The sequence below is a fragment of the Streptococcus macedonicus ACA-DC 198 genome (assembly GCA_000283635.1).
Lineage (GTDB): Bacteria > Bacillota > Bacilli > Lactobacillales > Streptococcaceae > Streptococcus > Streptococcus macedonicus.
Genome location: HE613569.1, coordinates 606544 through 664214 on the forward strand (window position 1 = coordinate 606544; position 57671 = coordinate 664214).

Genomic DNA, 57671 nt, shown 5'->3' on the forward strand with positions numbered 1-57671 from the left:
GGTTAAAACCCTTGATATAAAGGCATTCTAGGCTATCCCCTAGAGTGCTTTTTATATTATTTATAGTGAAACTAAAAAGATTGATATGCAATATTAGCAAAGTAATTTTCTGTAGAGATAGTGGGATGGTTATAGTTTTCCTTTTATCTTTCCAAACTAATCAATAGCTAAATTTTCTTGTGTGAGTATCTGGTGGACGTTTTTTTAAAAATTTATGGTATGATTAATAGTAAGGATTATATTTGGAGGGGCTTTTATGAAAGCAGCAGAACGTCGTCAAAAAATTATCGATATTTTGAGCCAGACGCAAGTTCCCATTTCAGCCAGTTCTTTAGCTAGCAGACTCGATGTTAGTCGCCAAATTATTGTTGGTGATGTTGCTCTGTTAAGAGCAGCTAATCATGACGTGATTTCGACACCTAAAGGTTATGTGATGTCACAAGCGCTTTATTCGCACCAATTTATCGGGAAAATTGCTTGTCAACATGGTCCTGAAAGAACCAAAGAAGAATTGGACAACATCGTTGCTAAGGGTGGAATTGTGGTTGATGTTGAAGTTGAACATCCTGTTTATGGTATGTTAACAGCGCCGCTCAATATAAGAAGTAACGAAGATATTACCAACTTTATGGATAAGGTTGAACATTCTAATGCGACACTTTTATCTTCGCTAACACATGGGATTCACACACATACGCTTTCTTGTCATTCAAAAGATGATTTTGAAGATATCAAGGAAATGTTATTAGATAAAGGATTACTTTTGAAGTCTAACTAAATAGTTACAGGTGTCTTGACACCTGTGCTTTTTTTATTTATAATAGGCAAGACTAATTAGTGGCTCTGGGACGGTTGTTTTTGGGGAAGTTAGTCTAAATAATGTCAATAGGCTTTTTTATCGATAACATTTAAGAAGCTGATAGTGCCTTGATTGGTAAATAAAGGTTTTGATAGATATCAAAAAGGAGACATTCTATATAAAAAGTCTAAAAAATAATGAAAGAAAGGGTTTATACTAGCGGGAGCTATCCACTAATATAAATATAAGTTATTATGAGACGAAATCAGACAAAATCTCTTGCTTTTACAGCAATTTTGCTTGCATTTGGGATTCTGATTCCAATGGTTATGCCAGTTAAAGTGGTTATTGGACCTGCTTCGTTTACACTAGCAAGTCACGTACCCGTTTTTATGGCAATGTTTATTTCACCGCAAGTTGCGGTTTTAGTTGCTTTAGGAACAAGCTTAGGGTTCTTATTTGCAGGTTTTCCGATTGTCATCGTTTTGCGTGCTGTTTCCCACTTGTTATTTGCTATTGTGGGAGCTGTTTTGGTTCAAAAACGTCCAAGTTTGCTTGAGAAACCTTTATCAACATTTTTTTTGGCTTTGTTCTTGAATTTCTTACATGGCTTGGCAGAATTCATCGTTGTTTTAGTTTTGACTGCAGGGGCACACACTGGTGCAGCTTATGTTTGGTCATTAGTTGGGCTGATTGGCTTTGGTTCTCTTGTCCATGGTTGTATTGACTTTTACATTGCTTACTACCTTTGGAAATTCCTACGAGACAAAGTCGGTGTTAATTTTTCAGTCGCTTCAAAAGAAGATTGAGATGAACCAAGGTTCATCTTTTTCTTTATTTTCAAGGGCTTTGTGGTGGGAGAAGTTTTCAAAATAAAAAAGGTCAAAATTTTACAAGTTGTGTCACTATCTTTTAAGCAAATTGTGATAAAATATAATTCAGAGCTTTTAATTGTGAGGAAAGAATGTCATTTAAGAAGAGACTGAGCAAATTAAAATTTGCCAAAAAAATAACTAAGACAAGCAAAACAACCGAAACAACTGAAAAAAAAGTACGTAAGTTCAAAATTGTTAAAAAGCCGACTAGTATGACGAAACGTATTTATTTGATTTTTTCAATTATCGTTGTCCTTTTTTTAATTATCATTTTGAGATTGGCTCAGATGCAAATTTTGAATAAATCGTTTTATGATGAGAAATTAAATTCGTCAACAACTTATACGGTAACGACGTCAAACCCTCGTGGGGAAATTTACGATGCTGCGGGTAATTTATTAGTTTCTAATACTGTCAAGAAAGTAGTTGCTTTTACTCGTAGCAATACGATTACAGCTGAAGAGATGAAAGAATTGGCAGCGAAATTGTCAACTCTAGTGACTCTTACAAAGACAGATGTTACGACACGTCAGAAAAAAGATTATTATTTGGCGGATTCAGATACTTATGCAGCGGTAGTCAAGAGTTTGCCTGATGATGAAAAATATGATAGTTACGGTAACAATTTGACCGAATCAGAAATTTACGCAAATGCGATTAATGCGGTAACCGATGATGAAATCAATTACTCTGAAGATGAACTAAAATTGGTTTATATTTTTAGTCAAATGAATGCTGCTTCAACATTTAATACAGTTAATTTGACGACTGGCGACTTAACGGAAGAACAAATTGCTTATATCACGGCTAATCAGTCTAAATTGTCAGGAATTTCAATTGCAACTGACTGGGATCGTGAAACGCCAACAAGTTCCCTTGCTTCAATTATTGGTACGGTTTCATCGAAAGATTCTGGTCTGCCAGCAGAAGAGGCAGATGATTACTTGGCAAAAGGTTATTCTTTGAACGACCGTGTCGGAACGTCTTATCTTGAAAAAGAATATGAAGAATACCTTCAAGGAACACACACCGTTCGTAAAATCACAACTGATAAAAATGGCAATGTGGTTTCAGATGAAGTGACAAGCGAAGGAAAAGCAGGGCAAAATCTGAAATTAACGGTCAATTCAGATTTCCAAGCAGGAGTTGAAAGTATTTTAAATCAGTATTACAGTGCTGATATTGCTGACGGTTATGCAACCTATTCAGAAGGAGCTTATGCAGTTGCCTTGAATCCGCAGACAGGTGCCATTTTAGCAATGGCTGGACTCTCTCATGAAACAGGTTCGTCAACAACTACTCTTGATGCCCTTGGTACTATTAATGATATTTTTGTTCCAGGGTCAGTCGTGAAAGCAGCAACATTGACAGCTGGTTGGGAATCAGGTGCCATTTCAGGAAACCAAGTTATCGCTGACCAATCCATTAATATTGCTGGTTCTTCAGCGATTACATCATGGTTTACAGGTAGGGGATCAACAAACATCACAGCTGTTCAAGCGCTTGAATACTCATCAAATACCTACATGGTACAAGTTGCTCTTAAAATGATGGGACAAGAATACTACTCAGGCATGTCTCTAGCAACCACAGGTATGAAAGAAGCCATGAAAGAATTGCGTGCTGCCTATGCCGAATACGGAATGGGAACAAACACAGGAATTGATCTTCCAGAAAATACTACTGGTTACATTTCAGATGACTATTCTGCTGGCAATGTCCTAACCGAAGCATTTGGTCAGTATGACTCATACACACCAATGCAGTTGGCACAATATGCGGCGACAGTTGCTAATGGTGGTAAACGTATTGCACCACATTTGGTTGATAGTATCTATGACAATGATGGCACAGATGACATTGGAACTTTAGCTAAAACGATTGAAACAAATGTGCTTAATGAAATCAACATTTCAGACGATGATATGGATCTTTTGCAACAAGGGTTCTATCAAGTGGTAAATAGTAGTAGTGGTTATGCAACAGGTACTTACATGAAGAGTTCAACAGTCACTGTCGCTGGTAAAACAGGTACAGCCGAAACTTATGCTGTTGACGCTAACGGTAATGCTGTAACAACAGTTAACTTGAGTGTCCTTGCCTATGACTATTCAACAAGTGATGATTCAAATATTGCTGTTGCAGTTATCATTCCGCATTTGACAAGTTCAGAAAATCATACCAACCAATACATTGCACGTGATATTATTAATTTGTACATGTCAACTTATGTTAATCAATAATTGATAATGAAAGCGAGTCGGCCGAGAAAGTAGTCGGCTCGTCACTTTGTTAAAGGAGAATGACAATGCTTTATCCAACACCTATCGCAAAGCTGATTGATAGTTTTACAAAATTACCAGGAATTGGTATAAAAACAGCAACACGTTTGGCTTTCTACACGATTGGAATGTCAGATGAAGATGTGAATGAATTCGCCAAAAATTTATTGGCAGCTAAGCGTGAATTGACTTATTGTTCTGTTTGTGGGAATTTAACAGATGAAGACCCTTGTAATATCTGTACAGATGAAACTCGTGATCATTCCGTTATTTTAGTGGTTGAAGATTCAAAAGACGTATCTGCCATGGAAAAAATTCAAGAGTATCATGGCTTGTACCATGTCTTGCATGGCTTGATTTCACCAATGAATGGTGTCGGACCAGATGATATTAATTTGAAATCATTAATTACACGTTTAATGGATAGTGAGGTTAACGAAGTGATTATTGCAACCAATGCAACCGCAGACGGTGAAGCAACATCTATGTATATCTCACGTGTCCTAAAACCAGCAGGAATCAAGGTAACACGTTTAGCACGTGGACTGGCTGTTGGCTCAGACATCGAATACGCCGACGAAGTCACCCTACTTCGTGCCATAGAAAACCGAACAGAATTGTAGGATGTAAGAAAAGCAGCGTGAAGCTGCTTTTTTGCTTGTCACTTTTTCTATCATCTGATGTTTAAACTTGTTTGAAAGGAAGCTTCTTTTGTGGTATGATAGGTAGGAAATTGTAATAGAAAAGGAATTGAACTTGAGTTGGGTTTGGAGCTGTTTTCGGTTCATGCTCGACTTGTTGAAAAAAGTATTAAGTGACCTTAACTTGGTATCTTTTTTTGTTCAGGTAATTAAAGTTTATGGCAAAAGAAACGCTTGTTTTACTTTATGGTGGACGTTCTGCGGAGCGTGAAGTATCTGTTTTATCAGCTGAGAGTGTCATGCGTGCGATTAATTATGACAAATTCTTTGTGAAAACTTACTTCATCACACAATCTGGGGATTTTATTAAGACACAAGAATTTTCAAGCAAACCAGTCGATGATGAAAAATTAATGACTAACGATACTGTTGTTGAAAGTCAAAAAATTAAACCAAGTGATATTTATGAAGAAGGAGCAATTGTTTTCCCTGTTCTTCATGGACCAATGGGAGAAGACGGTTCAATCCAAGGCTTCCTTGAAATTCTTAAAATGCCTTACGTTGGAACTAACATCTTGTCATCGAGTGTTGCCATGGATAAAATTTCAACAAAACACGTTCTTGAGTCTGCAGGTGTACCACTTGTTGCTTACGTGACTTATGTTGAAGGGGCTGACCTTGAAAAAGCGGTTGCTGAAGTAAATGAAAAATTGACTTACCCAGTCTTTGTTAAACCAGCCAACATGGGGTCTTCAGTAGGAATTTCAAAAGCTGATGATGAAGAGGAGCTACGCTCAGCTATTGACCTCGCCCTTAAATACGATAGCCGTATTCTTATCGAAACTGGTGTCAATGCGCGTGAAATCGAAGTTGGGATTTTGGGAAATGCTGACGTGCAAACAACATTACCTGGTGAAGTTGTTAAAGACGTTGCTTTCTATGATTACGATGCTAAATATATCGACAATAAAATTACTATGGATATTCCAGCGCATATCGATAGCAGTATTATGGAAGAAATGCGTGGCTATGCAACAACAGCTTTCCGTGCTATCGGTGGATGTGGTTTGTCACGTTGTGATTTCTTCTTGACAGAAGATGGTCATGTTTACCTTAACGAATTGAATACAATGCCAGGTTTCACACAATGGTCAATGTATCCACTTCTTTGGGAAAACATGGGACTTGCTTATTCTGATTTGATTGAAAAATTGGTTGAATTAGCTAAAGAAATGTTTGAAAAACGCGAAAGCCATTTGATTTAAAAAAGAAGTTGTACTCCAAAAGTTAGACAACAAATCTAACAATTGGGGTGCTTTTTAGATATGAATAACCTCAGAGATGGGATAACTCTCTGAGGCTTTTTTAGTTATAGATTTGCAAGCTTGCGTAATTCGGGTATCTTTTGTAACCTCGGAATGACAAGCATGGTAATAATGATTCGTAGTGGAATTTCAAAGATTTTTAACCAACGTCCTGCCAGATATTGTGCCCAGAATGGCACACCAAAGTATATCTGAATCAGAAGTGGTGTGAGGATAAAGGTACCAATTAGCATAATAACCACAGTTGCCATGGTTACGTGTAGCCAGTCTTTTTTGCTTGACCAGCTTAGTGGCTTACCATAAAAGAAAAGACCATAGAAAAAGCCCTGAATTGCTTCCATAAGTGTCCACCAAATGATGAAATTACCAGCGCTACTTGATGATAAGGTATCAACCACATCAAGAATACCTAGGCTGATAAAGCCCCAAATAGGACCGCCAATCATTCCGATAATCGTGTTGACAATGAACGTCAAACTGATAACTAATTGTTGTGGAATGACGGGAATTGAAAATTTTCCAACGATGAAAGCGAGCGCGATTAGCATAGCTAGGCTAACCAAACGCTTAAGGGTGAGTTTGGGTGTTTTGAAAAATAAATTCATTTTCTGCTCCTTTTAAAACATAAAACTGGAGCTGTTAAAAAAATTTAACAGCGGATGCAATGATTCACCGCGCAAATTGCTTCGTTGTGTGACAACATCCCATTCACACACACTTAACGCGAATCATCTACTCTGAGCAAAACAAGCTTTGCAATTACATTGTACCATAAAAATTCCTACATGATTGCTAAAATGTGGTATAATAAAAAGCATTAACACTAGATTTTTAATGAAGGATTCAATATGAAATTAACATTGCATGAAGTCGCCAAGGTTGTTGGCGCTAAAAATACTATTTCGGAGTTTGATGACGTTCCCCTGCGACAAATTGAATTTGACAGTCGTAAGATTGAAAAAGGGGATTTATTTTTACCATTAAAAGGTGCGCGTGATGGGCATGATTTTATTGAAACTGCCTTTGAAAATGGTGCTGTTGCAACTTTTTCAGAGCGTGAAGTAGCTGGTCATCCATACATTTGGGTTGATGATTGTCTAGAGGCTTTTCAAGCGCTAGCTAGCTATTATCTTGAGAAACAGCGTGTTGATGTTATTGCTGTGACAGGGTCAAATGGTAAAACGACAACCAAAGATATGATTGCTGCGGTTTTATCAACAGAATACAAGACTTATAAAACACAAGGCAACTACAATAACGAAATTGGTTTGCCATATACAGCACTTCATATGCCAGATGATACGGAGAAAATTGTCCTTGAAATGGGGCAAGATCATATGGGTGACATTCATCTGTTGTCAGAACTTGCAAAACCACATATCGGTGTGGTGACTTTGATTGGTGAAGCTCATTTGGAATTTTTCGGTAGTCGTGAGAAAATCGCAGAAGGTAAAATGCAAATTGTTGATGGCATGGATTCAGATGGCATTTTGATTGCGCCAGCTGACACAATTGTTGATCCTTATTTACCTGAAAGCCAAATGGTTATTCGTTTTGGTGACGGCGCAGAAATTTTTGTGAAAGATTTGCAAGAAAATAAGGAATCGTTGACCTTTACGACAAATGTGATTGACAGTCCAATTACCCTACCTGTGCCTGGAAAATACAATGCGACTAATGCCATGGTGGCAGCTTATGTTGGTAAATTATTAGCCATTTCTGATGACGATATTGTCGAGGCTCTTGAGACAATCGAATTAACGCGCAATCGTACGGAATGGAAAAAAGCAGCCAATGGTGCTGATATTTTGTCAGATGTTTACAATGCTAATCCAACGGCAATGCGCTTGATTTTAGAGACATTTTCAAAAATTCCTGCTAATGAGGGCGGTAAAAAAATCGCTGTACTTGCTGACATGAAAGAATTGGGTGAGCAATCTGTTGAGCTTCATAAACGCATGATTATGAGCTTGTCACCCGAAACATTAGATACACTCATTTTCTATGGGGAAGACATTGCCGAGTTGGCACAACTTGCTAGTCAAATGTTCCCAATTGGAAAAGTTTATTATTTCAAGAAAACAGCTGACGAGGATCAATTTGATGCCATGCTTGAAACTGTCCAAAAAGTATTGCAACCAGCTGACCAAATCTTGTTGAAAGGTAGCAACTCAATGCAGTTAGCTAAAGTTGTTGAAGTATTGGAGAAATAGATTACTGTGGAGATGTTAAGGTTAAAGGAAGTATTTAGGACTGAAGAGTCATTTGCAAGGTTTCTTTATCGAGTCTTGTATTTTCTTGAGTTTTGTTTGCTATTTCTAGCTTGGTTCTTAAAACGTTATCCGTTTCCTCTACCGTTTTTCTTATTGATGTCAAGTCTTGCCATTATTGGCGGATTTGCCATGTATTTGTGGAGTTTTTGGCGTTCAGGTTGATCAATAGAGAAGATTTTAGCAGGGATTTTTGCACTAGCTTTCTTGATTTTATTGCCAATGTCTAATTATCTGGAAACAAACGTTGATGATTTGTCCATGGTTACATTGTTTTTATTATCAGCGAGTGTTGATAAAGACGATGAGCGGTTGATGACAGCAATTTTCTACTTTAAGCTGATTGTAGCAATCTTAGTGCTCTTTGCTTACAATAGTCATATTATTTCTGATATGACCATGTATCGAGCTGACAAAGATTTGATTAGGCATTCTTATGGTTTTATGCACCCAAATTCTTTGGGAATGTATCTGGTTGGTTTGTTGTTTGACTTTTCTTTGGTTAGAAAGAGCCATAAAGCTAGAGCAGGACTGGTCATGTTGCTTGTTTCCTTGTTGATTTTTGCGATTACCGACTCAAGGACAACATTTTTAATTGCTGGGGTCATCATTCTTTGCTATTTTTTGAAACCATTATTACTAAAGTATCAGGTTTCTGGTTCTGTGATTATTCCACTGGTGATTGTGATGTTTGGTTTGGGGCTAGGGCTTCCATACTTCTACAATGGTGATAGTACCATCTATGCAACATTGAATCATTGGTTTTCAGGAAGATTGAATATTGGACATATGTATTTGCAGCATTTTGGTGTTGATTGGTTGCCACGAAATATTCCAACTTTTACCGAAATAAATGGGCATTCGATGTACGATGATAGTTTTTATATTGATTCATTGTTACGTCAGGGAATTTTTCTATTTCTACTGTATCCAATTTTTCTCATTGTACAGTTGAGAGGGAAAAAACTGACATTATTCCATACGATGCTCTTTTTGATAACTTTCTTTATCAATATCATGGAGCACTATGGTGGCAGTCTTTGTATGTGTAATATTCTCTTAATCAATTATTTTGCAGTTTCTGAGGAGAACACCGTGGGGAAATATTGAAATAGAGCCCACTTTTCGTTATAATAATAGAGTTATGAGTCCCATGACTCTATTTTTTGTATGGCAGAAAAGGAGTGGACCAATGTAGTCACTAAAGATTAGGTGATACATTTATATAAAGAAGATAATTAAGATTAATAAGGAAATAAAATGACAATTCAAGATGACATTAAAAAACGTCGTACGTTTGCCATCATCAGTCACCCAGATGCTGGTAAAACGACAATTACAGAACAATTACTTTATTTTGGTGGAGAAATCCGTGAAGCTGGTACCGTAAAAGGGAAAAAGACAGGGAACTTTGCTAAATCTGACTGGATGGATATTGAAAAGCAACGTGGTATCTCCGTTACTTCATCAGTGATGCAATTTGATTATGCTGGAAAACGTGTCAATATCCTTGATACACCAGGGCACGAGGACTTCTCTGAAGATACTTACCGTACTCTTATGGCGGTGGATGCTGCGGTTATGGTTGTCGATTCTGCCAAAGGTATCGAAGCACAAACGAAAAAACTGTTTGAAGTTGTTAAACACCGTAATATTCCAGTATTTACTTTTATCAACAAGCTTGACCGTGATGGTCGTGAACCACTTGACCTTTTGGAAGAATTGGAAGAAGTGCTTGGTATTGCAAGTTATCCAATGAATTGGCCAATTGGGATGGGAAAATCATTTGAAGGGCTTTACGATTTGTACAACAAACGTTTGGAACTTTACAAGGGTGATGAACGTTTTGCAGCGCTTGAAGATGGTGACAAATTATTTGCTAACAACCCATTCTACCAACAAGTTTTGGAAGATGTTGAGTTGTTAGAAGAAGCAGGAAATGAATTTTCGAAAGAAGCTGTCTTGTCTGGTGATTTAACACCAGTATTCTTCGGTTCTGCCCTTACAAACTTTGGGGTGCAAACTTTCCTAGATACTTTCTTACAATTTGCACCAGAACCTCATGGACACAAAACAACAGAAGGTAATGAAATCGACCCTTACGATAAAGATTTTTCAGGATTTGTTTTCAAAATTCAAGCTAACATGGACCCTCGTCACCGTGACCGCATTGCCTTTGTGCGTATCGTTTCAGGTGAATTTGAACGTGGCATGAGCGTGAATTTAGCACGTACGAAAAAATCAGTGAAATTGTCAAACGTGACACAATTCATGGCAGAATCACGTGAGAATGTTGAAAATGCCGTTGCAGGTGATATTATAGGGGTTTACGATACAGGAACATACCAAGTTGGGGATACGTTGACAGTCGGTAAAAATAAATTTGAATTTGAACCGCTACCAACCTTCACGCCAGAGTTGTTCATGAAAGTAGCTGCTAAAAACGTTATGAAACAAAAATCATTCCACAAAGGGATTGAACAATTGGTGCAAGAAGGGGCTATCCAACTTTATAAAAATTATCAAACTGGCGAATATATGCTTGGTGCTGTTGGTCAATTGCAGTTTGAAGTGTTCAAACACCGTATGGAAAATGAATACAATGCCGAAGTTGTGATGACACCAATGGGTAAAAAGACTGTTCGTTGGATTAAACCAGAAGACCTTGATGAACGCATGTCATCAAGTCGAAATATCTTGGCTAAAGACCGCTTTGACCAACCTGTTTTCCTTTTTGAAAATGACTTTGCGCTTCGCTGGTTTGCGGATAAATACCCAGATGTTGAACTAGAAGAAAAAATGTAATAAAAACAAAAGAAGTTGAGCATTTTCTCAACTTCTTTTGTTGCTCTTCATGCCAAGATAAAAATAACTAAAGGTCTGAACTTGCGCGCTCAAACCTTTTTAGGAGTTAAAACAAAAACAGCCCTGACGAAACAGGGCTATCTTTTTGAGATTATGAAAAAGAAAAGTTTTAGGATATCTACATTTTACCGGAGAAACCTTAAAAAAAACTTAAATGACTAATAAAAATAGTCTTTTACAGAAAATTCTAACAATAAGAGTTATGAAAACGTGTTATTTTGATAAATGAACCTGTTTCCTATCTTTTTAACTTGGAATGTGTTAAAATAGATAAGTTGTTAAACAACGAAATTAAAGTTTAATAAGGCAGCTTCGCACTGCCTTTTAGAAAAGAGAAAAATTTGAAATTTACAGAACTTAACTTATCGGAAAATATCCTTGCTGCTGTAGAAAAAGCAGGCTTTGTTGAGCCATCTCCAATCCAAGAATTAACGATTCCTTTGGCTTTGGAAGGTAAGGATGTTATCGGACAAGCGCAAACCGGAACAGGGAAAACAGCAGCCTTTGGCTTGCCAACTTTGGACAAAATTGATACAAATCGTAATCTTGTTCAAGCCTTGGTTATCGCACCAACACGTGAATTAGCTGTTCAAGGACAAGAAGAATTGTTCCGCTTTGGTCGTGAAAAAGGTGTGAAAGTCCGTTCCGTTTACGGTGGGTCAAGCATTGAGAAACAAATTAAGGCACTTCGTTCAGGAGCTCACATTGTAGTGGGAACACCAGGGCGTTTGCTTGATTTGATTAAACGTAAAGCTTTGAAACTTGACCATGTTGAAACATTAATCCTTGATGAAGCAGATGAAATGCTTAACATGGGATTCTTAGAAGATATTGAAGCGATTATCAGCCGTGTTCCTGAAACACGTCAAACCCTTCTTTTCTCAGCAACTATGCCAGAAGCTATTAAACGTATTGGGGTGAAATTTATGAAAAACCCTGAACATGTTAAAGTTGCTGCTAAAGAATTGACTACTGATCTTATTGACCAATACTATATTCGCGTTAAAGAACAAGATAAATTTGATACAATGACACGTCTTATGGACGTTGACCCACCTGAATTGTCAATTGTCTTTGGGCGTACAAAACGTCGTGTGGATGAATTGACACGTGGATTGAAATTACGTGGCTATCGTGCCGAAGGTATTCACGGTGACCTTGACCAAGGTAAACGTCTCCGTGTTCTTCGTGATTTCAAGAATGACAATATTGATATCTTGGTTGCGACTGACGTTGCAGCGCGTGGTCTTGATATTTCAGGGGTCACACACGTTTATAATTACGATATTCCACAAGACCCAGAAAGCTATGTTCACCGTATTGGACGTACTGGACGTGCTGGGAAACATGGTCAATCAATCACTTTCGTAACACCAAACGAAATGGGATATTTGTCAATTATTGAAAATTTGACGAAAAAACGCATGAAAGGGTTGAAACCAGCGACTGCTGATGAAGCCTTTAAAGCGAAGAAAAAAGTTGCGCTTAAGAAAATTGAACGTGATTTTGCAGATGAAGCGATTCGTGCAAACTTTGACAAATTTAAAGGTGATGCTGTTAAATTGGCAGCAGAATTTACGCCAGAAGAATTGGCATTGTACATCTTGAACTTGACCGTAAAAGACCCAGATACACTTCCAAAAGTGGAAATTGCGCGTGAAAAACCATTACCATTTAAACCATCAGGTGGTGGCTTTAATAATCGCAAAGCTGGTCGTGGTAATGGTCGTGGTCGTGATAATCGCCGTGGTGGGCGTTCAGACAGAAAACGTGATGACCGAGACAATAACGGCTATCGTGATTTCAAACGCACGTCATCTAAGAACAAACGTGATTTCCAAAACAAAGATAACAAAGACCCATATCGCACATCAAGTGAAAAGAAAACAGGATTTGTTATCCGTAACAAAGGTGAAAGATAAACATAAAACGCACTCTGTGATGATAGGGTGCGTTTTGGGTTTCTATTGGTGTTCCTCTATATATTCCAGTTTTTGTTGTCGTGTTTTTTGTTTGAAGTAGGTTTCGGCGGACATGGCGGCTTCTTTGCTGTCAAAGCTTTCTTGGTAGATGAGTTTGACTGGTAGGCGGCTTCTAGTGTACTTTGCACCTTTGCCGCTATTATGCGTTTTGATACGCTTTTCGACATTGGTTGTGTAGCCTGTGTAGAGTGTGCCGTCAGCACATTCTACAACATACATATAAGCTTTTTTAGTTTTTTCTTCTGTTTTTTCCATAATAAATTTCAAAAATATCGTCCGTATAGTCACCGTTTTCTTTGTGAACAAAGAGTGGTGGGAGAATTTTTAGCCCGTCAGTAGAGCCGTCTTTAATCGCTTCAATCAAAAGCATATTAGCATCTTTGCCCATTTTAGGATAAACAAATTGGATACGTTTTGGCGCTAGATTGTATTGTCTCATGGTGTCAATGATGTCTAAGAAACGGTCTGGTCGATGTACCATAGCTAGTCGTCCGTTTGATTTGAGCGCGTGTCTGGCTACCTCACAAATTTCTTCTAAATTGGTAGCAATTTCATGTCTAGCAAGAAGGTAGTGTTCAGAAAGATTTTTCTTTGACGTTTCTGAAACCTTGAAATAAGGTGGGTTACACAGAATCAAATCAACACCAGAACGTGGCACGTGATTGAGCAGATTTTTCAAATCGTCATTAATCATCTGAACTTGGTTTTCTAATTGATTGAGCTGGATTGAACGCTCTGCCATATTTGCCAAACGTTCTTGCAATTCTACCTCTATAATCGGTGCTTTGGTGCGAGTGCTGGCAAAAAGTCCTACGGCACCATTTCCAGAACAAAGGTCAACAATCAAGCCACGTGAAGGGATTTTTGGAAAACGTGACAACAAGACACTATCGATAGAATAGCTGAACACATCTTTATTTTGAATAATTTTGACATCTGTCGAAAAGAGCTGGTCAATACGTTCGCCAGCTTTTAAAATTGATTTAACCATGACATTTATTATAGCAAATTTTAGCTTTTCTCACTAGTTAGGTAATGATTTTTCGGATCAAGCATGGTACAATGTTAAAGAATGATTGAAGAAAAAGGAGTAAACCTGTGTTTTATACTTATTTACGAGGATTAGTGGTTTTCCTACTTTGGATTATCAATGGAAATGCTCACTATCATAATGAGGACAAAATTTTAAGTAAGGATGAGAACTATATCTTGGTTGCTCCGCACCGTACTTGGTGGGATCCAGTTTATATGGCATTTGCTGCTCGTCCGAAAGAATTTATTTTCATGGCGAAGAAAGAATTGTTTAAGAATCGTATCTTTGGTTGGTGGATTCGTATGTGTGGTGCCTTTCCGATTGACCGTGAAAATCCAGGGCAAAAAGCCCTCAAATACCCTATTAACATGTTGAAGAAAAGCAATCGTTCACTTGTGATGTTCCCAAGTGGTAGCCGTCATTCAACCGATGTCAAAGGTGGGATTGCTGTTATTGCTAAAATGGCGAAGGTTAAGATTATGCCAGTCGTTTATGCAGGACCAATGGAATTAAAAGGACTTTTGACTGGAGAACGTGTGGATATGAACTTTGGTAACCCAATTGACATTTCTGACATCAAACGCATGAATGACGAGGGGATTGAAGAAGTAGCAAATCGTATTCAAACAGAATTTGACCGTTTGGATGCTGAAAATGCGACTTATCATACTAACAAGAAACCAAATCCATTAACTTACATTTACCGTATTCCTCTTGGAATTGTGGCGATTATCGTTGTTCTGTTGACATTGCTCTTTAGCTACATTGCAAGCTTTGTTTGGGATCCAGATAAGCATCGTAAAATGAAATAAAAACTAAAAGCTCAGCGATTTTGCTGGGCTTTTTCGAATAAATAATTAAAGGCTCGTATGAGTCTATTTTTTATGTAAAAAGTGAGGTAGTGAGATGATTGAAAAAATAAAAGAAAAACTTTTAGAGAACAAAACGTTGGTAGCGATGTTGGGAACAATACTTGTCATGTTAATCGGATTTTTTGCTTGGTCAAACGTGACAAAAACAACAGTGGATGCACAAAATGACTTACCTGCCCTAAGCACGACTTTTTCGGCAAGTAGCAGCGCAAGTGATTTAAAAACAGAACGTTCAAGTTCGCAAACTGAAACTCAAAAAGTGTTTGTAGATATCAAAGGTGCTGTGAAAAATGAGGGTGTTTATGAGCTTTCAAACGGTAGGCGTGTGACAGATGTGGTTAAATTAGCAGGTGGTTTTACAGAAGATGCTGATAAGAAGTCGGTGAATTTGGCTGAAAAAGTAACCGATGAATCAATGATTTATGTGGCAAGAGTTGGTGAAAATGTTGCTCCTGCAACGACTAATTCACAAGTAAACGGTAGCGCTCAGCAGGAAGAAAGTTCAGATAAAATCAATCTTAATACCGCAACTTTGGCAGAACTCCAGACGATTTCTGGCATTGGCGCCAAACGTGCCCAAGACATTATTGACTATCGTGATGCCAATGGTGGTTTTTCATCAGTTGATGACTTGGCGAATGTGTCTGGCATCGGAGAAAAAACACTAGAAAAGCTAAAATCTGAGGTGACCGTTGATTAAGTATTTTCCTATTAAGCCAATTCAATTGGCTTTTTTGCTCATTTTGCTCTATTATTTTTGCTTTTCAAAAGTGATTGGGTGTTTGATGTTTCTCTTGCTAGTCTTGGTGTTTTTATGGCAACAGTATGGTTGGAAGGCTTGGTGTCAAGTTTGTTTGTGTTTAAGCTGTTTTGCGGTATTTTTTCTGACTAAGTCTAATCAGACAGAGCAGGCTTATCAAGTAGTGCCAGCTCATTTAACAAAAATCCAGATGATTCCTGACACGATTTCGGTCAATGGAGATTTGCTGTCCTTTCGAGGTAAGGAAGCTGGGCGGACTTATCAGATTTTTTATACCTTGAAATCGGAGAAAGAACAGCATTTTTTTAAGACATTAAATCAAACGATTGTTTTATCTGGTGATATGGACTTGGAAGAAGCAACGCCCCAGCGGAATTTTGGTGGTTTTGATTATCGTACTTACCTTAAACATGAAGGCATTTATCGTGTGGTAAATTTGTCGGCGATTAACAATGTTGAACTTGTTTATAAGATGACTTTGTGGGATAAGCTACATGATGTTCGACGAAAGGCTATTGTTAGTATTCAGCGGCATTTTCCTGCTCCTATGCAACATTATATGACTGGGCTTTTGTTTGGCTATCTGGATAAATCGTTTGATGAGATGAGTGATGTTTACACGAGTTTAGGAATTATTCACCTCTTTGCTCTTTCAGGTATGCAGGTCGGATTTTTTGTGGGGACATTCCGATTTTTCTTTCTACGTCTTGGGTTACGCCGAGATTATGTGGATATACTACAAATCCCATTTTCACTCGTCTATGCGGGGCTGACTGGCTATTCTGTTTCGGTGATTCGGAGTTTAATTCAATCTGCTTTTGCAAATCTTGGTATTAAAAAATTAGATAACTTGGCTTTAACTTTGTTTGTTCTTTTCATGGTTATGCCAAATTTTTTACTGACGACGGGAGGCATTCTTTCGTTTACTTACGCTTTTATTCTCAGTTTTATTGACTTTAATGACATTAGTCGCTATCAGAAAATCATTGCGGAAAGTTTGACGATTTCATTAGCCAGTTTGCCCTTGTTAATTCATTTTTTTGCTGTGTTTCAACCGTTATCTGTCTTATTGACAGCAATTTTTTCTGTGGCATTTGACACTATTATGTTGCCAATGTTATCAATCATTTTTATTTTATCGCCCTTGGTTAAACTGACTTGTTTTAATGGTTGTTTTGTTTTTTTGGAAACTGTTATCAAGAACACTAAGGTAATTTTGGGCGGTCCGATTGTTTTTGGGAAACCAAGTCTTGGTATCTTGGTGCTACTATTTTTAACATTAGGCGTGCTTTATGATTGCTGGCGACGAAAGAAAATGGCAATTTTTCTTGTCAGCTTAGTAGTTCTGCTATTTTTTCAAATCAAGCATCCGCTAGAAAACGAGGTGACAGTGGTTGATATTGGGCAGGGAGATAGTATTTTTGTGCGTGATGTTAAGGGGCATACGCTGCTAATTGATGTGGGTGGAAAGGTGAGTTTTAGTGAGAAGAACGCGTGGCAGGAGCGGCTGACGGATAGTAATGCGGAGCGAACGTTGATTCCTTATCTCAACAGTCGCGGCGTTGGAAAAATTGACCAGTTAGTTCTGACGCACACGGATACTGACCACATGGGAGATATGCTGGAGGTGGCGAAACACGTAAAAATTGGTAAAGTGCTGGTGAGTCAGGGAAGTTTGACAAAGCCAGATTTTGTGGCGAAATTACAAGCCATGAAAACCAAGGTGCGCGTGGTAACAGCTAGTGATGTTTTGCCGATTATGGGAAGTTACCTGCAAGTGCTTTATCCGAGCCAGACTGGTGATGGTGGTAACAATGACTCGGTGGTGCTTTATGGGAATCTTTTGGGTAAGAATTTCTTATTTACAGGAGATTTGGAAGAAGAAGGCGAGCAAGAGTTGGTTGCAACTTATCCCAATCTGCCGGTTGATGTCTTAAAAGCAGGGCATCATGGCTCAAAAGGGTCATCAAGCTCAGAATTTCTCGCTCACATTTCACCGCAAATTGCTTTAATTTCCGCAGGGCAAAATAACCGCTACAAACATCCTCATCAAGAGACACTTGAACGCTTCCGAGCACAAAACATGACCATTTACCGCACAGACGAACAAGGCGCTATCCGCTTTAGAGGATTAAACCACTGGAAAATCGAAACAGTGAGGTAGGGGATATAAAAGACTTTTTCTTCAGTTTAAAACCATGAGTTTTTCTCATGGTTTTTTGTTATAATATTTCTATGATTGCAATTGAAGAAATCGATAAATTACGAAAAGAACATCTTAGTTTGATTACGGTGGTGACAGGTGAGGATTTGGGACAATTTTCTCAGCTGAAAGAGCGTATGATGGCACGTGTTGGTTATGATAAGGATGACTTGACTTATTCTTATTTTGATATGGCTGAGGTTGATTATCAAGATGCGGAAATGGACCTTGAAAGTCTGCCATTTTTTGCTGACCAAAAGGTGGTTATTTTTGATAATTTGCTTGACATCACGACAGCTAAGAAGTCTTATTTGGATGATAAGGCACTCAAACGTTTTGAGTCCTATTTGGAAAATCCCTTGGATACGACGCGCTTGATTATTTTTGCGCCAGGGAAATTAGACGGCAAACGTCGCTTGGTGAAGATTCTTAAACGTGATGCACAGATTTTTGAAGCAAGTGAATTAAAAGAAGCAGAGCTAAAAACGTATTTCCAAAAATTGGCTCACAAAGAAAATCTGACCTTTGATTCAGGTGTTTTTGAGGCTTTACTTTTGAAATCCAATTATGATTTCAGTGAGATTTTGAAAAACATTGCTTTTTTGAAATCTTATAAAAAAGATGGTCATATCACGGCAGATGATATTAATCAAGCCATTCCCAAAACGCTTCAGGATAATATTTTCGACTTGACGCAGTTTGTTTTGAATGGCAAAATCGATGAGGCACGCGAGCTGATTCGTGATTTGCGTTTGCAAGGTGAGGATGAAATCAAATTAATTGCGGTTATGTTAGGCCAGTTTCGCATGTTATTGCAAGTCAGCATTTTAGCCAGTCAAGGTAAGAATGAGCATCAAACTGTAACGGCTCTGTCAGATTATCTTGGACGTCGTGTCAATCCTTATCAAGTTAAGTTTGCTTTGCGTGACTCTCGTACGCTTTCAATGCTGTTCTTGAAAAAAGCTCTGGCGGTATTGATTGAAACGGATTATGCCATTAAAACTGGGACATATGATAAGGCTTATTTATTTGATATTGCTATCTTAAAAATCGCTCATGAACATCACTGATCATGCCTTGAAAAAATCGGTCAAATAATTTGCTAGCTCTGCTATTTTCCTATAAAATAAAGGTACAAAAATGAAAGAGGTAATTAGCATGACTATTATTTTACCAAAACTACCATATGCATATGATGCTCTTGAACCTTATATTGATGCAGAAACAATGACAATTCATCATGATAAACATCACGCTACTTATGTGGCAAATGTAAATGCAGCGCTTGAAAAACATCCAGAAATTGGAGAGGATTTGGAAACTTTGTTGGCAGATGTTGACAGTATTCCAGCAGATATCCGTCAAGCGGTGATTAATAACGGTGGTGGGCATTTGAATCACGCCCTTTTCTGGGAATTGTTATCGCCTGAAAAACAAGAACCAACAGCGCAAGTGCTGGCTGCGATTGAGGAAGCTTTTGGCTCATTTGACGAATTCAAAGCTACTTTCACGCAAGCTGCGACAACTCGTTTTGGGTCAGGTTGGGCTTGGCTTGTGGTGAATGAAAATGGCAAACTTGAAGTGCTCTCAACAGCTAATCAAGATACACCAATTTCACAAGGAAAAGCACCAATTTTGGCACTTGACGTTTGGGAACACGCTTACTATCTCAAGTATCGCAACGTTCGCCCAGATTACATCAAAGCTTTCTTTGATGTTATTAATTGGGAAAAAGTTGCTGAGCTTTACTCAAAAGCAACAAAGTGATTTCAACGTATCAAAAATCCTTTAATTAATATGGCTCTTTAATTTATAGAATATTTATCAAGCAGGACGTTAATCCGAGAAAACTCGATGATGTTCTGCTTTTTTGTGGTGGAATGAGATATAATAGCAAGGAATAGGGAGGAATTTTGCATGTCAGGACATAATAAATGGAGCAAAATTAAAAATAAAAAAGGTGAAGCAGACGCTAAACGTGGCGCGATTTTCAATAAATTGTCACGTGAGATTTTTGTAGCTGCTAAAGCAGGTGGCGGAGACCCGTCAATGAATGCCAGCCTTCGTATGGTTTTGGATAAAGCGCGTGCGGCTAATATGCCAAAAGATAATATCAATCGTGCGATTAAAAAAGCGACAGATGTTGGCGATACGACAAACTATGATGAAATCACTTATGAAGGATATGGACCTGGTGGCGTCGCTATCCTTGTTCATACTCTTACTGACAATAAAAAACGTACAGATGCGAATATGCATACCATTTTCACGCGTAACGGTGGTAACATGGGCTCAACAGGTTCTGTTGCTTATATGTTTGACCACAAAGGTTACATTGTTATTGACCGCGATAATTTGGACTTGGACGAAGATGCCATGCTTGAAGTGCTTTTGGATGCTGGTGCGGAAGATTTGAAAACATCAGATGATGCCTTTGAAATTTTTACAGAACCAAAAGAATTTCCAGCTGTCAAAGAAGCTTTGAAAGCACAAAATTTGGAATTCGCCCAAGCACAACTTAGCATGATTCCGCAAAATTACGTTAGCCTTGATGACGAACAAGTAGACATTTTGGAAACACTCGTTGATAAACTCGAAGACGACGATGACGTCCAAGACGTTTATACCAATATGGCAGAATAAAAAGAACGGAAAATTTCCGTTCTTTTTTAGATTATTTCACAAACATGGCGTCGCCGAAGCTAAAGAAGCGGTAGCGTTCGTCAATGGCGTGTTGGTAAGCATCAAGGATAAATTCACGTCCTGCAAAGGCAGACACTAGCATAACAAGTGTTGATTTTGGCAAGTGGAAGTTTGTTGAAAAAGCATCAACCACTTTAAATTCATAGCCAGGTTTGATGAAGATATTCGTCCAGCCGCTGTCAGCTTTGATGTCACCGTTGAATTTTGAACCAATAGTTTCAAGTGTGCGGATAGATGTTGTTCCGACAGCAACGATACGTCCGCCAGCAGCTTTCACGTCACGAAGCGTTTGGGCAGCTTCTTCAGACAGCGTGTAAAATTCAGAGTGCATTTCGTGTTCTTCGATATTATCGACAGACACTGGGCGGAAAGTTCCTAGTCCAACATGAAGGGTCAAATAGACAAGTTTAACACCTTTTGCCTCGATTTGGGCAAGCAAATCTTGAGTGAAGTGAAGCCCAGCAGTGGGAGCGGCAGCAGAACCATTTTCTTTAGCATAAACGGTTTGGTAACGGTCTGGGTCATCTAATTTTTCATGAATGTATGGTGGCAATGGCATTTCGCCAAGGCTTTCCAAAACTTCAAGAAAGATACCGTCATAAGTAAATTCAACGATACGCCCGCCGTGGTCCAATTCTTCAACCACAGTAGCGGTTAAACGTCCGTCACCAAATGACACCTTAGCTCCGACACGCAAGCGTTTTGCAGGTTTGGCAAGAACTTCCCATTGGTCACCTTGTGTATTTTTCAAAAGAAGCAATTCCACATGACCATGTGTGTCTGTTTTTTCACCGTAAAGACGGGCAGGAAGCACACGCGTATTGTTCATAACAAGCGCATCCCCAGGGTTTAATTCATCTAAAATATGGTCAAAGTAAGCATCAACCATTTCATGTGTCTTGTGGTCAATGACCAAAAGTTTTGAACTATCTCGTTTTTCAAGAGGAGTTTGGGCAATCAATTCCTCTGGTAAATTAAAATCAAAATCGTTGATATTCATAGTAAATCCTTAATATTTATATTCTCAACTTTATATTATAACACGAGAACTATTTCTCGTCATCTGTCAAGGGTAATTATAATCGCTTTAAAGAGATGATATAATAAAGATGAAGTTATTTATAATTATTCTAATTAAAATTAACTCATTACTCACTAATGGAAGGTTGCAAATATGACAATTAGGGATTATGCAAAGTCAATCGTTTAGGGTGGCATGGATGGCATTGTCACAACGTTTGCCGTGGTAGCAGGAGCTGTCGGTGGTAATTTGGGGATTAAACCGATTCTTATTTTAGGATTTTCAAATCTTTTAGCAGACGGTTTTTCGATGGCAGTTGGTGATTATTTAAGCTCTACGACAGAAGAATCTGCGGTCAAAGCAAAAGCTGTAAAAAATGCAGGAGCAACCTTTATGTCATTTATCACTTTCGGTTTAATTCCTTTACTGTCATATCTTTTGATTAATGTTTTTAGTCTCTTTAAAATACACACATTTCTGATTGCTTGTGTCTTGGTATCACTTGCCTTAGCCTTACTTGGTTTGGTGAAAGCAATCATTACAGGTAGCAGTAAGAAAAAAGAAATTTTTAGAACCTTACTTATTGGCTTAATCGCTGCGCTTTTTGCCTATTATGTCGGCGAAGGTCTCGGAAAATTAGCAGGAACACGCTAGCAAAATTCACTCATTAATAATGAGTGAATTTTTTCAAACAATTTCCTTGACAAAGATTGGTATATACCATATAATAAGAATAGATAAGAGGTCTATACCAAAACAGAAGATGTTGGAGAATTTAAAAATGAAAGTAATTCGTGTTAATAATCAAGTTGAAGGTGGTCAAGTGGCATTTTCTCTTTTGAAAGATGAAATGGCTAAGGGAGCTAAAACATTGGGACTTGCGACAGGTAGCACACCGCTTAGTTTCTATGAAGAAATTAGAAAGAGCAATCTTGATTTCTCAGATATGACTAGCATTAATCTGGATGAATACGTTGGTTTGGCAGCTGACAACGAGCAAAGTTATCGTCATTTTATGCAAGAAAATCTTTTCCAATTCAAACCATTTAAAGAAAGTTTTCTTCCTAACGGCTTGGCAGAAGATTTGCAAGCAGAAACACATCGTTATGACCAAGTGATTGCTGAACACGGTATTGATTTTCAAATTTTGGGAATTGGGCGCAATGGTCATATTGGTTTTAATGAACCTGGGACACCATTTGACGTGACAACACACATTGTTGATTTGGCAAAAGACACCATTGAAGCAAATAGCCGTTTCTTTGCCAGCATGGATGATGTGCCAAAACAAGCCATTTCAATGGGGATCAAATCAATCATGGCTTCTAAAATGGTTGTTTTAATGGCTTATGGCGAAGATAAAGCTGACGCTATCAATCAAATGATTAATGGACCCGTCACTGAAGAATTGCCAGCGAGTGTCCTTCAAAATCACCCTAATGTTGTCGTGATTGTAGATGAAGCCGCAGCAAGTAAATTAAACTAATAAACGTAAAGTCTGGGTTTTGACACTCGGACTTTTACTGTCTAAAAATCACTGATAACATGGTAAAATAGAACCATGCGTTTAGACAAATTATTAGGTCAGGCTGGTTTTGGGTCGCGAAATCAGGTTAAAAAATTAATTCGCAGTCACCAAGTGTATGTGGACGGTCGTTTGGCTGAAGCGGATAATCTCAACGTTGAGCCCAGTCTGCAAAAAATCACAGTATCAGGAAAACAAGTCAAACAGTCATCAGAGAAATATTTTCTTCTCAATAAGCCTGCTGGCGTTGTTTCAGCAGTGTCTGATAAAGAACATCAGACAGTGATTGATTTAATCAAAGAAGCAGACCGTGTTCCACAGCTTTATCCAGTCGGACGACTTGACCGCAGTACCGAAGGCTTGCTTCTCATTACCAATAACGGTCCGCTAGGTTACCGAATGTTACATCCCAAATATCACGTTGCCAAGACTTATTATGTCGAGGTTAATGCGTTTTTAGCTGATGATGCGCCAGCATTTTTTGAATTTGGAGTGTCCTTTGATGATGGAACGATTTGTAAGCCTGCTAAGCTTGAGATTATCACGGCAAGTACAGAAACAAGCTCTGCTTATGTCACGATTTCTGAAGGAAAATTTCACCAGATTAAAAAAATGTTTTTAGCCTACGGTGTAAAAGTGACCTATTTGAAACGACTAACGTTTGGAGAATTTCAACTGGGCGATTTACCAAGCGGACAATATCGTGAATTGACCTTTACCGAAAAAGAAATCTTGAAAAATTATCTGGATTAGGTGCTAGATGTTTTTCAGGATTTTTTCGAATAAAATAGGTAGGAGGTGTGATGTGTTATCAGCGCTTGATGAAAACGGAAAATTAGTATCCTTGTTAGATGGTATACCAGCTAACCAAAACTTTGTTTGCCCAGCTTGCCGCTCTGCTGTCCGTTTAAAAAATGGCAAAGTTATGCGTCCGCACTTTGCTCATGTTTCTTTGAATAAGTGTGATTTTTATAGTGAAAATGAAAGCAGTGAGCACCTTCAGTTAAAAGCGGCGCTTTATCATGCCGTGTCGCAGACTGAACAAGTCGTGGTTGAAAAAGTTTTACCAGACTTACATCAGGTGGCTGATTTATTTGTCAATGATAATTTGGCTTTAGAAGTGCAATGTTCGCGCTTATCAGAACAGCGATTATTTCAACGCACAAAAGCCTATCAAAGTCATGGTATTCAAGTGCTTTGGTTGTTGGGGGAAAAGTTGTGGCTCGGCAATAGTTTATCACCTTTGCAACGTCATTTTCTTTATTTTTCGCAGAATATGGGCTTTCATTTGTGGGAGTTGGATGTCACAAATCGGCTCATTCGTTTACATTATTTAATCTATGAAGATTTGCATGGAAAGGTTCACTATCTAACCAAGACTAGTTCATTTTCAGATGATATTATGGCATTTTTTCGACTTCCTTATCGGCAGCAGAAGCTTTCAACTTACGAGGTAAACCAAGACCAAACCTTATTAACCTATATTCAAAAACAGTTATCTTCTCGCCATTCAATTTGGTTAAAAAGGCAAGAAGAAGCTTATTTGCAAGAAAAAAATTTGCTAAGTTTGCCTTTAGCGGCTTATTTTCCACAAGTTCGTCCTTTTGATTTTGCTGAGGGGTTCTGTCAGATTTCCCAAGATTTATCACCGTTTTACGAAAATTTTCATCGCTTTTATCAAAATCAAACAGAAAAAGAACGTCAATGGCTTTATCCGCCAGCTTATTATGATAAAATGGTAAATAAACCTCAAAAAGGAGAATGTGATGTCAGATAATCGTAGTCATATTGATGAAAAATACCAATGGGATTTAAGCACAGTTTTTGCCACAGATGATGCTTGGGAAGCGGAGCTGGCTAGCCTTGATGGTGATTTAGAAAATGCTAAAGCTTACAAAGGGCGTTTGACAGCGTCAAGTAATGATTTGCTTGCTATTACGGAAAGTTACCTTGCCTTGTCGCGTCGTTTGGAGAAGCTTTATGTTTATGCTTCAATGAAAAACGACCAAGATACAACAGTAGCCAAATACCAAGAATACCAAGCTAAAGCAACAGCAATCTATGCCAAATTTAGTGAAATTTTTGCTTTTTACGAACCTGAATTGATGCAATTGTCTAAAGAAGCTTTTGAGGATTTCGTGGCAGAAACACCAGCTTTATCTGCTTATGCACATTTCTTTGAGCAACTTTTCAAACGTCAACCGCATGTTTTGTCACAGGCTGAGGAAGAATTATTAGCAGGTGCGCAAGAAATTTTTGGAGCTGCAGGAGAAACATTTGAGCTTTTGGATAATGCTGACATCATTTTTCCAATCGTTCTAGATGATAAGGGCAAAGAAATTCAGCTAACGCATGGTAATTTCATTACCTTGTTAGAATCAAAAAATCGTGATGTCCGCAAAGAAGCTTACCAAGCTTTGTATGCAACTTATGAACAATTCCAACACACTTATGCGAAAACCTTGCAAACCAATGTCAAAGTGCATAACTATGAAGCTCGTGTTCATCATTTTAAATCAGCACGTGAGGCAGCACTTTCGGCTAATTTTATTCCAGAATCTGTTTATGATACCCTGATTGAAACGGTCAATGCTAACCTGCCTTTGCTTCATCGTTATGTGGAACTTCGCAAGAAAATCCTTAAACTGGATGATTTGAAAATGTACGATATTCATACGCCACTTTCTGAAATGGATATGAGTTTTACCTATGAAGAAGCTTTGGCAAAAGCTGAAGATGTCTTAGCTGTTTTTGGCAAAGAATATTCTGAGCGTGTTCATCGTGCTTTTACAGAACGCTGGATTGACGTCCATGTCAATAAAGGCAAACGCTCTGGTGCCTACTCTGGTGGTTCGTATGATACCAATGCTTTCATACTGTTAAATTGGCAAGATACCTTGGATAATTTGTTTACCTTAGTTCACGAAACGGGGCACAGCTTGCATTCGACATTTACACGTGAAAATCAACCCTATGTTTATGGAGATTATAGTATTTTCTTGGCAGAAATTGCTTCAACAACTAATGAAAATATTTTGACAGAAACACTTTTGAAAGAAGTTGATGATGACAAAGCACGCTTTGCAATTTTGAATCATTATCTTGATGGTTTCAAGAGTACCATTTTCCGTCAAGCACAATTTGCGGAATTTGAAGATATTATCCATAAGGCAGACCAAGCTGGAGAAGTGTTGACGAGTGATTATCTCAACCAACTTTATGCCGACTTAAACGAGAAATATTATGGACTCAGCAAAGCAGACAACCCAGAAATCCAATACGAATGGGCACGCATTCCGCATTTCTACTACAATTACTATGTTTACCAATACGCCACAGGATTTGCGGCAGCTAGTTATTTAGCTGATAAGATTGTTCACGGTACAAAAGCTGATATTGACCGCTACCTTGATTATTTGAAAGCAGGTAATTCTGATTATCCGCTTAATGTGATTAAAAAAGCTGGTGTGGATATGACAACAAGTGCTTATCTAGACGCTGCTTTCCGAATTTTCGAGGAACGCTTGGATGAGTTGGAAGCTTTAATTGAAAAAGGGGCACAACTATAAAATTATAGCGAGGTTGGGCACATTCTAACCTCGTTTTTATATTATAGTAGAAAAAATTTTGGGAGGTGCTGGCATGGAAATTAGGAAACTAGATGTTAATGATGAAGCGGCTTACCGAGCTTATCAAACGTCTTTGGAAAATGACGACAATCCCTTTATCATGACACGTGAGATTGGTGATTTTAAAACCTTTGTGGAAAATAGCAGAGCGCAATAAACACAAACTATTAACCCTGATTATTCAACGATGACGACCTATTATGCCTTTTTGAATGGGAAAATTGCTGCGTTTATATTTTGTCGTTGGCAGCTTGAAAAGGGCAATCTTGCGACGATTGGTGGACATATCGGCTATCAAACCTCACCAGAATTTAGACGACAAGGTATCATGACCAGACTTCTCAGCTTTGTCCTTGAGAAATATGCCAAACGTGGCATCAATCCTGTGCTTATCACAGCGCGTGAGGACAATATTGCCAGTCGTAGAACCATTGAAAAAGCTGGCGGTATTTTGGAAAATATTATCGATTTAGAGGATGGGCATCGTCTAGCGCGTTATTGGATTACCTTGGACTTGGAGAATTCAGATTAATATTGAAATGAGGAGACAGAAGTGACAACATTTATTTGGGATTTTGACGGAACCTTGGTGGATTCCTACGAAGCGATTGGGCAAGCCTTGCAAGTGACTTATGCGCATTATGGTTTGGCTTTTGATAAACAATGGATTATGGATTTTATTATCAAAGAATCGGTCAAGGCTTTGCTTTATCAAGTGGCAAAAGAACAAGAATTAAATTTAGCGGAGCTATCAGCTTTCTTTAAAAAAGAGCAGGAAGCGCGTGATTATCTGATAAAACCCATGCCACATTTAACAGAGGTTCTTGCGGCAACCAAACAAAAAGGGGTGACACACTATGTCTATACGCATAAAGGTATCACGGCAAATGATGTTTTAGAAAGATTAGGCGTGCGTCAGTATTTTACAGAAGTGGTGACATCAGCAAATGGTTTCGCTCGTAAGCCTGAACCCGAAGCGATTAACTACCTTCTTGAAAAATATGATTTGGATAAAGAAAGCACTTATTACGTTGGTGACCGTCGTCTTGACGTTAAAGCCGCCGAAAATGCAGGCATTAAATCAATTAATCTCGGTCAACCGCCATCAAAAATCAATCAACACATTACTGACTTATCCAATATTGTGGCACTTTCTAATGACTAAAAATCGAAGAAAGCTTATTCACAACGGGTTTATTTTGCTATATAATAAGAGTTATGGTTAAATCATATTCAAAAACAGCAAATCACAATATGCGTCGTCCCGTAGTGAAAGAAGACATTCTTCGCTATATGCGAACACATCAGAAGCAAAATAGGGGCTATCTGGCAGAATTGGAAGCATTTGCTCATCAAGAAAATATCCCTATTATTCAGCATGAGGTTGTGGCTTACTTTCGTTTTTTGATGCAAACATTGCAGCCAAAAAATATTTTAGAAATTGGCACAGCTATCGGCTTTTCAGCACTTTTAATGGCAGAAAATGCCCCAGATGCGAAGATTACGACACTTGACCGTAATCCTGAAATGATTGCCTTCGCTAAGGAAAATTTTGCCAAATATGACACTCGCAAACAAATTACTTTGGTTGAAGGAGACGCTGTTGATATTCTTTCGACACTTGAGGGGGAATTTGACTTTGTTTTTATGGATTCAGCGAAATCAAAATACATTGTCTTTCTGCCAGAAGTCTTGAAACATTTGAAAGTCGGCGGAGTCATTGTCTTTGATGATGTTTTCCAAGGAGGGGATATTGTCAAGCCAATAGAAGAAGTGCGCCGCGGACAACGAACAATCTATCGTGGGCTTCAACGATTGTTTGATGTGACACTGGATAATCCAAATTTAACAGCAACCTTACTTCCGTTAAGCGACGGATTATTGATGATTCGTAAAAATACAGCAGATATATCACTGTAAAATTAAGCAATATTTAAGTTATTGTGATATACTAGTGAGGTTAAAGACAAATTAAGGAGTTTAATAACAATGGCCAACAAAGAAAAATCAGGGTTTAAGAAAGTTATCCAAAGTAAAGCTTTCAAAGGTGTTTCAATTGCAGTAGCTTCAGCTCTTATCGGTGCAGGTGTAACTTACCTTGCTACTAACAGCAATTCAGAAACAAAAGCTCTTGTTACCATGAAAGGTGATACTATCACAGTATCAGATTTCTATAACGCTGTCAAAAGCACTTCTTCATCACAACAAACAATGTTGAACTTGATTTTATCACGTGTTTTTGAAGACCAATACGGTGATAAAGTATCAGACGATGATGTTTCAAAAGCATACAATACAACAGCTTCATCTTATGGTTCATCATTCTCAAGCGCACTTTCAAAAGCTGGATTGACATCAGATACTTACAAACAACAAATTCGTACATCAATGTTGGTTGAATACGCTGTAAAACAAGCTGCTAAGAAAAAATTAACAACAAAAAACTATAAAGCGGCTTACGAAAATTACAATCCTGACACTACAGCTATCGTTATTGCTTTGAACGATGAAGACAAAGCAAATTCAGTTCATGACCAAGCAACAGCGGATGGTGCTGATTTTGAAAAAATCGCTAAAGACAATACAACAGCAGATAAGACAGAGTACACATTTGATTCAGCAGATACTGATTTGCCAGAAGATGTTATGAATGCTGCCTTTAACCAAGACGAAGGTTCTGTATCAGACGTTATTAAAGTGCTTAATCCATCAACATATTCTTACACTTACTATATTGTGAAAACAACTAAGAAAACAGAAAAAGATTCTGACTGGAAAACTTACAAAAAACGTTTGAAGAAAATTATCTTAGCTCAATATGAAAGTGATACTGACTTCCAAAACAAAGTTATTGCTAAAGCACTTGATAAAGCAAATGTGAAGATTAAAGACCATAGCTTTGCAAGCATCCTTTCACAATATGCAACAAGCTCATCATCAAGCTCATCAAGTTCATCAAGTTCATCAAGTTCATCAAGTTCGACTGAAGAATCTTCTACAACTGAAAGTTCAGATGAATAACATACTTGACCTGAAGCTTAAAATACAGTACAATTAAAAAGATTGAGAATCGTTTTTAAAGTTTCAGATTCAGAAAAGTGGCGGATGTTGCGAGCCATGGAAAAATTTAAAAATGTGCTACTCATGTTTTCTTACCTTTGGGCTTTGAACATCATCTTCTGATGACATCAAGTAAAAGAAGAAAAAACAATTTAAGATATAAATGAAGAATGACAAGTTCATTGAATAGAGGTGGTACCGTGGCTGTTTGTCGCCCTCTGTATGTGGACTTGTCGTTTTTTGATGACAAAAAAGCACAATTTTGATGGATGATTTCAATCTATGGCAAGCGTGAAAGACCGCTTAGTAATAAGAAAAGGAAAGATGTAATGAAACAATTAACTAGTGCGCAAGTGCGCCAAATGTGGTTAGATTTTTGGAAATCAAAAGGTCATTCTGTTGAACCTTCAGCAAACTTGGTTCCTGTAAATGACCCTACATTGTTATGGATTAACTCAGGTGTTGCAACCCTTAAAAAATATTTTGACGGTTCTGTCATTCCTGACAATCCACGTATCACAAATGCGCAAAAAGCTATCCGTACAAATGATATTGAAAATGTTGGTAAGACAGCTCGTCACCACACAATGTTTGAAATGTTGGGAAATTTCTCTGTTGGTGATTATTTCCGTGATGAAGCTATCACTTGGGGATATGAATTATTAACAAGCCCAGAATGGTTTGATTTCCCTAAAGATAAACTTTACATGACTTATTATCCAGATGATAAAGATACTTACAATCGCTGGATTTCACTTGGTGTTGAGCCAAGCCACTTGATTCCAATCGAAGATAACTTCTGGGAAATCGGTGCTGGACCTTCAGGACCAGATACAGAAATCTTCTTTGACCGTGGTGAAGATTTTGACCCAGACCACGTTGGTATCAAACTTCTTGCTGAAGATATTGAAAATGACCGTTATATCGAAATCTGGAACATCGTATTGTCACAATTCAATGCTGACCCAGCTGTTCCACGTTCAGAATACAAAGAATTACCACACAAAAACATTGATACGGGCGCTGGTTTAGAACGTTTGGTTGCAGTTATGCAAGGGGCTAAAACAAACTTTGAAACTGACCTCTTCATGCCAATCATTCGCGAAATTGAAAAATTATCTGGTAAAACTTATGACCCAGATGGCGACAATATGAGCTTCAAAGTGATTGCCGACCACATTCGCTCACTTTCATTTGCTATCGGTGATGGTGCCCTTCCTGGAAATGAAGGTCGTGGCTACGTGCTTCGTCGTTTACTTCGTCGTGCTGTTATGCACGGTCGTCGTCTTGGTATCAAGGAAACATTCTTGTACAAATTGGTTCCAACTGTTGGTAAAATAATGGAATCATACTACCCAGAGGTTCTTGAAAAGCAAGACTTTATCGAAAAAATCGTCAAACGTGAAGAAGAAACATTTGCTCGTACAATCGATGCTGGTTCAAGCATGCTTGATGAATTGTTGGCTGATTTGAAAGCTGCTGGCAAAGATACGGTTGAAGGTAAAGACATCTTCAAATTATACGATACATACGGATTCCCAGTTGAATTGACAGAAGAATTGGCTGAAGATAAAGGCTTCAAGATTGACCATGCTGGCTTTGAAGCTGCTATGAAAGAACAACAAGAACGTGCTCGTGCCAATGTTGTTAAAGGCGGCTCAATGGGTATGCAAAATGAGACATTGTCAAGCATCACTGAAGAATCAGTTTTTAGCTACGAAGATGAAGTCCTTGATTCTACATTGTCAGTTATCATCGCTGATAACGAACGTACAGAAGCTGTTTCAGAAGGTCAAGCCTTGCTTGTCTTTGCTAAAACACCATTCTACGCTGAAATGGGTGGACAAGTGGCTGACCACGGTGTGATTAAAAATGATAAAGGCGATATCGTTGCGCGTGTGACTGATGTTCAAAAAGCACCAAATGGTCAAACACTTCATACAGTTGAAGTCTTGGCAGGCTTGTCAGTTGGTACAACATATACTCTTGAAATCGACAGCAAACGTCGTCACCGTGTGATTAAAAACCACACAGCAACTCACTTGCTTCACGCTGCGCTTCACAATGTTATCGGTGAACACGCTACTCAAGCTGGTTCACTTAATGAAGAAGGCTTCTTGCGCTTTGACTTTACTCACTTTGAAGCTGTAACAGCTGAAGAATTACGTCAAATTGAAGAAGAAGTTAACCAACAAATCTGGAATGCTATTCCTGTTAAGACTATTGAAACTGACATTGATACTGCGAAATCAATGGGCGCAATGGCTTTGTTTGGTGAAAAATACGGTAAAAACGTCCGTGTTGTCACAATCGGGGATTACTCAATCGAACTTTGTGGTGGAACACACGTGTCAAATACAGCAGAAATCGGAATCTTCAAGATTGTCAAAGAAGAAGGTATTGGTTCAGGAACACGTCGTATCCTTGCTGTGACAAGTAAAGAAGCCTTTGAAGCTTACCGTCAAGAAGAAGAAGACCTTAAAACAATTGCTGCTACGCTTAAAGTCCCACAATTGAAAGAAGTCACTAATAAAGTTGCGAGCTTGCAAGAGCAGTTGCACAAATTGCAAAAAGAAAATGCTGAATTGAAAGAAAAAGCAGCGGCAGCGCAAGCTGGTGATGTCTTTAAAGATGTCAAAGAAGCAAATGGTGTTCGTTACATTGCTAGCCAAGTAACCGTTTCTGACGCTGGTGCTCTTCGCACATTTGCGGATAACTGGAAACAAAAAGATTACTCTGACGTGCTTGTATTGGTGGCAGCTATTGGCGAAAAGGTCAATGTTCTTGTAGCAAGCAAAACAAAAGATGTTCATGCTGGCAATTTGATTAAAGCTTTGGCACCAATCGTATCAGGTCGCGGCGGTGGTAAACCAGACATGGCTATGGCTGGTGGTTCAGACGCCGCTAAAATTGCTGACCTTCTTGCAGCAGTTGCTGAAAATCTGTAACATCCGTTAGGCAGTCTTTGACTGATAAAGGAGTTGTTTTGTCAGATGAAATCTAAAAACACACTTTTGAAATTAGCTATCGCTTTTATCGGCATAACGCTGCTGATTCTTGCTTACATTATTATTGTAGATGCTCTGCAAGGTCACGTTAATTGGGTAACCTTACTAGTCGCCTTAGCAGAAGGCAGCCTCCTCAGCAGTTTGATCAAAATGTTACAAGATAGCGGAAAATAAACATAAGCCCACCTTTGGTGGGTCAGACTGAAGACAAAGCCCTTGGGAACAACAGTTTCTAAGGGCTTTTTTCTGTGGATTAGCGATATAATAGAGATAATAATAGCTATGAGGTGAGCCTATGTTCCATAAAGAAAATCCCGATTATAATCGTAAGCAAGTTGGTTTTTAGGCTTAACTTTAGACGATAAAGTGCCTCATTTCACCACTTATGGCAAAAACTACAGTAGTCGGTTTCAAGATAAACAAGTGGTTGAAGCCATTTTTAGTCATGTCTTAGGCAGCTGTATCAATGCGGGCTTAATTGACCCAAGTGAAATTTTTGTAGATGAGACTCATATTAAAGCAGCTGCTAATAACCACAAATACATCAATCAAGAAGTTAACCAACAAGCTAAATTCATGGCGGATCAACTCGAATTTGAAATCAATCGTGACCGTGAGAAACACGCAAAAAAGTGGCTAGGGATCGCCAAAGAAAAAGAGCCCGAAACTAAAAAAGTCTCAACGACAGACCCAGAAAGTGGCTGGTTTCATAAGGGAGAACATAAACAAGTCTTTGCTTATAATGCCCAAGTTGCCTGTGATAAGCATGGTTGGGCACTAGCCTATAGCGTGACAGCTTGAAATGTCCATGATAGTCAAGCTTTTCCAGCTCTTTTTGCTCAACTCAAAGCCTTTCAACCAACCTGCTTAATCGCAGATGCAGGTTATAAAACACCAACGATTGCTCATTATTTACTCTCTCAAAAGATTATTCCTGTTTTCCTTTATACTCGTCCTCATGATAAAAAGGATATGTTACGTCCTAAGGATTTTATTTATGATGATTATTATGGCTATTACCTTTGCCCTGAAAATCAGGTATTAACTTATCGAACTACCAACCGTAAAAATTATCGTGGGTACCAAAGTCAACCAGAAGATTGTCAGAATTGTCCTTTACTAAGCCAGTGTACGACGAGTCAAGCCTTTCAAAAAGTGGTTACCCGTCATGTTTGGAAAGCTGACTTAGAGATTTGTGAAGATATCCGACATCATCAGGGAGTGATTGACCGTTACCGAAAACGCAAGGAAACCACTGAACGCTTATTTGGGACAGCTAAAGAATATCATAATTTGCGTCATACCAGAGAAAGAGGCAAGTCCAAAATGGAGGCAAAAGTTGGACTCACTTTAGCATGCTTAAATCTTAAAAAAACTCGCAAAATGGCTGGCAGGACAGCCTTTTTAGTTTGCCTAAAATTCCTAAAACTAAGCTCATTCGACCACAAAACTTCAAAATATAGAAAAAGACAAACCTCAGAAATAGGGTTTGTCTTCAATCTGACCAGTCCTCGCTAAACGAGGACTGGTTTCTTGCTTAGACTATTATCTTCAACGACATGCGTTAAAAGTTAGTTGAACCGCCGTGTGCCGAACGACACGCACGGTGGTGTGAAAGGGACTACTTGTTAGTTCCTATTCGATTATAGTTTTTAACTATCGAGTCTATTTAAAATAACTATTTTACGAGGGCTTTTTAGACTGCTATAATAGTTACTAAGATTTCAGAATATTTTTACAGAAGATAGAATTGAGGGAAAAATGAAAGTTTCACTTATTCAGATGGCTATCCGTGAAGCGGAGCCTGAGCAAAATAAAAAGAAAGTATTGGAGTTATTGGAAAAAGCGGTGCATGATGCGCCAGATGTGATTGTTCTTCCTGAGATGTGGAATACTGGGTATGCCTTGAAACAGCTGGCAGATACTGCCGATGTTAATGGGAAAGAAACGATAACGGATTTAGGAAATTTTGCTAAGAAACACCATGTTAATTTGGTGGCTGGATCGGTCGCAACGGCAAAAGAAAATCACTTTTTTAATACGACCTATGTGTTTAATCGAGGGGGGCAAGTGATTGCTGATTATGACAAGGTGCATTTGTTTGGCTTAATGGCAGAAGATGAGTACCTGCAAGCAGGCAATAAAGAAAGTGTTTTTGAACTAGACGATGTCAAAGCAGCTAGTGTGATTTGTTATGACATTCGTTTTCCAGAATGGGTGAGAACCTTGATGTCTAGCGGTGCTAAGGTTTTATTTGTAGTAGCTGAATGGCCCAAAGAACGTGTGGAGCAATGGGAGATTTTGTTGCGAGCGCGTGCGGTTGAAAATCAGGCTTTTGTCGTGGCTGTTAATCGGGTTGGCGATGGCATTTCAGATCATTTTTCTGGGCATTCTCTGGTGATTGACCCATTGGGAAAAATCATTTTACAAGTGCCAGATAATCAAGAGGGAATTTTTACGGCTGAACTTGATTTGACAGAAGTTGAAAAAATTCGAGGTCACATTCCAGTTTTTGCTGACCGCAAGCCAAATTTGTATCATTAGGAGGAATTAAGGTGTTTTCACAATCAAAGATTTTACAAGAATTGCCAGAACAGTTTTTTGCTAGTCTTGTCGCAAAAGTTAATGCCAAAGTGGCAGAAGGCTATGATGTCATCAATCTTGGACAGGGCAATCCAGACCAGCCAACTTATGATTACATTGTTGATGCTTTAATTGAATCAGCCAAAAATCCTGCTTCTCATAAATACTCGCAATTTCGTGGAAATGCTAATTTTAAAGCGGCAGCCAGTCAATTTTATAAGGACAATTATCATGTAAATCTTGATAGTGAAAAGGAAATTTGTGTCCTTGGTGGCGCAAAGATTGGCTTGGTAGAATTTCCTCTAGCGACAATGAATCCTGATGACTTGCTCTTGTTGCCAGACCCAGGTTACCCAGATTATCTCTCAAGTGTGTCGCTTGGAAAAATCAACTATGAGACATTTCCGTTAAAAGCTGAAAATAATTTCTTACCAGACTTGCAAGCTATTCCTGAAGAAGTGGCTAAACGTGCGAAATTCATCTATGTTAATTATCCTAATAATCCGACAGGTGCGGTTGCAACTGCAGCATTTTACGAAGAACTCGTCGCTTGGGCTAAAAAATACGAGGTTGGGGTAGTTAGCGATTTTGCTTATGGTGCCTTAGGGGCAGACGGTTATGAGAATCCAAGCTTTTTGTCAACACATGGAGCTAAAGATATCGGCATTGAGTTATACACTTTTTCTAAGACCTTTAATATGGCGGGGTGGCGTTTGGCATTTGCGGCAGGAAATGAAAAATTGATTGAAGCGCTTAATTTGCTACAAGACCACCTTTTTGTGAGCATCTTCCCTGCTATTCAAGATGCGGGAGCAGCAGCTCTTTTAGATGAAAAAACAAAAGCAGCAATCGCAGGGTTAAATCAGAAATATGACGAGCGTCGCCATGCTTTTGTTCAGGCAGCAGAAAAAATTGGTTGGCATGCTTTTGAGTCAAAAGGGGGGTTCTATGCTTGGATGCCTGTACCAGAAGGGTATGACAGCGAAAGCTTTACAGATTTGCTATTAAATGAAGCTCACGTTGCTGTCTCACCAGGAAAAGGTTTTGGAGAACAAGGAGACGGATACGTCAGAATCGGCTTGCTCGTCGAACCAGACTGCCTTCTTGAAGCCGTCGAGCGAATTAGCAAACTGAAATTATTTGAAAAATAGTGAAAGCATAAGTGAAAATTTATGCTTTTTTGTTTTTTTATGCAAAAAATACTTGACTTACGAATAAATATACTATAAAATTAAAAACATATTTATTCAAGGAGTGTATATTATGAAAATGGCAATTGTTGGTATCACTGGATATAGTGGTCTCGAATTAGTTAAATTATTGAATAATCATAAAAATGTTACGATTGCTTCGATTCATGCAACTAAGGAAATTGGCCGACGATTGTCAGAATTATACCCTTACCTTGTTGGTGTTTGTGACTTAGTTATTGAGGAGTTTAATGCTCAAGAAATCATGGCAAAATCAGATTTGGTTTTCTTTGCGACACCAAGTGGGGTAGCTAGCCAGTTAGCGCAGTCATTTGTTGAAGCTGATTTCCCAGTGATTGATTTGTCAGGCGACCATCGTTTGCCAGCTGATTCTTATGAAAAATGGTATAAAAAAATACCAGCTAGTGATGATGTGTTGAATAAATTTACATATGCTTTGGCAGAATTTACAGATGTCCAAGGTAAGAAATTCATTTCAAACCCTGGTTGCTATGCGACAACAACAGAATTAGCCTTGATTCCATTGCTAAAAGCTGGTGTGGCTGAAGAAGATTCTATCATCGTTGATGCAAAAAGTGGTTTGACGGGGGCTGGTAAAGCTTTATCAGAATCAAGTCACTTTGTCAATGTGCATGATAACTACGTGACTTACAAATTAAACCGTCATCAGCATATTCCTGAAATTGTGCAGGAATTGCAATTATTTAGCAAGAAGTTACACCACATTCAGTTTTCGACATCATTGTTGCCAGTTAACCGTGGGATTATGGCGACTTCTTATGTTAAATTGAAAAAGCCATTGAGCGAAGCGGAATTATACGCCATTTACAAGGATGCTTACAAGGATAAACCTTTTGTTCGCATCCAAGATGATTTGCCAGAATTGCACAATGTTATCGGTTCAAACTTTACAGATATTGGTTTTGTTTACAATGATGTCACAAATGTACTGACGGTCGTATCTGTTATCGATAATTTGATTAAAGGCGCTGCTGGTCAAGCCGTGCAAAATCTGAATTTGATGAATGGTTGGAACGAAACAGAAGGTTTGTTGATTTCGCCAAATTATTTATAGAATATAGAAAGGAAGTAGCACAGAAGGTTATTGGGAAGTATGAGTTCCTTATGTGTTACAGGTATAAGAAGATGAAAGTGATTGAAGGAAATGTTGCGAGCCCTCTTGGCTTTTCGGCAGATGGTTTGCATGCAGGATTTAAGAAAAGAAAACTTGATTTTGGTTGGATTGTTTCAGAAGTTCCCGCTAGTGTATCAGGTGTTTACACGACAAATAAAGTCATTGCTGCGCCATTGATTGTAACACGAAATTCCATTAAAAAAGCGCAAAAGATGAAAGCAATCGTTGTGAATTCAGGAGTGGCAAATTCTTGTACGGGCGTGCAAGGAATGGAAGATGCCTATATTATGCAAAAATGGACAGCTGAAAAATTAGGCGTTGAGCCTGATTTGGTCGGTATTGCTTCAACGGGTGTTATTGGTGATTTGTTGCCAATGGATACTCTTAAAACTGGGCTTTCTAAGCTTGTTGTTAATGGTAATTCTGATGATTTCTCGAAAGCTATCTTAACAACTGATACTATGGTTAAAACCGTTGCTGTCACAGAAAAATTTGGTCGTGATGAAGTGACTATGGCTGGTGTAGCGAAGGGTTCAGGAATGATTCATCCAAATATGGCAACCATGCTTGCTTTTATCACTTGTGATGCGAATATTTCAAGTGAAACCTTGCAGCTTGCGCTAAGCCAAAATGTTGAAACAACATTTAACCAAATTACGGTTGACGGTGATACATCAACAAATGACATGGTCTTAGTGTTGTCAAATGGTTGTACATTGAATGAAGAAATCTTGCCAGATACACCAGAATTTGATAAGTTCTCAGCAATGCTTAATTACGTTATGCAAGAATTGGCTAAGAAAATCGCCAAAGATGGTGAGGGTGCAAGCAAACTCATTGAAGTCAATGTCAAGAATGCACCAAATGCCCTTGATGCTCGTATGATGGCAAAAAGTGTCGTTGGTTCAAGTCTTGTTAAAACAGCGATTTTTGGAGAGGACCCTAACTGGGGACGTATTTTAGCAGCGGTTGGCTATGCAGGTGTTGATGTTCCAGTTGACAACATTGACATTTACCTCGGAGACATTCCTGTCATGCTAAAATCAAGTCCAGTTGACTTTGAAGCTGAGGAAATGCAAGACATCATGCACGAAGATGAGATTACGATTACGGTTGATTTGCATTCTGGTGAAGCAGTAGGAAAAGCTTGGGGCTGTGATTTATCATACGACTACGTGAAAATTAATGCCCTTTATCGCACATAAAGAGAAGAAACATATGGAAAATATTATTGTGATTAAAATCGGAGGTGTTGCTAGTCAGCACCTTTCGCAAGACTTTATTAATCAAATAAAAAACTGGAAAGAAGCGGGCAAGCAGTTGGTTATCGTTCATGGTGGCGGCTTTGCGATTAACAAATTAATGGAAGACGAGCACGTGCCTGTTAAGAAAATCAACGGTCTGCGTGTGACAAGCCAATCTGACATGAAGCTTGTTAGCTATGCCTTGTTAAACATCGTTGGAGAAAATTTAGTTAAAAAACTTAACCAGTCGTCTATTGATAGCATTCAACTCTTGTCTGATATTGAAAAAGTCGTTCAGGCTGATTTCTTAGACCAAGAAACTTACGGTTATGTTGGCAATGTTTCACAAATTCAGACGGAAATCTTGGAAAAAATGTTGGCGAATCAAATGTTACCTGTCCTTGCCTCAATTGGCTATTCTAAAGATGGTGATATGCTAAATATCAATGCGGATTATCTTGCAACAGCTGTTGCCGTTGCCCTCGGCGCTGAAAAATTAGTCTTGATAACTGATGTTAAAGGTGTTTTGGAAAATGGTGCGGTGCTCGATAGCCTTTCTTCGACAGAATTTCAAGATAAGATTGAGCAAGGAATTATCACAGGAGGCATGATTCCTAAGATTGAATCAGCGGTAAATACCGTTTTAGCAGGTGTTGGTGAGGTATTGATTGGCGACAATCTGGTAACAGGAACTTCAATCATCTGCTAACTCTAGCATGAAAAGGAAGATAACAATGACAAAATTATTTAAAAATTATAAACGCGCAGCCGTTGAATTTGTCAAGGCAGAAGGAAATTACCTCTTTGACCAAGACGGCAAGAAATGCCTTGATTTTTCAACAGGAATCGGCGTAACAAATCTTGGTTTTCACCCAGAAGTAAAAGCTGCTTTGCAAAAACAAGCTGGAGAAATCTGGCACACACCAAACTTGTACCTTAATTCTTTGCAAGAAGAAGTGGCAGGCAAGTTGATTGGGGAAAAAGATTATCTTGCTTTCTTTGCCAATAGCGGTGCTGAAGCCAATGAAGCTGCCATTAAAATTGCACGTAAGGCGACTGGCAAGCAAGAAATCATTACTTTTGTTAATTCTTTCCATGGTCGTACTTTTGGGTCAATGTCCGCAACTGGGCAAGACAAAATCAAGGATGGTTTTGGTGATGTAGTGCCACATTTTAGCTATGCGATTTACAATGATTTAGATAGCGTGAAAAGCTTGGTGACCGATGATACTGCCGCTATTATGTTGGAGTTGGTTCAAGGAGAATCAGGTGTTCGTCCAGCTGACAAAGACTTTGTGACAGCATTAAGCGCATTTTGCCAAGAAATAGGTATTTTGCTGATTGTTGATGAGGTGCAAACTGGTATGGGACGTACTGGTAAATTGTTCTCATTTGAACATTATGGCATTGAGCCTGATATTTTCACTTTGGCAAAAGGTCTTGGAAATGGTGTACCAGTCGGTGCCATGTTAGCCAAGGAAAAACTTGGTCTAGCTTTCTCTTACGGTAGCCATGGTTCAACCTTTGGTGGTAATAAACTTGTCATGTCAGCAGCCTCAAGCGTACTCGATATTATGTTGGCTGACGGTTTCTTACCACAAGCGTTTGACAATGGAAATTACTTGCAAGCTGAATTGAAGAAAGCTTTGGCTGGTAATGCAAAAGTGACTGATGTTCGTGGTCTCGGTTACATGATTGGGGTTGAAACGACTGAAAACCTTGCCAAATTGGTCGAAAAAGCACGTGACAAAGGCTTGATTGTCTTGACAGCAGGAATAAATGTCGTTCGTCTCTTGCCACCATTGACCTTGACGAAGGAAGAAATTGATCAAGGCGTAGCCATTTTGGCGGAGGTTTTTGCGTAAAAGCTAGAGAAGTTGGGAAAGTTTGTCTCAACTTCTTTTTAAGTTGATAAATTGGTTGAAAATGTATATCATTTTCTGAAAATACGAGAGGTAAAAATATGTCAAAAAATATTTTAATTGTTGCAGGGTATCTCGATTTGAAAAATAATTCTTTAGCCAATAAAACGATTTTGGAAGAAGTGAAGAAAGCTTTGCCAAAGGTAGAATTGGACATCTTGAGTGATTTGTATCCTGATTATCAGATTGATGTGGCAGCAGAGCAGTATAAATTGCGAAAGGCTGATGTGATTATTTTCCAATACCCATTGTACTGGTATATGACGCCGTCTTTGCTTAATAAATGGATTGAAAAAGTCTTTGTTCACGGCTTTTCACATGGTTCAACTGGTGATGCTTTGAAAGGAAAATATTGGGTGGCTTCTTTGACAACTGGAGCAGGAGAAGCGACCTATAGTGCAGAATCAGGCACGACGATTGACGACCTTTTGGCACCAATTCGTTTGACAGCGAAATTAACACAGTTAAATTATGCAGGTCACATTGTCACACATGGTGTTTCTTACTCACTTCGAAACGACGCTGACAAAGCACAAAAAATGATCGTAAAATCACAAGAACATGCCCAAAAATTGGTGGCGTTGGTGAATGGTTTGTAGAAGATATTGATATTTTAGGAACTCGGATTAAATAATCTGAGTTTTTTTGACAAAAGTCATAGTCTATTTGACAAATATTTTTTTATTTTTGATAACTATCTTTATCAAAAATAAAAAACGATGTTATAATCAAATCAACAAAAGGGAGAAAATTTATGTCTGAAATATCAAAAGAGCGCTTGGTTGCCTTTACGGATGCTGTTCTGGCTATCATTATGACCATTTTGGTTTTGGAATTAGAACGTTCATCAGAATTAACATGGTCAGCCTTGTGGGAGTTAAAAACCAACTTTTTTTCCTATGCCATTTCCTTTTTCTGGCTAGGAACAATGTGGGTCAATATGCACAGAGCTTGGGACAATGTTGAAAAAGTCAATAACCGCTTGGTTTGGATTTCCATGCTTTTGTTGTTTTTCTCATCATTTTTCCCTTATACGACTTCTTTAGTGGCTAATGATTTTAACAGTTTAGTAGCACAAATTATCTATGGTGGTATTGTTATGCTCGTTTCTTTCACTAATGTTTGGATGTATTCAGAATTAACCAATGTTGCTACCACAAATGAAGCAGAAGCAGCTACAAGAAGCCATAATAATTGGATGCGTTGGGATATTGCTATAAAAGTTATTGGTATGCTATTTAGCATGACCGTTTTCCCACAAGTCATGATGTGGGCTGTACTTTTTACCGCCGTTGTCATCGTTGTCCCAAGGTCAATTTAAAAAACACGCTACAAACGTGTTTTTTTGTTTTATCTCTTAACTAAGAAAAGTTTTCCTTGTGTCGGAATGATAATAGCTAGCGCTAAAATAACGAAAATCAAGGTTAACAGCCCAGCTGTTCCGTTAACGGTGAATGAATACCAATAAGGCGACATTCCTTTTGGCGCATAACTTCCCCAGAAAATAAAGCCAGCGACGAAATGCCAAAAATAGCGGACAAAGACAGCTAAGATAGCACCACCTGTCGCGTAAAATAAAGCACGTCCTTTATTGTCCTTGGCAAGAGCATTTTGAAAAGAAATAGTAAAAATACCAGCTAAGCCCATGGAAACAAAGGCAACGATGTATTCAATAAGCACTTGTGATAAGGTTAAATACCACACTTTACCAAGGATAAAATGCAGTAAGCCCCAAATTAGCCCAGCCAATACGCCATATTTTGTGCCACGACGTAGCGCAAAGAGGACCAAGGGAATAGCTCCAAACGACGGTGTGAACCAGCTTGCAAAATCTGGAATGTAAGATAAAGCCATGGCTAAAGCAGCTACTAAAGCTGTTTCAATCAAAGCAGACAGTTGAGAATTTTTTGACGACATAGATAAAAGCTCCTTTTGATACAAAGGAGCTTTTAATTTCTGATAATCTGTGCAATGATATTCAAAACAAAGTTTAAAACGGTCATGTCACAATCCCTACGCTCGTACTAACGAGATCAGGTTATCAGGATTTCGCAAATGCGATCTCAGCCAGAGGCACTCCTTTGTGAATCTAATTTCTTATAGTCTAGCATGAAAGAAAGTTTCTTGTCAAGCTTAGTTTTCATGCTTTTTGAAAATTATCACATATTTTCAAAATTGGCTCAGACTAGAGACCATAATTGTAATCATCATCTTGCATGGCTTCAACAGAACCAAGGAGATAACCATTTCCAACCTGACTAAAGAAATCGTGATTAGATGTTCCTGTTGAAATACCGTTCATGACAATAGGGTTAACGTCGTTAGCAGTATCTGGGAAAAGTGGATCTTGCCCCAGATTCATCAGAGCTTTATTGGCGTTGTAGCGCAAGAATGTCAACACTTCATCAGTCCAACCAACACCGTCATACAGCGATTTGGTATAATTTTCCTCATTTTCGTAAAGTTGATAAAGTAAATCATACATCCACTCACGAAAACTGTCTTGTTCTTCTTCAGACAATTCATTGAAACCAAGTTGGAATTTATAGCCAATGTAAGTGCCGTGAACAGATTCATCACGGATAATCAATTTGATAATTTCAGCAACGTTTGCCAATTTGTTATTGCCAAGATAATAAAGTGGTGTGAAAAATCCTGAATAGAAGAGGAAAGTTTCTAGGAAAGTAGAGGCAACTTTCTTTTGCAACGCATCCCCATTTTCATAAATATCATTGATGATTTTTGCCTTTTTTTGCAGGTAGTTATTGCTATTTGTCCATTCAAAAATGGCTTCAATTTCAGATTTTGTGTTAAGCGTTGAAAAAATAGAGGAATAAGATTTGGCATGAACTGACTCCATGAATTGAATGTTATTCAGAACAGCTTCCTCATGAGGTGTTCTGACGTCCGCACGAATCGCTTCAACGCCAGATTCAGATTGCATGGTATCTAGCAAAGTTAATCCGCCAAAGACTTTTCCGACAAGGTCTTTTTCCTCGGCTGACAATTTACGCCAATCATCAAGGTCATTTGATAACGGAATACGTGTATCAAGCCAAAATTGCTCCGTCAACTTTTCCCAAGTTGATTTATCAATGATGTCTTCAATCTCATTCCAATTAATGGCTTCATAATAAGTTTGTGACATTTATATTCTCCTAAAAGTGATTAAGAAAGCCAGCCAAACGACTGGGATTTCAGAAATAGTATTTAAATTTTTAAGATTGTTTTTTTCCATGGAGTAAGCTAACCTAGCAAGGTATTTTGTCAAGAGTGAAAGTTACCCCAATGTTAACATCTTTTTGAATTCCTAAGCGAAAGTAGTTACTGCTTTGATTTTAGTTTTTGTAGAACAAGGACAAGTTTTCTAATCATGAATTACTAACAGCCGTTTACGGCAACGCGTCAATAAGCAAGCCGATTTGTTAAAGTGAATATTGTCTTGTTCATGTTTAACAGTACACAAATCAAAGTTACGCCACGTAATTAATCGACTCGATACTAGCCGATTAATGGAGTTGTAAGTGAGTTAGCCATTTCGCTATAACGTTTGCCGTCTTGCTATTAGGTTTTGCAGAGACAAATCCAAGTGTTCGATAAGTCACGACATAGAACCAAATGACTCAATAATAATCATTTGGTAAAGTTAGTCAGTGAACTAGGCAAACTGCCATAGTGATTGCGGTCTTGTTATTAGGTCCTTTAGGACTAATAACAAGTGTTCAGTTAAATCACACAGCTTTCGCATTGGTTTGAGCCGACTTCATCACCGTCATCGGTAAAGGTACGGATGTAGTAGATTGATTTAATGCCTTTATTAAAAGCGTAATGGCGCAGGATAGACAGGTCACGAGTGGTTTGTTTGCTTTGCGTTTTCCATTCATAGAGGCCTTGCGGAATATCGCTGCGCAAAAAGAGCGTTAGTGACAATCCTTGGTCAACGTGTTCAGTCGCCGCTGCATAAACATCAATGACTTTTCGCATATCCATATCATAAGCAGAAGTGTAATAAGGAATAGTATCTGTCGATAAACCAGCAGCTGGGTAATAAATCTTACCAATTTTCTTTTCCTGACGTTCTTCAATACGTTGCGTAATCGGGTGAAGCGACGCAGAAACATCATTAATGTAAGAAATAGAACCATTTGGAGCAACTGCTAGACGATTTTGGTGGTAAAGTCCGTCTGTCATCACAGCATCGCGGAGTTTAGCCCAATCCTCACCGCTTGGAATAAAATGTTCTGCAAAGAGTTCTTTCACACGGTCAGATTTTGGAATAAATTCACCTGTAATGTATTTATCAAAGTAGCTTCCGTCAGCGTATTTTGAGTTTTCAAAACCTACAAATGTTTGCTGACGTTCACGAGCGATATGATTTGATTCCACCAAAGTCCAATAATTCATTAACATAAAGTAAATATTGGTAAATTCAATGGATTCTGGGCTACCATAATGAATGTGGTGTTGAGCTAGGAAGGTATGAAGGCCCATAGCACCAAGTCCAAAGGTATGCGCTTGTTCGTTGCCATGCTTGATTGTTGGCACAGCTTCAATAGATGAGGTGTCTGAAACAAAAGTCAAGGCGCGTGTCATGGCTTTGATAGAACGTCCAAAATCAGGTGAAGTCATCATATTAACCACATTTGTTGAGCCCAAATTACATGAAATATCAGTTCCCATTTTGACAAATTCTTGAGCGTCGTTAATCACGCTAGGGGTTTGAACCTGAAGCACTTCTGAACAAAGATTTGACATGATAATTTTACCGTCAATTGGATTGGTACGATTAGCCGTATCAATATTGACCACATAAGGGTAACCAGATTCTTGTTGTAATTTCGAAATTTCAGTTTCCAAATCACGTGCTTTAATTTTGGTTTTGACGATATTTGGGTTAGCAACCATTTTGTCATATTCAGCCGTAATATCAACATAGCTATAAGGCACGCCGTATTCACGCTCAACACTATATGGGCTAAAGAGATACATCTCTTCGTTATTGCGAGCCAATTCGTAAAATTTATCAGGTACGGTGATACCAAGAGAGAGCGTTTTGACACGGATTTTTTCGTCAGCATTTTCTTTTTTGGTTGATAGGAATGCCATGATATCTGGGTGGAAAACATCAAGGTAAACAGCACCAGCTCCTTGACGTTGCCCCAGTTGGTTAGAATATGAAAAACTATCTTCAAAGAGCTTCATGACAGGAACAACACCAGAAGCTGCCCCTTCATAACCCTTGATAGGAGCGCCAGCCTCACGTAGATTTGAAAGACTGATACCAACACCCCCACCAATACGGGACAATTGTAGCGCCGAATTGATAGAACGCCCAATCGAATTCATATCGTCAGTTACTGAAATGAGAAAACAAGAGACGAATTCACCACGGCGACTGCGACCAGCATTTAAAAAGGAAGGTGTAGCAGGTTGATAGCGTTGATGAATCATTTCAGTTGCCAAATCACGTGCCAATTCTTCATTACCATCAGCAAAATAAAGAGCGTTAAAGAGGATACGGTCTTCAATACTTTCAAGATAATATTTACCGTCATTTGTCTTTAAAGCATATTGCTGATAAAACTTATAGGCAGCCATGAAAGACTTAAAACGAAATCTTTGCGCTTGCAAATCCTTAGCCAAACTTTCAATAAAATCTGGCGTATATTTGCTGATAAATTCTGATTCGATATAATCATTGTCAATCAAATAGTTGATTTTATCAATAATCGTGTCAAAAGCCATTGAATTTGGAATGACATTTTCACGAAAGAAAGCTCTAAGAGCTTCTTTATCTTTATTAAGAGGAATTTGTCCATTCACAGGACGGTTAATTTCATTATTAAGGCGAAAATAAGAGACATCGCCGAGATTTTTTAGACTCATAAAGTAAGATACCAACGCTCATTAATTGAAGCGTGGTAACTCCTTTCTAATTTTAATAATAGTTAATAATAGAAGGTTTAGATAATTTCTTTTAATTTTGCAGGTTGAAAGCCAGAAAAAATAATGTCACCTGCTTTAACGACTGGCGCAGCAGAGAAGCCAAGGTCTTTTACGTAATCAATCATATCAGGGCGTTCGTCAATGTTGATTTCTTGGTAATCAGCTCCCTCTTTATCCAAGAGTTTTTTTGTCATTTTGCACTGCATACAGTTATTTTTTGAAAAAATTATGATTTTATTAGCCATTAGGGCATCCTCCTAAAAAATATTTCCTTATGGAAAACTCATTGTTCATTTAGAATAACCAAAATTAGTCAAAAAATCAAGAAATATCTCTCGAAAAAACACAATATATGGTATTTAAAAATAATATCACACACAAAATATTGTAAAATCAAGCTTTTTAGAAAGGCTAAAATTTTATATTACATATTATGTTACAAAAACTAACATAGGATTATGGATTATACTTGACTAAATATTCTGAAAGTTGTATAATTAAAAAACGATTATTATATTTCGGGGGTCTGTACATGACAGAATTTTTATCAAAGTTTTCCTTCAAAGATAGTGAGTATTCGTATTTTAATCTTGAAGAAGTGGTTTCTCATTATGGAGGAGATATCAAGAAAATCCCTTACACTATTCGTATATTACTTGAAAGTTTACTCAGAAAGTATGATGGTATAGATGTTACAAAAAATCACATTGAAAATTTAGCAACTTACAATCCTAAAAAAACAAGCGGAGAAGTTCCATTCAAACCAAGTCGTGTCATCTTACAGGATTTCACAGGAGTTCCTGTTGTTGTTGACCTTGCGTCAATGCGTGATGCCATTGTTGCCAACGGTGGAGATGCTGAACTTATTAATCCAGAAATTCCAGTTGACTTGGTTATTGACCACAGTGTCCAAGTCGATTTCTTTGGCTGTGACACAGCTTTAGAAGATAATATTAACCTTGAATTTAAACGTAATAATGAACGTTATGAATTTTTGAAATGGGCAGAAAAATCGTTTGATAACTACCGTGCGGTGCCACCTGCAACTGGTATCATTCATCAAGTTAACATTGAGTTCCTTAGTGATGTTGTCATTGAAAAAGATGGCATGCTTTATCCAGATTCAATGTTTGGTACTGATAGCCATACAACAATGATTAATGGTATTGGTGTTCTTGGTTGGGGTGTCGGAGGTATCGAAGCAGAAGCAGCGATGCTTGGTGAAGCATCATTCTTCCCAGTTCCAGAAGTTATCGGTGTTCGTTTGACAGGTAAACTTCCTAAAATTGCAACTGCTACCGACTTAGCTCTTAAAGTGACACAAGTTCTTCGTCAAGAAAAAGTTGTTGGTAAATTCGTTGAATACTTTGGTGACGGTTTATCAAATCTTAGCCTTGCCGAACGTGCAACTATTGCCAATATGGCACCAGAATACGGTGCAACTTGCGGATATTTCCCAATTGATGATGAAACGCTTAATTATATGCGTTTAACAAACCGTAAAGAAGACCATATTGCTTTAACAAAAGAATACGTCAAACACAATAATCTTTTCTACGATCCAGAGCATCAAGCAGAATATACTAAAGTCGTTGAAATTGATTTATCAACAATTTCACCAAGTATTTCTGGACCAAAACGTCCACAAGATTTGATTGATTTGACACAAGCCAAACAAGCTTTCCAAGAAAGCTTAGTTCGTGAAGCTGGTGTTCAAGGCTTTGGTTTGACAGCTGATGAAATCAATAAAAAAGTAACCGTTCATTTTGATGACCAAGATATTGAGATTCAAACAGGACACGTGGCTATCGCAGCTATCACATCATGTACAAATACCTCAAACCCTTACGTCTTGATGTCAGCTGGTTTGCTTGCGAAAAATGCTGTTGAACGTGGCTTGCGCGTAGCTCCAACAGTTAAAACATCACTTGCTCCAGGATCTAAGGTGGTTACAGGTTACCTACGTAATTCTGGTTTGCAAACTTACTTAGATACACTTGGCTTTAACATTGTCGGTTATGGTTGTACGACATGTATCGGTAACTCAGGTAGCCTTCATCCAGAAGTGGCAGAAGCTATTACAGAGACAGACTTGTTAGCATCTGCTGTTTTATCAGGTAACCGTAACTTTGAAGGACGTGTTAATCCACTTGTCAAAGCAAACTTCCTTGCTAGCCCACCACTTGTTGTGGCATATGCACTTGCGGGAAACACAAATATTGATTTAACAACAGAACCACTTGGCTTTGACCAAAATAATGCACCTGTTTACCTTAAAGACATCATGCCAACAAATGACGAAGTGGCAGAGTATGTCAATAAATACGTAACGCGTGAATTATTCGAGCAAGAATATGAGCATGTCTTTACAGACAGCGAAAAATGGAATCAAATTCCGACAGAGGAAAGTAAGATTTATCATTGGAACGAATCATCAACTTATATCCAAAATCCACCATATTTTGACAATCTAGGTGATGATTTAGTAATTAAACCATTGAAAAATCTGAAACCGTTAGCCAAATTTGGTGATAGTGTGACAACTGACCACATTTCACCTGCTGGTAATATTGCTAAAAATAGCCCAGCTGCTAAGTATTTAGATAATCATGGTGTTGATTACGTTGACTTCAACTCATATGGTAGCCGTCGTGGTAATCACGAAGTCATGATGCGTGGAACATTTGCCAATATTCGTATCCAAAACCAATTAGCGGACGGTAAAATCGGCGGTTACACAAAATACAATGGTGAAATCGTGCCAATTTATGACGCTGCTATGCATTATAAAGAGGATAATGTCGATACTTTAGTCATTGCAGGTAAAGATTATGGTATGGGGTCTAGTCGTGACTGGGCTGCCAAAGGTTCTAACCTTCTAGGGGTTAAAGCTGTTTTGGCTGAAAGTTTTGAACGTATTCACCGCTCAAATCTTGTCATGATGGGTGTGTTACCATTGCAATTTTTAGAAGGTGATACAGCAGAAAGCCTTGGTTTAACTGGTCTTGAAACATACGATATTAATCTTTCAGAAAATCCTGGTATTCACGATATTGTTGATGCTGTAGCTCGTGATGACTCAGGTGAAAAATACTTTAAAGTCATGGTACGTTTTGATGCCGACGCTGACATTCGTTACTATAAAAATGGTGGTATCTTACCAATGGTTGTTAGAAAGAAATTGGAGGAAGCATAATCTATGACAGGAGGAAGCGGATTAAAAGATTTAATAGCTTGTAATACCCATATTAGTTCAATTATTGGTGATAATTTATCCTACGCAGGTTATAATATTTCTGAATTAATGGATAACGATGCTAGTTTTGAAGAAGTGATTTACCTTCTTTGGAACTTGCACTTGCCAAATAAAGCAGAGTTTAATAGTTTTGTTAAGGAACTTCGTGAAAGTTATGCTATTAGCGATGCGGTTGAACAATGTATTATGATTCAGTCGCGCAGGCATTTGCACCCAATGAGCGTGCTTCGTTCAACAGTTAGTTTGCTTGGTGTGTATAATGTCAATGCTGAAGATAATTCTGAAGAAGCAACATACGAACAATCTATTCAATTAATGGCTAAAATGCCAACTATTATTGCAACTTTTGCGCGTTTACGTAACGGGAAAACACCAGTTGCTCCACGTGAAGATTTAGGATTTGCAGCGAATTTCCTTTATATGTTAAACGGCGAAGAACCAACACCATTGCAAGTAAAAGCTTTAAATCGTGCCTTGGTTTTACATGCTGACCATGAATTAAATGCGTCAACATTCGCAGCGCGTGTCTGTGCGTCAACATTGGCTGATATTTATTCTTGTGTGACAACTGCAATTGGTACGCTTAAAGGACCACTTCACGGTGGTGCTAATGAACGTGTCTTTGACATGTTAACTGAAATTCGTGAAATGGGTGATACCAAAGCGTATTTGAAAGAAAAATTGGATTCGCAAGAAAAAATTATGGGCTTTGGTCACCGTGTTTATAAAACACAAGACCCACGTGAAAAATATTTGCGTGAAATGGCACAAGCTCTTACCGAAGGTACTGAAAACGAAGTGTGGTTCAACTTGTCACGTGAAATTGAAGATTACATGAAACACACTAAGGGGCTTATCCCAAATGTCGATTTCTATTCGGCAACGGTTTATCATGTTCTTGGTATTGATAGTTCGATTTTTACCCTTATTTTTGCAATGAGCCGTGTATCAGGCTGGATTGCTCATATTCAAGAACAACAAAAAAATAACAAATTGATTCGACCACGTTCTCATTATACTGGAGAGCTCGGTTTGAAATACACACCACTTAAAGAACGCTAAAAACCCTTAGAAAGGAAAAACGAGAAAAATGGCAGATAAAATCATTTTAGAAAATGGTCACTTGACTGTTTCTAACAATCCAATTATCCCTTTTATTGAAGGGGATGGCGTTGGACGTGACATTTGGAAAAATGCGCGTGCTGTCTTTGATGCAGCGATTGATAAGGCTTACCAAGGTCAGAAAAAAGTTGAATGGCTTGAGCTTTTGGCTGGTAAAAAAGCGCATGAAGCAACAGGAGAATGGTTACCAGAAGAAACTCTTGAGACGATTAAAGAAGATTTGGTCGCTATCAAAGGTCCACTAGAAACACCAGTTGGTGGTGGGATTCGTTCACTAAATGTTGCCCTTCGTCAAGAATTGGATTTATATGCTTGTGTGCGTCCTGTTCGTTATTTTAAAGGGATTGAAAGCCCACTTAAAGAACCAGAAAAAACAAGCATTACTATTTTCCGTGAAAATACGGAAGATATTTATGCAGGTATCGAGTGGAATGCTGGCACAGAAGAAGTGAAAAAAGTCATTGATTTCTTGCAAACTGAAATGTCTGTCAGCAAGATTCGTTTTCCTGAAACAAGCAGTATCGGAATCAAACCTATCTCACAAGAAGGTAGTGAACGTTTGATTCGCTCTGCGATTGAATACGCTCTTGCTAACAATTTGACTAAAGTCACTCTTGTTCACAAAGGAAATATTCAAAAATTCACAGAAGGTGGCTTCCGTAGCTGGGGTTATGACCTTGCAAAACGTGAATACGCTGATGAATTAGCCAGCGGAAAATTGGTGATTAATGACATTATTGCCGATAATTTCTTGCAACAAATTTTGCTTAATCCTGAAAAATTTGATGTTGTGGCTTTGACAAACCTCAATGGTGACTACGCTAGTGATGCCCTTGCTGCCCAAGTTGGTGGTATTGGAATCTCACCAGGTGCCAATATCAACTACTTGACAGGTCACGCTATTTTTGAAGCGACACACGGAACTGCACCAGATATTGCTGGTAAAGACATTGCCAATCCATGTTCTGTTCTTTTGTCTGGTTGCATGTTGTTTGATTACATTGGTTGGACAGAAGTGGCTAGCTTAATTACAGTAGCGATTGAAAAAACATTCGCTCAAGGTCAATTTACAGCTGATTTGGCTCAAGGAAAAGTAGCTTGTTTAACAAGTGAATTTGCAGCAAAACTCATTGAAAATTTGTAAAATAATAACCTAGAACAAGTCAAAGTCATGTTCTAGGTTTTTTGATATAATGAGAATGGTTTGAATCTTAGAAGGTTGGAGTTTTATGACATATTCATTGGCAGACATTGTCTTTTTGTTTTTTATTTATTCGTTTGTAGGCTGGCTTTGGGAGACGGTTTATTGTTCGATTAAGGATAAGAAGTTTGCTTATCGTGGTTTTTTAGTGGGACCGTATTGCCCCGTTTATGGCTTTGCAGTGACAACGGTTTTACTAGCGACAGAGCCGTTTCAGAGTAATATTTTATGGCTGTTCTTGAGTGGTTTGCTTGTAGCAACAGCATTTGAATACGTTGCAGGCTGGCTGTTAGAGACGGTCTTTCATATGAAATTATGGGACTACAGTCAGGAGTTTGGTAATATTCAGGGACGTATTGCACCACGGATATCACTTTTCTGGGGATTTGGAATTGTTGTTCTCGTTGAATTTATTCAACCAGGAGTGATGTGGCTAATTAATCACTTGAATGATTGGGTAGCGTTGAGTATTGTTATTGTGATGACAGCAGATTTGATTTGGACAGTTGTCGATACGGTGAAATTCCAACAAGCTGCTATTGCATTTGAAAAATACGTTCGTGCCGAGCAAGAAAGATTACGCGAATCAGTACAAACAGGACTTGGTGATTTAACACAGCAAGCTGAAGTCTTTAGCAAACGTTTGGAAAATTTACGACTTCACATCAATGAAACCTTGAGAGAAAAAGGAATCGAGCCATTCCGTTTCAATCAACGTCGTATGCTTAGAAACTATAAAAATTTCCGATTAACGACAGCGCCATTCTTGAACGAAATTCGTAAACAAACAGCTGCCTTAAAAGAAAAACGTAATGAGAAAAACAATCATTAAGATAATAAAAGCACCCTAACAGTGAGAATTCCTCTCACCAGGGTGCTTTTTACGTCATGTCAATGTTTTAGTTACCATGAGGTTGGGAGCGTATTTTTTAGAATTGACAATGACTAGTCAAATAACTAACGGCATCACTGATTATGCACGACTATTGTTATAAAGGTAAAGAAGCTTTTTGTAAATACTTGAAAATAAATGAAAAAAATTTCTTTTTAAAAAGGGCTTGATCTGGAACGCGTTTCATAAATTATACTTTAGTCAAATCAAACAAGCGAGGTAAAAAAGATGATTAAACGTATTTTTTCAGACATGGATGGAACGCTTCTAGACAATACTGGCGCAGTTTCAGAGGAAAATGTTTCTCTGATTAAATCAGCTGGTATTCCGATGACCTTGGTATCAGCTCGTGCTCCAATGGAAATGATGGCAGCGATTGAAAAATTAGATTTGACGGGTGCACAAGTTGGATTTAATGGTGGTTTGATTTATCGTGTTGACAATGGTCGTGTCCTTCCGATTCACAGTCAACCAATAGCAAAAAAAGATATTCAGATTCTTCTTGGTGCGATTCATGAGAAATTTCCAGAGATCAGTTTGTCATACTATGATTTGCATGAATGGTATTGTCATGAGATTGATAAGGGAATTCTTTTTGAGCAGAAAGTTACGCAATAAAAACCAACACGAACAATGTTGCTCAGCCATTTTTTAAAACCTAAAAAAAAAGATTTATAAGTTAATGATAATTGTCTTTAATGAGAAAACATTAACAAATCTACAAGAATTTGTGCTATCATTAGGGATAGACACGGTTGCGGTGCAACAATCAGGAAAACATTATTTGGAAATCACTCATGCGGCAGCTAAGAAATCAGCTGGTATTGATTATATCATGCAAAAAGAAGCTTTGAGCGAGGGAGAAACTGCGGTTTTTGGCGATGGGCAAAATGATTTGCCAATGTTTGAACGGACGAGTATTCCAATTGCAATGGCAAATGCTAGCCAAGATGTAATTGCCCAAGCTAAATTTATCACATTGGTTAATCAGTGCAATGGTGTTGGTTATGGAATTCATAAATTTTTGAGGAATGTTTAAATGGTAACAATCAGAGATGTTGCAGAACGAACGGGTTATTCTAAAGCGACGGTGTCGCGCGTGCTTAACAATCATCCTTATGTGTCAGATGACGTGCGTCAAAAAATTCAAGCGGTGATAAAAGAGCTTAATTATACGCCAAATTTGGTTGCAAAAGAATTGAGTGCTGGAAAAACTAATAAAATTGCGGTTGTTATTCCTCACAATCGTCATCCCTATTTCACTCAGCTATTGAATGGTATGCTAGATGAAAGTAAGAAAACAAACCATAATTTGCTTTTACTACATTCGGGCTACAATGAACTTTCGGAACGTGAGTATTTAGAACAATTACGTGGTCGTGCTTTTGACGGGCTTATCTTTACGTCACGTGAATTGCCGATAGAGACCATTATCTCTTATGCACAATACGGTCCCATTCTTTTATGTGAACCACTTGACAACCCTCTTTTGAAATCAGTCTATGTTGACCGCTACCAAGCTTATAATGATCTTAATGTCTATTTAGTTAAAACTGGCATTAAATCACCAGCCTATCTTTTTACGAGAGCTGATAAAGCTAGTGCGACTTATCGGACAATGGTTTCTGTTTTAGAGCACTTTCCGCAATATCAAAATTCAGCTATTTTTAGTGGCATTCCTAATTTTCAAGACGGTTATAATCGGGCAAAACAGCTTACGCAGGATTTTGATGCAATTGTGACGAATGAGGACCAAGTGGCTTATGGCGTTATCAAGGCTTTTAAGGATAATGACAGAGCTTTGCCGTTGATTATCGGGCAAGAAAATCAGCATATTAGTGAGTTACTTGGGATTCCGTCAGTAGAGCATTATTCTTATGAACTGGGGAAATTAGCAGTACGTCAGATTTTGGCTGATGAAAATAATCCTCTTGCCATTCCGTCAAAATTCATCCGACGTTAGTGCCAAAAGAAATCAGAAAAATTCTCGGAGACTTGCCAATGGAAAATCAAAAAATTGCAGAAAATCTTAATATCCTTGGTCAATTTTGTGGTAAAAGAGATGTTGAGGAACTTAATCAGAAAAACTTGTATGAAAAATATGGAATAGAAAAAGCAGATGTTATGATTCTTTTTGGCGGTAGCATTCTTGCTGGCGGTGATGTACTGGCTAAGGCTATCAAAGATGGTATTGCAGAGCATTATATTATTGTTGGTGGTGAAGGACATACAACGGCTACCTTGAGAGAGCAGATTCACAAAGAATACCCTTTGATTGCTGTAAATGGCTTGACAGAAGCTGAACTTTTTCAACAATATCTTTTGACTGTTTATCAAATCCAAGCTGACTATCTTGAAACCAAATCAACAAATTGTGGCAATAATATCACGAATTTGCTCAAATTAATGAAGAACAAAGGCGTTGTCCACCAGAGTATCATTTTATGCCAAGATGCAACTATGCAATATCGTATGGAAGCGACATTACGAAAATACCTTTCAAAAGATACGGTAGTGATTAATTACGCTGCTTATCGAGCTTACCTGAATTACCAAGATAAACTCACCTATGCAACAAAGATTCATGGCATGTGGGATGTTGACCGCTATATCAATTTATTATTGAATGAGATTCCAAGATTAACAAATAATGAACAAGGTTATGGACCAAATGGAAAGAATTTTCTAGCTCATGTGGATATTCCTAATAGAGTAGTAGCTGCTTTTGAGGCTCTAAAACCTATTTATGGCAATCACATCAGAAAAGCCAATCCCAAATATTCCTCAATTTTATAAGCTATAAAATGTTTTAATTTTCAGAATATTTTGCTATAATAGAGCTACTTAATTGAGAGAAGGAGTTTATCATGGCAAAAACAATTCACACAGATAAAGCACCAGCAGTAATTGGACCTTATGTTCAAGGAAAGGTCGTTGGTAATTTCCTATTTGCTTCAGGTCAAGTGCCTTTGTCACCTGAAACTGGTGAAATTATCGGAACAACTATTCAAGAACAAACTAAGCAAGTTCTTAAAAATATTTCTGCTATTCTTGCGGAAGCAGGCACAGATTTTGACCATGTGGTTAAGACAACTTGTTTCCTTAGCGATATGAATGATTTCGTACTGTTTAATGACGTTTACGCTACGGCATTTAAGGCTGATTTTCCAGCACGTTCAGCAGTAGAAGTCGCTCGTTTGCCAAAAGACGTCAAAGTTGAAATCGAAGTCATTGCTTATCTTGACTAATTTTATTTTGGGATTAAGCCTGAAATGGCAGCAGTTGATTTCTGCCTAGGATAACATAAAAACTCCCGCTTAGTTAGAAGCTAAGCGGGAGTTTTTTTGTATTAATTAGCGCTTGTGAGTGTTGCTTTTTGCATTTTCTTGGCAGTTGTCATCATCAAGCGAATGCGGTTTAATTGGTTAACCTCTGATGAACCTGGGTCGTAATCGATTGGAGCAATATTAGCACCCTTGTATTGACGACGAAGTTCTTTAACCATACCTTTACCAACGATATGGTTTGGCAAACAACCGAATGGTTGGAGACAGACAATATTTTTGACATCATTGTTGAGCAATTCAATCATTTCACCTGTTAGGAACCAACCTTCACCAGTATGGTTACCAATTGAAATAATCTTAGAAGCACCTTCGGCAATGTCATAGATAGACTCAATGCCTTCAAAGCGTTCAGATTTTTCAAGGACTTTATTCATTGGTTTTTCAAGGAGATTAATGGCATCAATACCAAGTTTAGCGAAGTGTTTAGCTTTTTGGCTCATATTAAGCTCGTCAGCTTTCCAAATTTGGTTGAAAAGTGAATAATTCATAAAGCCAATAAGGTCAGGAACAACGGCTTCACCACCTTCATTTTCAATGATAGCAACGATGTCGTTATTAGCTGTTGGAGCGTATTTGACAAGGATTTCTCCAACGACACCGACACGAGGTTTTTGTCCAAAATCAACGGTTTCAAGGGTATCAAACTCTTTGATGATACGTTTCATGTTATGATTAAATTCAAAATATGAACCTGATCTCACATTTTTACGAGCAATTTCAAGCCATTTATCATAAAGAGCGTTAGCAGAGCCTGGAACGGCTTCGTATGGGCGAACACGATAGAGCACACGTTCGAATAAATCACCATACAAAACGCTGATGAGTAGGCGCTTGACGAATGAATAAGTGAGGCTCCAACCTGGTGTTTCTTCGGTACCTTGATTTCCCATAGAAATGGAAACCACAGGAACTTGAGGGAAACCAGCGTCTTTCAGAGCTTTACGTAGAAGTGGAATGTA

49 protein-coding genes, 3 pseudogenes and 2 riboswitches (1 of these 54 running past the window's edge) are annotated in these 57671 nt (G+C 38.2%); of the genes and pseudogenes, 43 read left to right on the forward strand and 9 right to left on the reverse strand.

The window, feature by feature from the left end; genetic code table 11:
- The first annotated feature begins 256 nt into the window (after positions 1-256).
- From SMA_RS03235 to SMA_RS03255, 5 genes are all read left to right on the forward strand, one after another.
- A complete protein-coding gene (locus SMA_RS03235; protein ID WP_014294196.1) occupies positions 257-778 on the forward strand; it encodes a transcription repressor NadR in 522 nt (173 codons plus the stop codon).
- Positions 779-1053: 275 nt separating this feature from the next.
- Complete coding sequence (locus tag SMA_RS03240) at positions 1054-1608, forward strand: hypothetical protein (RefSeq protein ID WP_014294197.1); 555 nt, start codon at positions 1054-1056, stop codon at positions 1606-1608.
- Between the two features lie 155 nt (positions 1609-1763).
- Entirely contained in the window at positions 1764-3917 is a 2154-nt protein-coding gene (gene pbp2b, locus SMA_RS03245; RefSeq protein WP_014294198.1) for a penicillin-binding protein PBP2B, read from the forward strand.
- 65 nt (positions 3918-3982) lie between these two features.
- Complete coding sequence (gene recR / locus SMA_RS03250; RefSeq protein ID WP_013642852.1) at positions 3983-4579, forward strand: recombination mediator RecR; 597 nt, start codon at positions 3983-3985, stop codon at positions 4577-4579.
- Between the two features lie 236 nt (positions 4580-4815).
- Entirely contained in the window at positions 4816-5862 is a 1047-nt protein-coding gene (locus SMA_RS03255; RefSeq protein WP_014294199.1) for a D-alanine--D-alanine ligase, read from the forward strand.
- Positions 5863-5966: 104 nt separating this feature from the next.
- Here the strand turns inward: SMA_RS03255 and SMA_RS03260 are convergent, their stop codons facing one another.
- Positions 5967-6527, reverse strand: coding sequence for a folate family ECF transporter S component (locus tag SMA_RS03260; RefSeq protein WP_014294200.1), 561 nt, complete (start codon positions 6525-6527; stop codon positions 5967-5969).
- A gap of 46 nt (positions 6528-6573) precedes the next feature.
- Positions 6574-6664: riboswitch (THF riboswitch) on the reverse strand.
- A gap of 106 nt (positions 6665-6770) precedes the next feature.
- Here SMA_RS03260 and SMA_RS03265 point away from each other — a divergent pair.
- The 4 genes from SMA_RS03265 to cshA all read left to right on the forward strand — a co-directional run bounded on the left by SMA_RS03265 (position 6771) and on the right by cshA (position 12979).
- Entirely contained in the window at positions 6771-8135 is a 1365-nt protein-coding gene (locus SMA_RS03265; RefSeq protein ID WP_014294201.1) for a UDP-N-acetylmuramoyl-tripeptide--D-alanyl-D-alanine ligase, read from the forward strand.
- A 279-nt stretch (positions 8136-8414) separates the two neighbouring features.
- Entirely contained in the window at positions 8415-9302 is an 888-nt protein-coding gene (locus SMA_RS03270; RefSeq protein ID WP_265643919.1) for an O-antigen ligase family protein, read from the forward strand.
- 150 nt (positions 9303-9452) lie between these two features.
- The gene (locus tag SMA_RS03275; RefSeq protein ID WP_014294202.1) at positions 9453-10997 is read left to right on the forward strand and encodes a peptide chain release factor 3; all 1545 of its coding nucleotides are present in this window, start codon (positions 9453-9455) and stop codon (positions 10995-10997) included.
- A gap of 401 nt (positions 10998-11398) precedes the next feature.
- A complete protein-coding gene (gene cshA, locus SMA_RS03280; protein ID WP_014294203.1) occupies positions 11399-12979 on the forward strand; it encodes a degradosome RNA helicase CshA in 1581 nt (526 codons plus the stop codon).
- Between the two features lie 42 nt (positions 12980-13021).
- Here the strand turns inward: cshA and SMA_RS03285 are convergent, their stop codons facing one another.
- The gene (locus SMA_RS03285; protein WP_014294204.1) at positions 13022-13294 is read right to left on the reverse strand and encodes a GIY-YIG nuclease family protein; all 273 of its coding nucleotides are present in this window, start codon (positions 13292-13294) and stop codon (positions 13022-13024) included.
- Positions 13269-14030 (reverse strand): tRNA1(Val) (adenine(37)-N6)-methyltransferase, encoded by a 762-nt coding sequence (locus SMA_RS03290; protein ID WP_014294205.1) that lies wholly within the window; start codon positions 14028-14030, stop codon positions 13269-13271. The genes SMA_RS03285 and SMA_RS03290 overlap by 26 nt, the downstream gene beginning before the upstream one ends.
- A 107-nt stretch (positions 14031-14137) precedes the next feature.
- Between SMA_RS03290 and SMA_RS03295 the strand changes: the two genes are divergently transcribed.
- From SMA_RS03295 to SMA_RS03320, 6 genes are all read left to right on the forward strand, one after another.
- Positions 14138-14884, forward strand: coding sequence for a lysophospholipid acyltransferase family protein (locus SMA_RS03295; protein WP_014294206.1), 747 nt, complete (start codon positions 14138-14140; stop codon positions 14882-14884).
- A gap of 94 nt (positions 14885-14978) precedes the next feature.
- Positions 14979-15644, forward strand: coding sequence for a helix-hairpin-helix domain-containing protein (locus tag SMA_RS03300; protein ID WP_014294207.1), 666 nt, complete (start codon positions 14979-14981; stop codon positions 15642-15644).
- Positions 15637-17868 carry a DNA internalization-related competence protein ComEC/Rec2 gene (locus SMA_RS03305; RefSeq protein ID WP_014294208.1) on the forward strand — a complete coding sequence of 744 codons (2232 nt, stop codon included), beginning with the start codon at positions 15637-15639 and terminating at the stop codon, positions 17866-17868. The genes SMA_RS03300 and SMA_RS03305 overlap by 8 nt, the downstream gene beginning before the upstream one ends.
- A 71-nt stretch (positions 17869-17939) precedes the next feature.
- Positions 17940-18977, forward strand: coding sequence for a DNA polymerase III subunit delta (holA, locus tag SMA_RS03310; RefSeq protein WP_039670612.1), 1038 nt, complete (start codon positions 17940-17942; stop codon positions 18975-18977).
- Between the two features lie 88 nt (positions 18978-19065).
- Complete coding sequence (gene sodA, locus SMA_RS03315) at positions 19066-19674, forward strand: superoxide dismutase SodA (protein ID WP_014294210.1); 609 nt, start codon at positions 19066-19068, stop codon at positions 19672-19674.
- A gap of 150 nt (positions 19675-19824) precedes the next feature.
- Complete coding sequence (locus SMA_RS03320) at positions 19825-20550, forward strand: YebC/PmpR family DNA-binding transcriptional regulator (RefSeq protein ID WP_014294211.1); 726 nt, start codon at positions 19825-19827, stop codon at positions 20548-20550.
- Positions 20551-20581: 31 nt separating this feature from the next.
- On the opposite strand, the gene queA is transcribed toward SMA_RS03320, so the two are convergent.
- Positions 20582-21610 carry a tRNA preQ1(34) S-adenosylmethionine ribosyltransferase-isomerase QueA gene (gene queA, locus SMA_RS03325; protein ID WP_014294212.1) on the reverse strand — a complete coding sequence of 343 codons (1029 nt, stop codon included), beginning with the start codon at positions 21608-21610 and terminating at the stop codon, positions 20582-20584.
- Between the two features lie 216 nt (positions 21611-21826).
- Between queA and SMA_RS03330 the strand changes: the two genes are divergently transcribed.
- The 20 genes and pseudogenes from SMA_RS03330 (at position 21827) to SMA_RS03425 (ending at position 42269) form a co-directional block, all read left to right on the forward strand.
- Positions 21827-22285 (forward strand): VIT1/CCC1 transporter family protein, encoded by a 459-nt coding sequence (locus tag SMA_RS03330; protein WP_223246245.1) that lies wholly within the window; start codon positions 21827-21829, stop codon positions 22283-22285.
- A gap of 127 nt (positions 22286-22412) precedes the next feature.
- Positions 22413-23117, forward strand: a complete 705-nt coding sequence (gene nagB, locus SMA_RS03335) for a glucosamine-6-phosphate deaminase (RefSeq protein ID WP_014294213.1) — start codon at positions 22413-22415, stop codon at positions 23115-23117.
- A 75-nt stretch (positions 23118-23192) separates the two neighbouring features.
- The gene (locus SMA_RS03340; RefSeq protein ID WP_014294214.1) at positions 23193-23909 is read left to right on the forward strand and encodes a pseudouridine synthase; all 717 of its coding nucleotides are present in this window, start codon (positions 23193-23195) and stop codon (positions 23907-23909) included.
- 52 nt (positions 23910-23961) lie between these two features.
- Positions 23962-24933, forward strand: a complete 972-nt coding sequence (locus tag SMA_RS03345; RefSeq protein ID WP_014294215.1) for a competence protein CoiA — start codon at positions 23962-23964, stop codon at positions 24931-24933.
- A complete protein-coding gene (pepF, locus tag SMA_RS03350) occupies positions 24923-26725 on the forward strand; it encodes an oligoendopeptidase F (RefSeq protein WP_014294216.1) in 1803 nt (600 codons plus the stop codon). The genes SMA_RS03345 and pepF overlap by 11 nt, the downstream gene beginning before the upstream one ends.
- Before the next feature lie 73 nt (positions 26726-26798).
- A pseudogene (locus tag SMA_RS03355) lies at positions 26799-27317 on the forward strand (GNAT family N-acetyltransferase).
- 21 nt (positions 27318-27338) lie between these two features.
- On the forward strand, positions 27339-27950 hold the full coding sequence (locus tag SMA_RS03360; protein ID WP_014294217.1) for an HAD-IA family hydrolase: 612 nt from the start codon (positions 27339-27341) through the stop codon (positions 27948-27950).
- Positions 27951-28003: 53 nt separating this feature from the next.
- The gene (locus SMA_RS03365; protein ID WP_014294218.1) at positions 28004-28705 is read left to right on the forward strand and encodes an O-methyltransferase; all 702 of its coding nucleotides are present in this window, start codon (positions 28004-28006) and stop codon (positions 28703-28705) included.
- A 69-nt stretch (positions 28706-28774) separates the two neighbouring features.
- Positions 28775-29806 carry a peptidyl-prolyl cis-trans isomerase gene (locus SMA_RS03370; protein ID WP_014294219.1) on the forward strand — a complete coding sequence of 344 codons (1032 nt, stop codon included), beginning with the start codon at positions 28775-28777 and terminating at the stop codon, positions 29804-29806.
- A gap of 368 nt (positions 29807-30174) precedes the next feature.
- A complete protein-coding gene (alaS, locus tag SMA_RS03375; protein WP_014294220.1) occupies positions 30175-32793 on the forward strand; it encodes an alanine--tRNA ligase in 2619 nt (872 codons plus the stop codon).
- Positions 32794-32838: 45 nt separating this feature from the next.
- Positions 32839-33027, forward strand: a complete 189-nt coding sequence (locus tag SMA_RS03380; protein ID WP_009853783.1) for a hypothetical protein — start codon at positions 32839-32841, stop codon at positions 33025-33027.
- A 162-nt stretch (positions 33028-33189) separates the two neighbouring features.
- Positions 33190-34278, forward strand: a pseudogene (locus SMA_RS03385) (IS1182 family transposase); the annotation flags it as partial.
- A 336-nt stretch (positions 34279-34614) separates the two neighbouring features.
- Positions 34615-35397, forward strand: a complete 783-nt coding sequence (locus SMA_RS03390; RefSeq protein ID WP_014294222.1) for a carbon-nitrogen family hydrolase — start codon at positions 34615-34617, stop codon at positions 35395-35397.
- Positions 35398-35408: 11 nt separating this feature from the next.
- The gene (locus tag SMA_RS03395) at positions 35409-36587 is read left to right on the forward strand and encodes a pyridoxal phosphate-dependent aminotransferase (RefSeq protein ID WP_014294223.1); all 1179 of its coding nucleotides are present in this window, start codon (positions 35409-35411) and stop codon (positions 36585-36587) included.
- Positions 36588-36699: 112 nt separating this feature from the next.
- A complete protein-coding gene (gene argC / locus SMA_RS03400; RefSeq protein WP_014294224.1) occupies positions 36700-37722 on the forward strand; it encodes an N-acetyl-gamma-glutamyl-phosphate reductase in 1023 nt (340 codons plus the stop codon).
- Between the two features lie 71 nt (positions 37723-37793).
- Positions 37794-38987: a bifunctional ornithine acetyltransferase/N-acetylglutamate synthase gene (gene argJ, locus SMA_RS03405; RefSeq protein WP_014294225.1), complete on the forward strand. Its 1194-nt coding sequence runs from the start codon at positions 37794-37796 to the stop codon at positions 38985-38987.
- Positions 38988-39000: 13 nt separating this feature from the next.
- Positions 39001-39735, forward strand: a complete 735-nt coding sequence (argB, locus tag SMA_RS03410; RefSeq protein WP_014294226.1) for an acetylglutamate kinase — start codon at positions 39001-39003, stop codon at positions 39733-39735.
- Positions 39736-39760: 25 nt separating this feature from the next.
- Complete coding sequence (locus tag SMA_RS03415) at positions 39761-40891, forward strand: acetylornithine transaminase (protein WP_014294227.1); 1131 nt, start codon at positions 39761-39763, stop codon at positions 40889-40891.
- 98 nt (positions 40892-40989) lie between these two features.
- A complete protein-coding gene (locus tag SMA_RS03420) occupies positions 40990-41547 on the forward strand; it encodes an NAD(P)H-dependent oxidoreductase (RefSeq protein WP_014294228.1) in 558 nt (185 codons plus the stop codon).
- A 155-nt stretch (positions 41548-41702) separates the two neighbouring features.
- Positions 41703-42269, forward strand: coding sequence for a TMEM175 family protein (locus SMA_RS03425; protein ID WP_014294229.1), 567 nt, complete (start codon positions 41703-41705; stop codon positions 42267-42269).
- A 29-nt stretch (positions 42270-42298) separates the two neighbouring features.
- On the opposite strand, the gene thiT is transcribed toward SMA_RS03425, so the two are convergent.
- The 4 genes from thiT to nrdH form a co-directional block, all read right to left on the reverse strand.
- Positions 42299-42865 (reverse strand): energy-coupled thiamine transporter ThiT, encoded by a 567-nt coding sequence (gene thiT / locus SMA_RS03430; RefSeq protein WP_014294230.1) that lies wholly within the window; start codon positions 42863-42865, stop codon positions 42299-42301.
- Between the two features lie 76 nt (positions 42866-42941).
- Positions 42942-43039: riboswitch (TPP riboswitch) on the reverse strand.
- Between the two features lie 94 nt (positions 43040-43133).
- Entirely contained in the window at positions 43134-44096 is a 963-nt protein-coding gene (gene nrdF / locus SMA_RS03435) for a class 1b ribonucleoside-diphosphate reductase subunit beta (protein WP_014294231.1), read from the reverse strand.
- 578 nt (positions 44097-44674) lie between these two features.
- The gene (gene nrdE / locus SMA_RS03440; protein WP_014294232.1) at positions 44675-46834 is read right to left on the reverse strand and encodes a class 1b ribonucleoside-diphosphate reductase subunit alpha; all 2160 of its coding nucleotides are present in this window, start codon (positions 46832-46834) and stop codon (positions 44675-44677) included.
- 77 nt (positions 46835-46911) lie between these two features.
- Positions 46912-47139 (reverse strand): glutaredoxin-like protein NrdH, encoded by a 228-nt coding sequence (gene nrdH / locus SMA_RS03445; protein ID WP_014294233.1) that lies wholly within the window; start codon positions 47137-47139, stop codon positions 46912-46914.
- A gap of 287 nt (positions 47140-47426) precedes the next feature.
- Here nrdH and acnA point away from each other — a divergent pair, with 287 nt between their 5' ends.
- The 8 genes and pseudogenes from acnA to SMA_RS03485 all read left to right on the forward strand — a co-directional run bounded on the left by acnA (position 47427) and on the right by SMA_RS03485 (position 56613).
- A complete protein-coding gene (gene acnA / locus SMA_RS03450; RefSeq protein WP_014294234.1) occupies positions 47427-50090 on the forward strand; it encodes an aconitate hydratase AcnA in 2664 nt (887 codons plus the stop codon).
- Positions 50091-50093: 3 nt separating this feature from the next.
- A complete protein-coding gene (locus SMA_RS03455) occupies positions 50094-51212 on the forward strand; it encodes a citrate synthase (RefSeq protein WP_014294235.1) in 1119 nt (372 codons plus the stop codon).
- A 28-nt stretch (positions 51213-51240) separates the two neighbouring features.
- The gene (icd, locus tag SMA_RS03460; RefSeq protein WP_014294236.1) at positions 51241-52416 is read left to right on the forward strand and encodes an NADP-dependent isocitrate dehydrogenase; all 1176 of its coding nucleotides are present in this window, start codon (positions 51241-51243) and stop codon (positions 52414-52416) included.
- Positions 52417-52501: 85 nt separating this feature from the next.
- Entirely contained in the window at positions 52502-53305 is an 804-nt protein-coding gene (locus SMA_RS03465) for a putative ABC transporter permease (protein WP_014294237.1), read from the forward strand.
- Between the two features lie 288 nt (positions 53306-53593).
- Positions 53594-54404: pseudogene (locus tag SMA_RS03470) on the forward strand (Cof-type HAD-IIB family hydrolase).
- Positions 54405-55328 (forward strand): LacI family DNA-binding transcriptional regulator, encoded by a 924-nt coding sequence (locus tag SMA_RS03475; RefSeq protein ID WP_014294238.1) that lies wholly within the window; start codon positions 54405-54407, stop codon positions 55326-55328.
- A 38-nt stretch (positions 55329-55366) separates the two neighbouring features.
- A complete protein-coding gene (locus tag SMA_RS03480; RefSeq protein ID WP_014294239.1) occupies positions 55367-56161 on the forward strand; it encodes an ElyC/SanA/YdcF family protein in 795 nt (264 codons plus the stop codon).
- 71 nt (positions 56162-56232) lie between these two features.
- Entirely contained in the window at positions 56233-56613 is a 381-nt protein-coding gene (locus SMA_RS03485) for a RidA family protein (RefSeq protein ID WP_014294240.1), read from the forward strand.
- Positions 56614-56714: 101 nt separating this feature from the next.
- Here the strand turns inward: SMA_RS03485 and SMA_RS11905 are convergent, their stop codons facing one another.
- Positions 56715-57671: the end of an acyl-CoA dehydratase activase-related protein gene (locus SMA_RS11905; RefSeq protein ID WP_014294241.1), read on the reverse strand. Its footprint extends 1641 nt past the window's final position; the window shows 957 of its 2598 coding nt (coding positions 1642-2598); the start codon falls outside the window, past its right edge; it ends in the stop codon at positions 56715-56717.

Bases quoted from the DNA above. Each gene is read 5' to 3' on its own strand.
- SMA_RS03235 (WP_014294196.1), top strand. From the start codon at position 257: ATGAAAGCAGCAGAACGTCGTCAAAAAATTATCGATATTTTGAGCCAG.
- SMA_RS03240 (WP_014294197.1), top strand. From the start codon at position 1,054: ATGAGACGAAATCAGACAAAATCTCTTGCTTTTACAGCAATTTTGCTT.
- pbp2b (WP_014294198.1), top strand. From the start codon at position 1,764: ATGTCATTTAAGAAGAGACTGAGCAAATTAAAATTTGCCAAAAAAATA.
- recR (WP_013642852.1), top strand. From the start codon at position 3,983: ATGCTTTATCCAACACCTATCGCAAAGCTGATTGATAGTTTTACAAAA.
- SMA_RS03255 (WP_014294199.1), top strand. From the start codon at position 4,816: ATGGCAAAAGAAACGCTTGTTTTACTTTATGGTGGACGTTCTGCGGAG.
- SMA_RS03260 (WP_014294200.1), bottom strand. From the start codon at position 6,527: ATGAATTTATTTTTCAAAACACCCAAACTCACCCTTAAGCGTTTGGTT.
- SMA_RS03265 (WP_014294201.1), top strand. From the start codon at position 6,771: ATGAAATTAACATTGCATGAAGTCGCCAAGGTTGTTGGCGCTAAAAAT.
- SMA_RS03270 (WP_265643919.1), top strand. From the start codon at position 8,415: ATGTCTAATTATCTGGAAACAAACGTTGATGATTTGTCCATGGTTACA.
- SMA_RS03275 (WP_014294202.1), top strand. From the start codon at position 9,453: ATGACAATTCAAGATGACATTAAAAAACGTCGTACGTTTGCCATCATC.
- SMA_RS03285 (WP_014294204.1), bottom strand. From the start codon at position 13,294: ATGGAAAAAACAGAAGAAAAAACTAAAAAAGCTTATATGTATGTTGTA.
- SMA_RS03290 (WP_014294205.1), bottom strand. From the start codon at position 14,030: ATGGTTAAATCAATTTTAAAAGCTGGCGAACGTATTGACCAGCTCTTT.
- SMA_RS03300 (WP_014294207.1), top strand. From the start codon at position 14,979: ATGATTGAAAAAATAAAAGAAAAACTTTTAGAGAACAAAACGTTGGTA.
- holA (WP_039670612.1), top strand. From the start codon at position 17,940: ATGATTGCAATTGAAGAAATCGATAAATTACGAAAAGAACATCTTAGT.
- sodA (WP_014294210.1), top strand. From the start codon at position 19,066: ATGACTATTATTTTACCAAAACTACCATATGCATATGATGCTCTTGAA.
- SMA_RS03320 (WP_014294211.1), top strand. From the start codon at position 19,825: ATGTCAGGACATAATAAATGGAGCAAAATTAAAAATAAAAAAGGTGAA.
- queA (WP_014294212.1), bottom strand. From the start codon at position 21,610: ATGAATATCAACGATTTTGATTTTAATTTACCAGAGGAATTGATTGCC.
- SMA_RS03330 (WP_223246245.1), top strand. From the start codon at position 21,827: ATGGATGGCATTGTCACAACGTTTGCCGTGGTAGCAGGAGCTGTCGGT.
- nagB (WP_014294213.1), top strand. From the start codon at position 22,413: ATGAAAGTAATTCGTGTTAATAATCAAGTTGAAGGTGGTCAAGTGGCA.
- SMA_RS03340 (WP_014294214.1), top strand. From the start codon at position 23,193: ATGCGTTTAGACAAATTATTAGGTCAGGCTGGTTTTGGGTCGCGAAAT.
- pepF (WP_014294216.1), top strand. From the start codon at position 24,923: ATGTCAGATAATCGTAGTCATATTGATGAAAAATACCAATGGGATTTA.
- SMA_RS03365 (WP_014294218.1), top strand. From the start codon at position 28,004: ATGGTTAAATCATATTCAAAAACAGCAAATCACAATATGCGTCGTCCC.
- SMA_RS03370 (WP_014294219.1), top strand. From the start codon at position 28,775: ATGGCCAACAAAGAAAAATCAGGGTTTAAGAAAGTTATCCAAAGTAAA.
- alaS (WP_014294220.1), top strand. From the start codon at position 30,175: ATGAAACAATTAACTAGTGCGCAAGTGCGCCAAATGTGGTTAGATTTT.
- SMA_RS03380 (WP_009853783.1), top strand. From the start codon at position 32,839: ATGAAATCTAAAAACACACTTTTGAAATTAGCTATCGCTTTTATCGGC.
- SMA_RS03390 (WP_014294222.1), top strand. From the start codon at position 34,615: ATGAAAGTTTCACTTATTCAGATGGCTATCCGTGAAGCGGAGCCTGAG.
- argC (WP_014294224.1), top strand. From the start codon at position 36,700: ATGAAAATGGCAATTGTTGGTATCACTGGATATAGTGGTCTCGAATTA.
- argJ (WP_014294225.1), top strand. From the start codon at position 37,794: ATGAAAGTGATTGAAGGAAATGTTGCGAGCCCTCTTGGCTTTTCGGCA.
- argB (WP_014294226.1), top strand. From the start codon at position 39,001: ATGGAAAATATTATTGTGATTAAAATCGGAGGTGTTGCTAGTCAGCAC.
- SMA_RS03415 (WP_014294227.1), top strand. From the start codon at position 39,761: ATGACAAAATTATTTAAAAATTATAAACGCGCAGCCGTTGAATTTGTC.
- SMA_RS03420 (WP_014294228.1), top strand. From the start codon at position 40,990: ATGTCAAAAAATATTTTAATTGTTGCAGGGTATCTCGATTTGAAAAAT.
- SMA_RS03425 (WP_014294229.1), top strand. From the start codon at position 41,703: ATGTCTGAAATATCAAAAGAGCGCTTGGTTGCCTTTACGGATGCTGTT.
- thiT (WP_014294230.1), bottom strand. From the start codon at position 42,865: ATGTCGTCAAAAAATTCTCAACTGTCTGCTTTGATTGAAACAGCTTTA.
- nrdF (WP_014294231.1), bottom strand. From the start codon at position 44,096: ATGTCACAAACTTATTATGAAGCCATTAATTGGAATGAGATTGAAGAC.
- nrdE (WP_014294232.1), bottom strand. From the start codon at position 46,834: ATGAGTCTAAAAAATCTCGGCGATGTCTCTTATTTTCGCCTTAATAAT.
- nrdH (WP_014294233.1), bottom strand. From the start codon at position 47,139: ATGGCTAATAAAATCATAATTTTTTCAAAAAATAACTGTATGCAGTGC.
- acnA (WP_014294234.1), top strand. From the start codon at position 47,427: ATGACAGAATTTTTATCAAAGTTTTCCTTCAAAGATAGTGAGTATTCG.
- SMA_RS03455 (WP_014294235.1), top strand. From the start codon at position 50,094: ATGACAGGAGGAAGCGGATTAAAAGATTTAATAGCTTGTAATACCCAT.
- icd (WP_014294236.1), top strand. From the start codon at position 51,241: ATGGCAGATAAAATCATTTTAGAAAATGGTCACTTGACTGTTTCTAAC.
- SMA_RS03465 (WP_014294237.1), top strand. From the start codon at position 52,502: ATGACATATTCATTGGCAGACATTGTCTTTTTGTTTTTTATTTATTCG.
- SMA_RS03475 (WP_014294238.1), top strand. From the start codon at position 54,405: ATGGTAACAATCAGAGATGTTGCAGAACGAACGGGTTATTCTAAAGCG.
- SMA_RS03480 (WP_014294239.1), top strand. From the start codon at position 55,367: ATGGAAAATCAAAAAATTGCAGAAAATCTTAATATCCTTGGTCAATTT.
- SMA_RS03485 (WP_014294240.1), top strand. From the start codon at position 56,233: ATGGCAAAAACAATTCACACAGATAAAGCACCAGCAGTAATTGGACCT.